The sequence below is a fragment of the Chryseobacterium gleum genome (assembly GCF_900636535.1).
GTDB classification, from domain to species: domain Bacteria; phylum Bacteroidota; class Bacteroidia; order Flavobacteriales; family Weeksellaceae; genus Chryseobacterium; species Chryseobacterium gleum.
This window is the reverse complement of the sequence record NZ_LR134289.1, coordinates 2,018,501-2,076,171: the sequence shown is the minus strand read 5'-3', so window position 1 is coordinate 2,076,171 and position 57,671 is coordinate 2,018,501. Positions and strand designations below refer to the sequence as shown.

Sequence of the window (57,671 nt, the reverse complement as noted above, 5' to 3'; positions counted from 1 at the left end):
CTTCTTTTTTCCCTTCCTCGATCATGATTTCTGCTTCTGCTTTTTCTTCGGCAGTCGCTGTTTCAATCAGTTCCTCCTGCTCATCATTGTGATGATCTATGAAAAATTCGCAGTATACCGGAAGGTGGTCCGAACCGAAATTATCCAGGGTTTTCAGCTGTTTGATAAAGATATCTTCACTGTGAAACATCAGATCAATAGGAAATCTTAAAAGACGATATTTGGCGTGGAAGGTAGAAACAAAAGAATGTCCTACCCTTGGATCTATCAGATGACTGGTTTTTCTGAAAAGTACAGATGATCTTGACCACGCGACGTTATTGAAATCACCTGCCACAATAACAGGCTTTCTGATGTCTTTTATACGTTTGGCAGCACTTAGGAGATCGCCATCCCTTTCCTTCGATGTTTCCTCCTCTGTAGGACTCGGCGGTGGCGGATGTACACCGAAGAAAACAAAAGAAAATCCATCAGCTGTTTTCATGTGAATTTCAATGCTTGGAATATCATCAGCCACAAAATAATGAGTCTTTGCTTCTTTAATTTCAACTCTTGAATAGAAATGCATACCGTAGGTGTTTTCAAGAGTTACTTTATGCTGGTAAGGATATTCTTTTTCCAGTGATCTCATTGCTTTTTCCCAATCGCTGTTACTTTCCATTGTCATGAAAAAATCCGGATTATGCTTTTTAACAAGACTGAAGAATCTCTCATATTCTTTGTTGAACTGATAAACATTAGCCGAAATAAAATGCAGCTTGTCAGAAGACTTGTGAAGCTGTCTGTGTTTTTTTACAGGATACAGAGGAGTATACCTTACGAGAGTCCGGCTGTGATAGACAAACAAGGCCAATAAAAATCCCTGATAATACCATAGATGTTCTTTCGAATCGATGATCAGCCCAAAGAGAAAAGTGAAAAATATAAGATAGGTAACCTGTATTTTAGCAAATTCAGGAACCCGGAATATCCAGTGGGAGTGCTGAATGTTGGGCAGTACAGTCATGACCAGTAAAAGTATGGCCAGGGTCATATAAATAATCCACATATGAAACTATGAAATAATTTGGTTACAATTTAAGGAAAATGAATTTTAAAATTTATTGATCAATTTACATTTTATTTTATCTATTTTTATTCATCTAAATCTGTTCCATGAATAAAATAATTGTGTTTTTTCTTCTGATCAGTATTTCAGGCTTCGGTCAGCAGAATAAAGATATTGAAAAACCTATCCGTAACTTGTTTCTCGGCATGAAAAATGCAGATCCCGAGCTGGTAAAATCTGCCTTTACGGAAAATGCAGTCCTTCAAACCATAACGAAAGACGGTACTGTAAAAAGTGACAGTGTACAGGACTTCATTGCTTCAGTTTCAAAATTTCCCAAAGGCGATCTGGATGAAAGAATTATCATAGAAGCTGTTCATACAGACGAAGGCCTGGCGAGCGTATTTACTCCTTATTCCTTTTATTTAAAGGGAAAGTTATCACATTGCGGGGCTAATAGTTTTCAGCTGGTAAAGCAGAATAATGAGTGGAAAATTCAGTATATTATTGATACGAGAAGGAAAGATAGCTGTAAAGAAATACAATAATAAAGTTGAATTCAGAAATAATTTAAAAGTAAGAAATGAAAATCCATCATATTGCCATTATCTGTTCAGATTATGCTGTTTCAAAAAAGTTTTATACAGAAGTTTTAGATTTGAATATCATTCGCGAAGTATACCGTGAAGAAAGACAGTCTTATAAGCTTGATCTTGCCATCGGAGATCATTATGTGATTGAGCTGTTCTCTTTTCCCGATCCGCCACAGCGTCCGTCACGTCCTGAAGCATGCGGCTTAAGACATCTTGCTTTCTCCGTAGAAAATGTTACAGAAAAACGAAATGAATTGATAGAAAAAGGGCTTGCTTGTGAAGACATCCGTATAGACGAGTTCACCGGGAAAGAATTTTTCTTTACCCAGGATCCGGACCAGCTGCCTTTAGAGTTTTATGAACTGTAAAATTTTAGTGTGCGTAACCGGTAAGGAAACTCACCGCCATAATCGCTAAAACAATAGAGGAAATGACTACATAGACGTAGTCTTTTTCTTTTAAATAGCCTATCAGAGCGAAAACAATCCTCATCAGAGGAGTAATGATCAGTAAAAGAATACCCAGCTGAATGATGGCCATACCTTCTCCTTTGCACAGAGAATCCCAGAAATATCCCCATATCTTTTCAGAAGAAGTACCTACCACAAGACTGGTGTAATTTTCAGGCATTTTAAAACCTTCGAAGAACAGTTTGATAAAACCGATCAGTGATGTCGCCACAGATAGAATAACACCCAGTCTCAGAAGATTTCCTACGGAACGGTTCAGATCTACATCTGTAAAATTCTTTTTCATTATCTGAAACTTTTGTTGATACCGTTATACATCATATAAACCGAAAGAATGGTAATCACAATGGCAAAAAATACTTTTAATTTTTTCGTTTTTGATACCATCAGCGTCTTTGAACCGATGAAACTTCCGATGACCACACCAATCAGTACCGGAGCTACAATTACCGGAATAATTTCTCCTCTCTGAAAATAGATCAGTGCGCTGGCTACTGCCGTTACTCCGATCATGAAGTTACTGGTGGTTGTAGATACTTTGAAAGGCAGTTTCATCATATTATCCATTGCCAATACTTTCAATGCTCCGGAACCTATTCCTAAAAGTCCGGACATGGCACCAGCAAACATCATCATTAAAAATCCGGGAACTGTATTTCTTGCAGAATAGCTTTTCAATACGCCTTTATCCGGAAATGTTCCGTATAGTTTCAGCTTATCTTCAAGACTTCCTTTGATCAGTGGCTCCTGATGATCCGGTTTTCCTTTAAGATTTAAAATAACCGTTAAAAGAAGAATACTTGCGAAAATAATTCCGATGGTATTCGGATTAAGCATTCCCGAAACAAGGGCACCGATGATAGCTCCTGCTGTAGTGGCTATCTCGAGAAACATCCCGATTCTCATATTGGTAAAGCCCTCTTTCACGAAAGCTACAGCCGCACCGGAAGAAGTTCCGATCACAGAAATGAGCGAAGCACCGATAGCGTAATGCATTGGAACGCCGAAACCCAGCGTTAATAAAGGAATAATGATAACTCCTCCTCCTAAACCCGTAAGTGAACCTAAAAGACCAGCGGAAATTGCGCCAAGGAAGAGTATGATAATTTCTGACATACTACAAATAATGTTACAAATATAAAATTATTGTGCTTGTCTGCCAAACATTTGAAAAAGATAAATTTAACGTATTTTTGTATGCATGAAAAATCAATTGAAATTATTTTATGTCATTCTGGGGGCAACACCTCAAGGAAGAAATATTGAGCAGCACGATGTTTTCTTCGGAATTGCAGAGAATCTGAAAGACCTGGTTCCGGATATAAAAGCCTTTTGGAAGGAAGCTGATGGGAAAATTCACGTAGACTGTTACCAGGAAGTACAATTTGTTGACGGATATGAAGTGGAGATTGTGAATAAGGGAGAAAAGTCATCTGAAAATCAGCTGTTTTTTCTCAATTTAGGAGGGTACAAGCCTGGTTTCTTTGAAGAATTTCATGAGCAGCACTTAATGGTAGGACCATCCATGGGAGAAATCGTAAAAAGAGCAAAAGCTACCGAATTTTATCAGACGATGGGTTTTGAAGGAGCTGTAAGTCATATTGATGATAAGCATGGAGTAGATATCGACGATATTTTTAATGTGAGTGATATTCTTCCCGCCGATATGAAAGAAAAATATTCTATCATTCTTAAAAAATCTGATGTAGAAAATCAGAAGAACCCGATGGGACTTGGTTATTTAAAAATTGATAAGATCCAATAAGAATAAATCTAATAAAAATAAAAAATGAAAATAGGAATTCTGGGAGGCGGACAGCTGGGAAGAATGCTGATACAAAGTGCACTGAAGTATGATGATGAGTTTTATACTCTGGATCCTGCATCTGATGCGCCATGTCATAATATCTCGTATTTTACGCAGGGAAATTTCAATGACTATGACACGGTTCTGAACTTCGGAAAAGATAAAGATGTTGTAACCATTGAAATAGAACACGTAAATGCGGATGCACTGGCAGAACTTGAAAAGCAGGGAATAAGAGTGGTTCCTAATGCCAATATTATCAAAACCATTCAGCAAAAGATCCTTCAGAAAGAATTTTATAAAGCTCACAATATTCCAAGTCCGGAATTCCAGGTTGTGTGGAACAGTGATGAAAAGATCATCATGCCGTTGCCGTTCGTTCAGAAAATGAATACCGGCGGATATGACGGAAAAGGAGTTCAGGTTATCAGAACGGAAGAAGATTATCAGCATATCTGGACAGAAGCTTCAGTTATAGAAAGTCTTGTGGATATTGACAAAGAACTTTCTGTTATTGTTGCAAGAAACGAAAAAGGAGAAACCAATATTTTCCCTGTAACGGAAATGGTGGCAGACCCGAAACTGAATCTTTTGGACTTTAATGTATGTCCGGTACTTTTAACAGAGGATGTTCAGAACCAGATTGATGCTATTACGGAGAAATTCCTAAACGCAGTTAATTCTCCGGGATTATTTGCTATTGAATTATTCCTTGATAAAGAAGGAAAAGTATGGGTGAATGAAACAGCGCCAAGACTTCATAATTCAGGACATCAGAGCCAGGAAGGAAATACAAATTCCCAGTTTGAGCAGATGTACCGAGTGGTAAAAAATCTGCCCTTAGCTGATACCGATGCTATCACGTACAGCGGAATGCTGAATCTTGTAGGAGCAGAAGGATATGCCGGAAAAGTAGTCTATGAAGGAATAGAAGATGTTTTAAGACTGCCTGAAACCTATATCCATTTATATGGAAAAACAGAAACCAAACCGGGAAGAAAAATGGGACACATCAATGTCCTTGCAGATTCCAGAGAAGAGCTTATGGAAAAGCTTATACAGGTAAAAGGAATGGTAAGAGTGATTGCTGAGTAAATCATTTATAAAATATAAAAAGGAGCGGTTTTATCTTTAAAACTGCTCCTTTTGTTATTCAGGGTATTCAATAGAAACGGGCTTTATCCCGTTTATCAATAATTATAAATTCCATTGGCTTCAGCCAAAATCTAAATTAAGTTTCGGCTAAAGCCAAATGCATTCATGTTGTTTATATCGGGCTAAAGCCCGATCCTATTGATCTATTGATGAATGGAATTTTTTAATGATCTAATAAAAATGATTATTGGCAGAGAATAAACTTCCAACATCCCTCTTCCAGCTTCCATACTATTTAAATTTCTTTTATTTAAAAATCTTCTGAATCACATTTCCGATCTCCACAAAATCCCCATGATTCCCTACAGAACGTACCTCGGGACTGTTTTTGTCATATTCTGAGAAAGGGAAAATCAGCAGATAGTTATTATCGCTGAGGTTTCTGTTCAGAAGTTCCGGAATCAGTCTCATTCTTGGAATATAGGATTTCATACCGCGTTTCGCCATCAGAATAATCAGAGCTTCATCATCTTTAAGCTGTGCTGCGGTTTTTTCTCCGTCCTGCCAGGTGCTCATGATAATAAATTCTGCTTCTATATTGGCTTTCTTTATGATTTTCTGAAGAATATCAATAATATTTTCAGGTGCATAAAAAACAACCGTAGCTCCGGAGTTTCTGGCAATGTTCCATACTCTCAGCAATGCATGGAAGAATCCTGCTTCCTGATGGGCATTTTCCGGAATCATTACGGCATATTTCTTAATGGTGGAAAGAGGCTGTGCTGCATGGTATACCAATACATTCACATCATCATTCTGCAGATAACCGTTATAGAGATTGTAAACGAAAGAGGGAGAGAATCCTTTTTCATCTTCTAACCCAATGATCAGGTCTGTGATTTTCTGTTCTTTAATCACATTATTGACTCCATTGATCACATCATTGTCGTATCTTTTTAAAGCCTGTAATGTAACATCTGCTGCCGCAGCTGCATCAGCTGCCTGATGAAGCAGTTTTTCAGCATTTTTTACTGAAGATTCATTCTTATCTTCATTGATTACATTCAGGGCAAACAGGTCTTCTGTATTGGAATGTGCTTTGATCAGGATTCCCAGGTTCACCATTCTTTCAACTGTTGCTTCATGGTTAATGGCTAACAGGATATTTTCTTCTTCATGTGTATTTCCGGAAACGGTATCTTCATTATCACTTTCAGCAATTTTCTGGGCACTTGCCATCGAAATAAAGGAGGAAATGGTACATGATACAAGAATCAGGAGGATACTTCCATTCAGTACATGTTCATTCAGCAATCTTACAGGTTCTCCGGTTTCCGTTTCAGAAAGAATAATATTATATCCAACCATTACTGAAGCAAGGGTGGCAGCTGCAGAAGCGGAGCTTAATCCGAAGATCAGTTTTCCTTCCTCTTTAGTAAGCCTGAATGTTTTTTGAGTAGCAACAGCAGAAAGATATTTCCCTCCGATGGAAGCTACCAGCATAATAGCAGCCACTTCCAGCGTTTCCCAGCTTTTAAAGAACACTTTAAAATCAATCAGCATTCCTACACTGATCAGGAAGAATGGGATAAAGATGGCATTTCCTACAAACTCAACCCTGTTCATTAAAGAAGAGGTGTGAGGAATAAGTCTGTTTAGCGCCAAACCTGCAAAGAATGCCCCGATAATAGCCTCTACACCGGCCAGTTCAGCAAGCATGGCCGCGAGATAAATCATAACCAGTACAAAAATATATTGTGAGATTTTATCATCCACCCGTTTGAAGAACCAACGTCCTATGATAGGGAATACAATTAATACAATCAATGCAAAAACCACAAAAGACACAGATAATTTGACCCAAAATTCTGTTCCGACATCTCCCTGAGACATGCCCACAATTACGGCAAGTACCAGTAAGGCCAGAATATCTGTGATCATGGTGCCTCCGACAGTAATATTAACCGCTTTGTTTTTTGCAATTCCCAACTTGCTTACCAATGGATAGGCAATAAGAGTATGGGAAGAAAAGAGGCTGGCAAAAAGGATAGACGTCAGCATTGAAAAATGAAGAATATAATATCCTCCCAGATATCCTAATACAAAAGGAACTGTAAAAGTATAAATACCAAAAGTGAGACTTTTCCATTTGTTCTTTTTGAAGTCTCCCATATCAATTTCAAGTCCGGCCAGAAACATAATGTAAAGAAGTCCGGTAGTTCCGGTTACTACAATACTGCTGTCTCTTGACAATACGTTGAATCCGTTCGGGCCAATGATCGCACCGGCGATAATAAGTCCCAAAAGATGCGGAACTTTAATTTTATTAAGCAGCAGGGGAGCTGCAAGGATGATGACCAGTACCAAAAGAAATTTCAGCACCGGATCTTCTATGGGAAGACTCAGATTGTGTATACTCAGTAAAATCATAAGTGTTTTTATTTTGTGGAACGTACTAATTCAACAGAGAACTTGGCGGTGCAGCCATCAGAAGTGATGGTTCTTGTTCCTTTGATCTTGTTGTCCGAAATATCATTAAGAAGAACGTTCATTTCTACATTCTTTTTGGCTGTAGAATCTGTTTTGAAAGACAATCTTATTTCATTGTTTTCAAATTTGCCTGTATACAGCCTCACAAGATTATTGTTATTGATAATTTTGGTGACAGGCTGGGTAGGATCATTATCAAACTCCCATATATCGGTACGCTGATCACCCACAGCATATTCACTGCAGTTGGATTCCGTACAGATCACTTTTCCGTTCCATGGGCCGGAGATCTGGGCAGGCCATGCAGCAATTACTACAGAATCTTTTTTAGCAAAAATACTGTCTCTCATTTTCAGAAGTGACTGGTATTCGGATTCTTTCTTGGCAAAAAGCTTTTCTTTCTCTAATAATTGTTTTTCCCTGTCGGTCAGGTTCTTTTCTTTCTCTTTGTAATCACAGCTTACCAATAAAAAAGAGGCAGCCATCAATAAAAAAAATGTGTTTTTCAGCATATTGTATCGGTTGGAATATACAATATAGGAAAAATGAAGGAAATATGAAACCTATGACACGAAGCTCAGATTTTAATTGTATTTAATAAACTCAAAAACAGAAGAATAGAAAGCCTGATATTATTTTTTCTTACGACTCGATTCTTTGTTTTTTAAACATGGCTGGATTGTAATTAATCACAAAAACTCCTACGATAATCAGTATTGCTGCAATGATGAATTTAGCAGAAATTTTTTCATCAAGAATCAGCCAGCTTAAAAAAATAGAGATGATTGTATTGATATAAGCCAATATGGATACCTGAACGGGAGAAACTTTGGTAAGGGCGTAATGAAAGGCAAAAAATGCAGCTACAGAACCAAGACAGGATAAATACAGCATGGCAGAAATACTTTTCAGGCTCCAGTTCCCGAAATTATAATTTTCTGTAAAAAGAAATGCAAAAATGATTTGTACAATGCCTGCAAATGCAAACTGGTAAAAAAGGTTCAGTGAAATATTTCCGCTTTGAATATTAAGCTTTTTCGTGAAAATTGTTCCCGAAGCCCACCCGGCAATAGCAATAAATAAAAACAGAATACCAAGGGCATAATCCGGATTCTTAAGATCATTGATGCCGTCCCAGAATATGAACAGGATTCCGCTAAAACATAGTACAACTCCTGCAAAAGCCCGCCAGCTGAATTTCTGAAGTCCTAAAGCCATGCTTCCGAAAAACACCAGGATAGGAGAGCACGCACTTATCAGTGAGGTCAGGCTGCTGGTCACTTCTTCTTCAGCAACAGTTGTCATTCCGTTGGCAACCACAAGCATTAAAGTTGAAAAGATAAGCTGATATTTCAGGTTGTTCCATCCAATCCATTTAAACTCCTTTTTATAGGTAAGAATAAGAAACATGATTACAGCGGCAAGAGATTGACGTATTCCTGCTACAAACCATGCGGGAATAGTTTCTACCGCAACCCTTATCGATAAAAACGTAGTACCCCAGACAATAGCAACGGTACATACAGCCAGTGTAAGTTTATAATCTTTCAATTTAATGTGGTGTGACAGCAAATATATCTATTTTAAAAGGGATTATAATGGATACAGATGCGGTTATTTATAGGAGTACAGATGAAAAATTTACGCCAAAAAGATCATTATTAATTATTTAAATAGTAAAATGTGCATCTATTGAAAAAATAAATTGTTCCAGAAAAATTGTTGCCTTTTACCTTTACGTTTTAATTTTTTATCTTTGGACATCTAATAAAATTGAAGATGGTAGGAATTATTATGGGCAGTCAGAGTGATCTGCCGATCATGGAACAGGCTGCAAATTTTCTTAAAAGCCTTGATATCCCTTATGAACTAACGGTAGTTTCAGCGCACAGAACACCGGAAAGAATGTTCGATTATGCGAAAACAGCCCATGAGAGAGGTTTGAAAGTAATCATAGCGGGAGCAGGAGGCGCAGCTCACCTTCCGGGAATGGTAGCCAGCTGTACTACACTTCCGGTAATCGGGGTTCCGATCCTTTCCAGTAATTCTATAGACGGTTGGGATTCTGTATTGTCTATCCTTCAGATGCCCGGCGGAATACCGGTTGCTACCGTAGCTTTAAACGGCGCTTTGAATGCAGGAATTTTAGCCGCAAAAATTTTAGGAAGTGGTAATGAAGAAGTGGCGGCCAAACTTCAGAAATATCAGAATTCTTTAAAGGATAAAGTACTGGGAACAGTAGATGATATCAAAGCTCAGCATCCTAATCATTTTGATAAATAGTTTATTTTAAACTCAAAATAGAAGCCTCACTTTACAGCGAGGCTTTTTGTTTTACTTTTTAATGAATTTTAAAGAGATAGTCTGGTCTTTCAAAATGAGTTGTAAAATGTAATTTCCTTTCAAAAGAGGTCCTATATTGATCATATCTTTGTTTGGATTTCCTTCCTGCACAACCCTTCCGCCTGCATCATAAATTTTATAGCTCTTAATATCATTTAATCCTTCAATATGGATATCATCTGACGCGGGATTAGGATAAAGTGAAAATTTTTTTCTGACTTGTATGTCTGATGACGACAGCAGGCAGTTTCCTACAGTATCACCCGACATCGTCCATCCTTTATTGATAAGAATATTCCTTTTGTCTGCCGCATTTGAAGCGTATTTCAGAGGTGCTGTAATATCTAAATCGACGTTATTTGCAGTGTTAGGATTGTCTGCCCACCCTGCCAGTGTTTTACTGAAATTTTCACAATCCATTCCTGTCTGCATAAAAGCTTGGGCTCCGTTATTAACGCTGGCAAGATTCCAGCTTGCAAGGGATTGATTAAAATTCGGAGTTTCCTTAAGAATCTGGTCTATTCTCGTAACCTTGGTCATGTCCCAATTTTCCAGGGAATGATTAAAGGCTGTGCAGCCATGAATAGCATGGGCCATATTGGTAATTTTAGAAGTGTTCCAATGGTCTAAAGATTGATTGAAAGCGGAATCAAAATGGAACATAAAACGAATGTCTTCAAGGCTTGAAGTATCCCAGTTATTCATAGGCTGATTATAGCTTGGGCAAAGAGCAAACATCCATTTCATATCAGTTACATTCGAAACGTTCCAGTTGTTTAAAGTCTGGTTAAAGAGTCCTCTTCCCGCAAACATAAAACTGAGATCAGTTGCAGAGGACATATCCCAACTATTAAAGTAGGGAGGATTAAACTGATCAGGAAGTGAGCTAATAATGGTGTCAGAAATAAGAGCAAACATAAATCTGAAATTCTTAATCTTAGAAGTATCCCAGTTTTGCATGGAACTTGCGCCTGTAAAGCTTTTTGTACCATAAAACATGTAAGAAGCATCCTCAACATTACTTAGGTTGGGAATGTCTGTAGCAGTGATCTGAACAAGTTTACATTGACTGAAGGCATTGTTCATTGATGTCCAGACAATATTTCCCCATTGTTCTATTTCCAGTATTTTATCAGCGCTTCCGTTGACCTGCCAGATAGGGAAGATCTGATCAGGAAGCTGTGTCTCCTGTACTTCTCCAAATTTTATTTGTTGAAAAACGCCATTTCCGTTACTTACTTTTACTCTGTATTTTGCAGCATCCTTATCTCCGTATGACATCCCGAAATCAATAAAAACCTGCTTTGTGGAAGTTACACCAACAAGGCTTCCATTATGCTGGGGAAAATCTACTTCTTCCCAGTAAATGTCATAGTTTTCGCCAATTCCGGGAAACCATATTTGTTGATCACCAGCCTGATAAGGAGCACTTACTGTAATGGGCTGTGTTACAGTAGAAGCTGGCTTCCAGATGGTGATAAATTCATTCTGGGCTTTTATCATGCATACCATCAAAATTAAAAAGACTGGCAAAAATTTTTTCCGTATCATATTGGTTATTTCTTAATTAATTTTGAAGAAAATGTTTTTTCTTTCGTGATAAGCTGTATGATGTAATTTCCTTTGGGTAAAGCGCTTACATTGATTATATCATTGTTAGGATTTCCTTCCTTTACGAGTCTTCCGCTTGCCTCATAAATTTTGTAATTTTTAATATCACTTAGCCCTTCAATATGGATATCATCTGCTGCAGGATTAGGATAAAGCGAAGGTTTTTTATTCAGCTTTACATCTGATGAGGACAATAAACAGTTTCCAACAGTATCACCAGTAAATGACCACCCTTTATTGATGAGAATACTTCTTTTGTCTGACACATTGGAAGCATATTTTAATACTGTTAAAGGACCTAATGAGATATTGTTCGCCGTATTGGGATTATCTGCCCATCCCACGAGTGTTTTACTGTAATTTTCGCAATTAAGTCCTGATAATGTTAGAGAACCGGTACCATTGGTAAGAGAGGCCAAATTCCAGTTTCCTAATGGCTGATTGTAGCTTGTTGCACCATTCAGTATATGATCAATTCTCTCTACTTTAGTCATGTCCCAATTTTCTAAAGACTGATTAAAGGATGTACAACCATGAAATATATGAGCCATATTGGTAACTTTGGAAGTGTTCCAGTTTACCGGCTGATTGAAGACAGGAATCATATGAAGCATGAAGTGCATATCTTCAAGGTTTGAGGTATTCCAGTTATCCAGACGCTGATTGAAGCTTAAACATTGGCCAAACATCCAGCTCATATCAGTTACTTTTGATACATCCCAGCTGTTGAGAGTCTGGTTAAAATGAGTTCTGTTTGAAAACATATAGCTAAGATTTGTGGCAGATGACATATTCCAGCTGTCAAGATAAGGTGGGTTGAATTGCTCTGTCAGCCCAGATGGCAATGGTGTATCAAATAAAAGTGAAAACATAAAACTGAAATTCCGGATCTTCGAAGTATCCCAGTTTTGCATAGAGCTTGCACCTTTAAAATTGGTAGTACCATAAAACATAAAAGAAGCATCCTCCACATTATTAAGGTTTGGAGTATCTGTGGCAGTAAGCTCCATAAGCTTGCATAGACTGAAGGCGCAGTTCATAGTAGTCCATGAAATATTACCCCACTGTTCTATTTCTAGTAATTTATCTGTACTTCCATTGATCTGCCAAATAGGGATCAGTTGCTCGGGACCGGGAAGTAGCTGGACCGTTCCGAATGTGATTTGTCTGAATGTACCGCTGCCATTGCTCACTTTTACCCTGTATTTTGCATCGGACCCAGCTGATAAGGAAGTACCAAAATCAATAAAAACCTGCTTTGTAGAAGTGACATTGGTAAAAGTTCCGTTGTGCTGGGGATATCCTACTTCCTCCCAGTAAATATCATAATTTTCACCAATTCCAGGAAACCATATCTGCTGAGAATTTGCCTGATAGGGAGCATCTACATTTACTGGTGGTAAAACAGTAGAACCCGGTTTCCAGATGGTGATGAATTCATTCTGGGCTTTCACCAGGAAGACCAGCATTAAAAAAAAGAATGTTGGAAATTTTTTTAAGGTCATGTTTAACGTTTTATAGGTATTAGTTTTGTCTTTGCTTACTGTTTAATAAATAGGCGAGGGTAGATCTTATTATTCATTAAACCTGTTAGAGAATGAATGTGGAATTATCAGCACTTTCCTATATGATTGTACCGGAGATTTTTTACAATGAAATAATAATGCAGGGAGAGAAAAGGTAAAAGTTTTGTACATGTCATTAGTTTGTGAAATAAGCAAAGCTAAAATACGAAAAAATCAATATATTTTTAATTTAAATATGAGATTTATAGAATATTGTATTTTTTAGTAAAGTTGTATAATGAAAAAACTCTCCGGATTGGAGAGTTTGTTTTATTCCTGAATCATGTTGTCCCGGGTGTTTTTCTGAACGGCTATGGCTCCGAAAAGAGCGAGCAAAAAGGCAAAGGCATAAAAACCCTTTTCACTTGGAAGGATGGTGGCATTCCAAAGCCCTATTGCCAGTAAGACAATAGATGATAATGTAGCAAACCAGCAGATTCCGTAATAAATATCCGTAACCTGAATATTTTCTAATCGGTCCCTTACGGCTTTCTGCAAAGAAACAACAGCAAATAAGCCATAAAGCAGGATGGTGAAATAATATCCTTTCTCATTCAGCTGCATTTCAGCTCTTGCAAGACCGACAATGAAACCGATCATTCCTGCTCCCAATGCTACCCATGATGCAGCAACAAATGCATTCGACACTCTTTGTTTTTTCATAGTTTAATGTTTTATTTTAAGAGGGCTAAGATATTCATTTTTTATAAATACAGCTCTAATAGAGGGAAAATATAGGGGAAAACCGGGATAACTGCATGAAGCAGGTTTATGTTTTGACTAAAGCCAATTTTATCTCCTAACGTAAGAAAGAATAGGAGAGTTGGATATGGAACGTCTGGTTTGAAGAATATGAGTGAGTACGGAGTCAACTCAAAAAAAACTCTCCCAAATAGGAGAGTTTATCTTATTGAGTGATATATTCGTAAGTATACTGAACCGAAAGATTTCCGTCACTTCCTATTCCGATAGCCTGAACAGGCAGTCCTGAACTATTATACTGTAGGGTATATGTAGTAGTTTCACTTGGATACCAGTTTCCATCATTACCTTTATAGCTGTCTTTGTTTATGGTATAATTGTTTGCACTTAAGGTATTTGCTCCTCCCATCATAATTCTTAAATATTTGTTTGTATTTGTAAATGGGCTTAATTTACTGTCATAAGTAAATTCATATTTGGAAGTAAAGCTATATGTTCCCGGTGTTGTAGAAGTTTCAACTGAAACATTATTCCCATTATAAGTATACGTGGAAATTCCAGGATTTGAACAATTTTCAGATTGACAAAGAGTGGAAGAGGCAAGCTGGCCGTTTGAGTTATAACTATAAGTATACGTTCTGTTATAATTGGCATTAGTGTAAACAGCTTTATTGCTGACCAACTTATCCCCGGAATAGTAAAAATTAAGATAATATTCCAATGCTTGCTTATCATTGTAATAATTTATTTTAATTGGTTTGCCATTGTTGTATTCAAAGGTACTTGATCTTCCTTTTGAAAACATTCTCACAAGTTGTCCCTGATTATCATATTCCAATGTTTCTACTACAGTTTCAGGTTTGGATGGATCATCGTAATAAGTGGTTGTAAGTTTGCTTAACAGAAGTTTTTTATCAGTAGATTCACTCATCGTATCATCATTACTGCTGCAGCTGTTAAAGAATAAGACAGCGCCCATCATTCCCAGAAATAATAATTTTCTCATGGTATTTTTTTGTGGGCAAAAATAAGGAATACTGTATAATGTTATATAAAAAAATCCCACTATCTTAAAAATAGCGGGATCATATCATATTTAGATTTCTTTTAGTATCTGTAATACTCAGGCTTGAATGGCCCTTGTACTTCTACTCCGATGTATGCAGCCTGCTCAGGAGAAAGAGTTTCAAGCTCTACGCTTAATTTTTTAAGGTGTAAAGCAGCAACTTTTTCATCCAAGTGCTTAGGAAGGGTGTATACTTCGTTTTTATAAGCAGCAGAATTGTTCCATAATTCGATCTGAGCCAGAGTCTGGTTAGAGAAAGAGTTAGACATTACGAAACTTGGATGGCCTGTAGCACATCCTAAGTTTACCAATCTACCTTCTGCAAGGATGATCACTTCTTTACCTTCAACAGTATAGATATCAACCTGAGGCTTCACTTCAGACTTCGTATGACCATAGTTTTTGTTTAACCATGCCATATCGATTTCATTATCGAAGTGACCGATGTTACAAACGATTGCTTTATCTTTCATTTTAAGGAAATGCTCTCCTCTTACGATATTGAAGTTACCTGTTGTAGTAATGATGATATCAGCATTGTCTACCACAGTGTCTAATCTTTTTACTTCATAACCGTCCATAGCAGCCTGAAGGGCACATATTGGGTCAATTTCCGTAACTGTAACAATAGAACCAGCCCCTCTGAATGAAGCTGCAGTACCTTTACCAACGTCTCCGTATCCGCAAACAACCACTCTTTTTCCGGCTAACATTACATCTGTAGCTCTTCTTACTGCATCTACAGCAGATTCCTTACATCCGTATTTGTTGTCGAATTTAGATTTAGTTACAGAATCATTTACGTTAATGGCTGGCATTACCAAAGTTCCGTTCTTCATTCTTTCATACAGTCTGTGTACTCCTGTAGTGGTTTCTTCAGAAAGACCTTTGATATCTTTTGTTAATTCAGGATATTTATCAAAAACCATGTTTGTTAAATCTCCACCATCATCCAGGATCATATTTAATGGCTTTCTGTCTTCACCAAAGAATAAAGTCTGCTCAATACACCAGTCAAATTCTTCTTCATTTAAACCTTTCCATGCATACACCGGAATTCCTGCAGCGGCAATTGCAGCAGCAGCGTGGTCCTGTGTAGAGAAAATATTACAAGATGACCAGGTAACTTCAGCTCCTAAGGCTACCAGAGTCTCGATAAGCACAGCCGTTTGGATCGTCATGTGAAGACATCCTGCGATTCTTGCTCCTTTCAGCGGCTGAGACGGTCCGTATTCTTCACGGATAGACATCAGACCAGGCATTTCTGCTTCTGCAAGGGTAATTTCTTTTCTACCCCATTCTGCAAGGGAGATATCCTTAACTTTATAAGGAAGGTATTGTGTTGTAGTACTCATATGTAATGAATAATTTTAAATTCAATTGATAACGAAAGGCAAAATTACAATTAATAATTAAGATATAAAAACGACAGATCAAGTTCAGGCTTATGAGATTAAGCATGAAATTATGAACTATATAATAAAGCCTTTCTATGCTTAACCTTTGTACGTTCAAGTCATCTTCTTCAAATGGTTTCTTTTCACTATTTTTGTCCAATAAAAAAAGAATGCCACTTTACCGAGATTTTTCAGATGATAATGCAACGATCCTTGTTTGGAAGTATGATGAAAGTGAAGAACTTGATATCAATGAACTTCTGGAACCGGAAAATGCTGAAAAGGTAAAAGATTATCATCCTAAAAAATTACTGGAAGTCCTTATGGTGAGGAAGCTCTTAAAAGGACTGAAGCCCGGTTCCAAAATTTTATATAAAGAAAGAGAGCCTTTTCTTTCTCCTTATGATGCGGAAATTTCCATTACCCATTCTTTCCCGTTTGCTGCAATAGCGGTCTCTAAAAATAAAATAGGAATTGATATTGAAAAGTTTAATCCCAAAATCTTAAGGGTAATTGATAAATTCACGTATGAAAATGAACGGGGATTCATTCCTGAGGACAAAGCGGATACTTTTTTTACAATCATATGGAGCGTAAAGGAAAGTATGTACAAAATCCATCACTCAAAATACTGGTCCTTAAAGAAAAACTATGAAGTGAAGCCCTTCGAGCTGAAGCATCTTCATAAAATAAGCTGCCGTGTCTATGACGACCAGTTTTCAGATGAGTTCAAGGCAAGGGTAGAGTTTTTTGACGATTACTGCTTTACGATTGTGGAGGAGTAGGGTCTGTTTCGTTTCGGTATTTTTCGATTACTTTTCTCTGTTCTTTCGCTACATCATAGATCAGTTCCAGAATATCCTGAATGTTTTTAAGCTCTGTCAGATGGGAAACCTTGTCGGTATCTCTTCTGTCCACGATGTCATTTTCTTCAATTTCAGTTTTTCTTTTCAGCAGCATATCTTCAATAGAAGAATCTTCCGGCTCCAGGCGGCTTTCCATTTTTAATGTTTCATTGATGTCATTTCCGTTGAGAAGGGTAGAAGTCTGCCGCATTTCTGCTTCAATTTTTCTGCTCCAGCTTTCCGCATCTATTTCCGGATACTGCTCATTACTTTTTGCATATTGGGACAGTGAAGCAGTATAGGCCGTAATCAGATGGGAGGTCGCCACAAACTGATGAACAACTTCCAGTTTTTTCTGCTGATTTTTAGGATCAGAAATCATTCTCTGGAAATTATCCGAAAGATTAGCCAGAGAGATAATTGCATTTTTCCGTTTTACTTTATAATCTTCAAGATCAAAATTTCCCTGTAAGAATTTGGAAATAACACTCTGAAAATAGATAAGGTTGTCAGCAGCAGACTTTTTCATCAGATCTAGATTTTGGGTATGTTCCCAAACCGGCAGCACAATATAAGATACAGCAAAAGCAATAATTCCGGCAATGGCTGTATCAACAATTCTGTCTTTAAAGATAATATTGACTTTCCCCGGATTTAAAAAATTAAAGCTGAGGAAGACATAAATCGTCATAAATAATACCGCCCAGAAATATCGTCCTTTCAGGAAACTAAAGCACATAATCATGCTGATAAGCAGAATAGCAAACAAAATCCCGTTAATATGAACGAAATACAAAATAGCATAAGCAATAGTTGCCCCTGCAATAGTTCCGTACAGACGAAGGAGATTTCTTTGTTTAGTAATAGAATAGGCTGGTTTTAAAATGGCTGTAATCGTAATTAATATCCAGTAAGTATGCCCCAGTCCCAGAAAATCAAACATTGAAAAAAGATATCCTAACAGCAATGCCGTTGTAATTCTGATTGCATGTCGGAAATGGGATGATGATAAAGAAATATTATTTCGTAATACCTTAGCGTTAAGTTTCGGCTCATTAGGCATAAATTTCCTTAAGTCCAACCCTGTAGATAAACTTTTTGCCAGCTTTATATCCTGGGAAAATACCTTATAGATCTCGTTGATTTCTTTAGTGATCTCATAAATACGCATCAGGATCTGACGCAGAATCATGAAATTTTCGAGGTTGTCAGGAGAAAGCTGTTTGTTTCTGAGTTCGAAATAATTATAATTTAAATTCTTTAATTCCAGTTCCAGGTTGAACATCGCTTTGGCTCTTGTACCGCTTTGAAGTGCAATTCCGATATTGGTAATCTCTTCTGCTAAAAGATTAAGATAATCATGAATATTCACCAAAATCATGCTGTCTTCAAAACTCTGCTGCAGCTTTTGATAATCACTTTCAGAGGTCATCAGCTTTTCATGGAGGTCCATGGAATTCAGGAACATCAGCATCAATAAACGGCTGGTGGTCGTAGATTCATTGACGATAGTTCTGGTTTTGAAAACGGTTTCTCTGGTATCTTCCTGCAGGTTCTTTATCTCAATCTGCTTTGCGATAACCTGAGTAGTAAGTTTATTAAAGTCCGGATTCTTCTGATAATAATTGGCTTTAATCTTTAAAAAGTCAGCCAGCTGAAGATAATTTTCCCCAATCATCTGGCTTGCCAGCTTATAGGGACGGATGGTAGTTACGATAAGGAAAATGAGTAAAAACCACGTACATCCGGAGGCAAATATCAGGAGACTTTTGAAGATATTACTTCCTGTAAGATGTCCGTCAATAAAGATTGCGAGTACCACAAGAGATAATGAGCCTACTGCAGCCAGCCTCTGGCCATAAACCCCGATCAGGGAGAAGAACATCCCGAAAACAATGACTTCCAGAAGGACCAGTATTTTGATATTCATTACAAGACTTGCAATAAGTGCCACAAATACAAAACAGCAGATCGCAAAAGTAAGGGCATTTCTTCTTCGGATAAAAGGTCCTGGCTGATCTGTAAGCGCTACAAAGCTGGTACCTAGCGGGAAAAGGAAATATTCTTTTAAGATTCCGAAGTGGGCGAGGACTAAACAGGGCAGAACAGTAGCTAATGTAATTCTGATCGCAGAATATACATACTGACTGGTTACGAATTTTTTGAGTTCCGCCGAATAGTTCATACTACAAAAATAGCTATTGAATTTAAGAAAATGGCCATAAAAAAGAGACTTTTCTCAACTTAAATATTATATTTTTTTTAAGTGCTGTGTTATTATTTAAAATAGACCAATAAATGAAGCACGATTGATAATTCATAGATCAATGTTGGTCATTAAGGTCAATAGTGAATTTTTGCTTCGCAAAGTGAATGGTGAATGCTTGGAGTACGTAAAAAAAATTGACAAGCGCAGCGTATTGACGATTGACGATTCACGTATTAAAAAGTGAATTTTTGCTTCGCAAAGTGAATGGTGAAATTTTACAGTGTAAAAAATAAATTGACAAGCGAAGCGTATTGACGATTGACGATTCAAGTATCAAAAAGTGAATTTTGTTTTACAAAGTGAATGATGAATGTTTGCAGTACGCAAAAAATTGACAAGCGTAGCGTATTGACGATTCACCATTGCCTATAAAAAAGCCTCATAACTAATATAGTATGAGGCTTTTTTTATATGGCTGTTGCTTTTTTAACGGTCTACGTTAGATGTTTCGTCTCCGATGTTCCAGGTAAGCCCGAAACGAAGCGTGTTATCCAATGCACTGTTGATCTTGGACATATTGATCAGGTAAGAAAGGTCAAGCCCGAAAGAACGGTATTTTAACCCGACACCTGCTGTTGCAAACTGTCTTGCTCCCTGTTCTTCGCTTTCATGGAAGTAACCTCCTCTTACAGAAAATGCGTTGTCATAAGAATATTCTAAAGCACCACTGTACATGATACTGTTTTTATTTTTGAATGATTTTCCGATACCGGCCATTGGTCCTACGTTCGGGATCTGGTAAATAGGCTGTCTTGTATTTGGGTCTATTCCGGCATATTCAGATCCTGGAACCAAAAGTTTTGAACCTTCCACAGAAATTCCGATTCTGTTCATATCATCCAGGTACATATCATATCCAACCCCTAATCTTGCCATGGTAGGAAGATAAGATCTTGATTCTTCATTTCCTGTGTAATCCAGTTTAGGACCTAAGTTCTGAACTGCTAAACCTGCATTTATTTTACCATCATAGCCACCAATACTGGAGAACCTTGGAGAGTTATAGTATGCTGAAACGTCAACTGCGAAACTGTTTGCCGCTTTAAGGGTAGTATCTGTGTTGAATCCTCCGGCTAAGTCTGAACGGATGAATCTACCGGTAACAGCTCCTGAGAATGAATCAGAAAGTTTCAATGCGTAGGCAACGTCAATTGAGAATTCGTTTGGTTTTGATGTACCCATTGATGCGATTTCTGTACCTACCAGCTGAGTCAGGTCTACCTGTCCCATATTGAAATAATAGATACTCGCGGAAATTGTAGATCTTTCTTCCTGCCCAAGAAACTTATGGAACGAAGCATATAATAAGAATACATCATTGGTAAGTTTCCCCATATAAGGCGTATAGTTAAGACCTACGGAAGAACTTGACCTGCTGAAAGGGTATTTAGCCGCATTCCAGAATTGTGAAAATGCATCCGGAGAGGTTACCACCCCCTGATCTCCCATACCTCCTGATCTTGCATCAGGTGCGATTCTTAGGAAAGGAGCTCCGGTAAGAACTGGGTTTACTTTACCTAAATCTTGCGAATAGCCTAAAAAACCAGCACTCAAACCAAATCCTAAAAGCAGTTTAGTAGTTAAATTCATATGTTGTCTTTTATATATTATCAGTTTTTTATTAATATTATTGTCTATGTTTTATTTTATTATTTCAAAAGTACCATTTTTTCTACAGCTGTAGCACTTCCTTTGCATTTTTCTTGATTTTGACTTTTTGCAAATATCTTAAAAATATACGTACCTTTCGCTACTGTAGAACCAAAATCATCTCTTCCATCCCATTCTATTGCCTGACGAGGGGTTCTAAAGCCCTGCAGGAACGGTTCTGCAACCACCGGCTGTGATAAAGTTCTTACCAGTCTTCCGGTTATTGTATAAATCTGTACGTTCACATCCAGAATGTCATCACAATTGTGTTCAAACTGAATATAGGTCTTGTTTGTAAACGGATTTGGCCAGTTCAGCGGACGGTTGATGGTCAGGTGCTGGTCAGATTCATCTTTAACTTCAAAATTTAACGTAGCAGTTGTGGAATTATTGTTTATATCCCAAACTTTAAATGTTAATTGATGCTGACCGACTGCCAGATTTCTGAAAGGATAGGTTACATTCCCCTTCTGGTACTCGGCAAGACTTGGATTTAAACAGCCGTTTCCTTCTCCCGGGGCGTAAAAATCATTTAACACAACCGTATTGATAATCTGCCCGTCAAGATATACCGTAATATCGTGTCCCACTCCGGATCCTGTTGAGTTGATTCCCGTATCATCAGTAAGACACGCCAGAAGCATAGGATTCTGGTTGGTAATTCCTCCGTCTGCGAAGTTGGTATTATTCATGTACAGCTTTACTTTCGGAGGTTGGTTATCATTGATTCCGTTTGGATTGATATCCCCCACCTGTACCGCCTGGTTGTTGAAAACATCCGTTGACTTGTTATCTGCGTAGGCTAATATTCTTCCTTGCCCCACAGCATAATTAATGTCTTTAGGTACATAGAATTCCGCAGTAAATACACCGTTTACAGCAGTTCCGGCAGATTTTACAATCGCACTTCCTTCTTCGGTATATTCTAAAACCGGAGATAAAACACCACTGTTATTTAAGGTTTTTTTGTTTAACCTTTTATCAAAAATATTGATGCTTACCTTTCCGTTAAAAGTAGTATTCAATGTTCCGTTTGGATTATTGACGTGTCCTTTTATTTTTACGAAATCCAGACCTCTGATCAGTCCCGGAACAGGAGTTTCAATATTATCAATTACCAGAAGTCTTTGTGGTCTGCTTAATTTCATAGCAGGATCCCCCAGGAAGTTTACTTTTAAATGGTTACTGTTGGGTCCTTTTTGCTTTTTAGCAAGTAAGTGGGCATTTCCCAACGAATTAAAATCGTCATTGGTTAGTTTAAAAATATTCTGGGTAAACGTATTGGTAAAATCACGTCCGTAATCTACTCCGATAGCACGGCTGGAAGTAATCATGGTAGAGGCTCCGCCCTGCTTCATTTTAATAAACTGTTCTCCTACAGAGTTGGTTGCAGGCTCATCCCATAATGTAAATTCACAGGTGATGGTAGAGACAAACGGAAATCTGCTGTATACATTTGAGAAATTATTGGCATTTTGAACTTCAGAACTTGTAAGGACTCTTTCCTGTGCCCATCCGTTGATTCCCCCATGCCCGAAATAAAACAGATACAAACTGTTTCCGATAGCATTGGAGATCGCCTGATTGACCTGTGGATATCTTCGTCCGCCGGAAGTACTCTGAGCGGTAAAGGCATCCATATATAATTTTTTAACATTATATTCTTTAAGTTCAGGCTGACCCGGCTGTTCAAATATACTGGATAGTGAACTGTCCATCACATTATGGAAAGGGCTTCCTCCTTCATTGTTGTCATCAACAACAAAATCAAGTCGCATACGCCAGTCTCCGAAAGGGGTTGACTGTCCCTGAAGGGAATTGTAATAAGCCAGTGTTTTATTGATCATATCTCCGGCTTCACTTGCATTGGCTGCCGGAATTCTGCCAACCGGAAGATCCGGCAGGTTGTTTTCAATTAATAATGTATTTTGTGGCTTGGTCATTACGATATAATCATCCGTTACAAATGATGATACATAATCTGAAGACTGCTCACTCTGGTAGCTGGCCACAACATTTGTATTGTTCGGAACTCTGTTTTTATAATCGTATGAAGCATCCCCGAGAATGAATACATACTGAAGTCTGCCCAGAGGAGTATTGAGCTTGGTAACGAAATCTCTTATTGCAGTAAGGTCTCTGCTTCCGCTGCCATATTCCTCATAGATCTTATTGATGTCAACAATTTCTACCTTATAGTTATGATTGGTCTGATGGTAGCTGGCAAGTCTTTGCGCCTGGCCCATCATTTCCGGAACGGTAAGGATAAGGTAATCTACGTTTTGTATAGCAGACAGATTCTGATTGGAAATTCTTCCTACGAACTGCGGACTGAAAGCTGCATCAGCACGGAAAGCCACAAATTCATTGTTGAAATTCTGATCAGAAGCAGTGTAAGCAAAGTTGAAAGAACCTGCTCCGGCCTTATTCACCCTTCTGCTGGCATTGGTAATATCCGTTACATCCCATACCTGTTCTATGGCAGCCGCATTGCTGATGCTGAAACCATAGTTAGTATTACTTCCGCTTACAATAGAATAATCTCTGAAGTTCATCTGTGAACCATTGAAAGCAAGATTTTCCTTATACTGAACTTCTACATAATCAAAATAAAAGCTTCCGTTGGGATTCTTGGAAATATCAGGATTATACACCAATGTAAACTGGTTTCCGGTAAGATTCGTTAATGTTCCGGAGTAGGTGACAGGGTAGAAGGTATACTGATAGCTCGAAGTATCCGAAGGAATCGTCTGTATCGGCTGTGGATTTAAGTTGTTGATCTTAAAATCAATGGTATTCTGCTGGGAATTATACGCTACCACCTGAGTTCTGTATCGTATCACATCATTAGCCTGTATAGGTGAATTGGTAGTAAGCGTTACTGTTTTTTCATTGGTGAAAGGAGTATCTTCCACCCACGTTCTTCCTACCTTTAACAGGTTTTTCTGATCTTTGTTGATCACCTGGTAGCTGTCGTACCTTGTGATCAGCTGGGCAGGGAGATTTCCGTCAACAGTGGGAACTCTTTTTCCTGCACCTTTGTCAAAGTTGATATAGTAATATGAGAAATCCTCATATATATTTTTAACATTATTGCTTGGGTTGATACGGGTTTCATGTCTTTTAAAACCATTTCCGTTGGAAGTATCATAAAGGTTATATCCATCCGGGCCCTGTGCATAGAAAAGAGCATAATCATTGTCATTCCATACACCGTCATCTTCACCTACTACCTGAATGGCATTTTCCTGTAATGCCCCGTATCTCGGATCCTGATTGTACTCAGGAAGCATGACGCCTCCGTTTCCATAAATTCTGAAATTCTTTGGGTTTACAGAAGCAGGATTAATTCCGTTATCTTTCAAAAACTGTGATGTGATTTTGAATATCCCGGACTTGTCTACTTTTATTTTATAAAAATTGCCACTGGATAGCGGATTGGCTGTAGTTCCTATTTTATTAACGGTGCCGGAGGTATTAACAAATGCGGAAGCTTCTGAAACATTGAACGAAGATAATCTCTGAACACGGCCTTTTACATTTTTAAATAAAGCAATGCTGATACTGGCATAGCTGTCTCCTTCCGATGAATAGTAAGAAACGTCTGCTACATCATGGTCAGGAAGTCTGCCTTTATCCAGTTCAAATAAATCATGGTTGGAAACGTTCTCCCAGACAAGGTCTGAGATTTTTAGCTGCTTTTCTCCGATTTTTTGCTTGGTTACTATAAAAACATTATTTTGGCTGAAAGAAAAACCCTCATTTTTAAAATTGGGAAGAATTAATTTTGTGTCACCAAAATCCTGGATTTTGGAACCATTCCATTCAATGGTGTTTCTTTGGGCGTAAAGTGTTGATGCAAAAGCGATTAAAGATAAAAGCGTAATTTTTCGTTTCATGTTTACTATTGAAATTGCTAAATTACAAAATAAATGAAAATTTTAGAATTAAATTGTGATACAATAAAATTAATTTGTTAACGTTTTTCAAAAAAATCAAATGTTTACTTGATTTATTGAATAATTTATTTTTTCTTTGTACTTTGAAAATATTTATATCGACTATGAAAAAACTAAAGTTGTTTTCATTAATAGCATTAAGTTCTACACTTGCATTAACCAGCTGTGGCGGATCAGGAACCAGCAAAGGTGGCGGTACCAAAAAATTTGTCAGCAAAACAGGTTGGAAACCAAACGAAAAACAGGGTTGGTTTTTTTGCAGGAAAGCAACAGAAGCAGAAGGGTTGGCCTGGGATGGTATATGTAGAAGGTGGAACTTTTACAATGGGATTAGTGAAAGATGATGTTATGCACGATTGGAATAACACACCTCGCAGAATGCAGGTAAGTTCATTCTTCATCGGAGAAACAGAAATTACTAACTACGAATACCGCGAATACCTTACATGGTTGAAGTATGTATTCCCACCAAGTGACCCGAGTTTTAAGGAAATCTATAACGGTGCTTTACCGGATACCTTATTATGGGACAACAAATTAGCTAGAAACGATTATAATGAAACGTATCTGCGTTCTCCGGAATTCGATTACTACCCGGTAGTAGGAGTTTCCTGGACTCAGGCAAACAGATACTGCGAATGGCTGTCAGACAGGGCGAACGAAAAAGCTTTGATGCAGGCTGGTATTATTGCTAAAGATTTATATATCAATGAATCTAACAATCAGGGAGGAACAGCATTCAATATGGATAAATTCAAATCGAATGATCCTGAAATGCAGGGATACATCAATGAAAAAAGAATGCAGCAAAAAACCGGTATGAAAACCACAAACCAGAGATTGCTTGCTGCTAACAGAGCTCCTAATGCTGCCATGGTACAGAAGTTCAGACTTCCTACCGAAGTAGAATGGGAATATGCTGCCCTAGGTATGGCTAAAAACAGAGAATATAACCAATACCTTGGTAAGAAGCCTCAAATCGAAAGATTGAGAGGTACTAAAGGAAGAGACAGAGGAATGTTCCTTGAAAACTTCAAAATGGGTAAGGGTGATTATTCCGGTATCGCAGGATGGAAAAACGACGGATCAGCTCAGACTTCTGACGTAAGACAATATCCATCTAACGACTTAGGAATTTACGGTATGTACGGTAACGTGTCTGAATGGACAGCTGACGTTTACAGACCTATTATAGACGAAGATTACAACGACTTCAATTACTATAGAGGAAACATGCCTCAGACTATCGTAAGAAACGGAGACGGAACTTATAAAATGATCGACGAAGGTAGTATCAAATATGATACATTAGCTGACGGAAGATTAGTGTACAGAGGACTTCCGGGACAATTCGAAAGACAGACTATTGCTGACTACAGAAACTACAGAGACGGAGACAGACAGTCTTCTTTAGAATACTACAGAGCAGCTGATTCTACTGATTCATTTGACATGTACAACTCTCCTAAGAAAAGCTTTATTGTAGATGCAAACGGTAGAGTGAAGCTACAGAAAGATACTAAAGAAAGAACTTCAGGTATTTCTAACGATGTTAGAGTAGTAAAAGGAGGTTCCTGGCAGGACACCGCTTACTGGCTGGATCCGGGACAAAGAAGATATAAAAACCAAAACAAGGCTTATGGCTGGATAGGTTTCCGTGTTGCACAGGATGCCAGAACCAGCGATAAGAGTAGAACTAGAAGATAATATTTATCAAAAAATACTTAAAAAAAACCTTCCGGAAATCCGGAAGGTTTTTTTATTTTTGAACCATGAAATCGCTTTGCTCTAAAAGTCTGAAACACTTGTACAGATCTGGCGATTGTATCTGATTTCAAAATATATATATTTTCCACATGAATATAGAACAGTTTTATCCCTTATTTCTGCAGGCCGCAAAAGTGACCATCGACAGCAGAAAAATAGCAGAGAATGATATTTTCTTTGCCTTTTCCGGTGAGAATTTCAACGCAGCAACTCTGGCTGAAAAAGCCATCGATGACGGAGCTTTGGCAGTAATTGTTGAACTTCCGGAATTTGAAAACAGAGATAAAAATATTTTCTATGTTCCATCGACTCTGGAGTTTTTACAGCAGCTGGCAATTTATCACAGAAGAAAGCTTTCCATTCCTTTTATTGGACTTACGGGAAGTAACGGAAAGACAACCACAAAAGAGCTGATTCATGCTGTTCTCTCAGAAAAATTTAATGTACAGTATACGTCCGGAAATCTGAATAACCATATCGGAGTTCCGCTGACGATCCTTTCCATTAAACCGGAGCATGAAATGGCTGTGATTGAAATGGGAGCGAATCATCAAAAGGAAATTGAATTCCTGTGTACTATCTCACAGCCTGATTTCGGATACATTACCAATTTTGGAAAAGCGCATCTGGAGGGATTCGGAGGCTTTGAAGGAGTGATAAAAGGAAAATCTGAGCTGTATGATTATCTTAAAAATAACAACAGAACAATTGTTGTGAATGAAAACGATCCTATCCAGCTGGAAAAAACTGAAAATTATCCTTCTAAAATTACTTTCGGGAAAGAAACTTCCAATTATAATTTTGAATCGTTCTCAGAGGAACATTTTGTAGGATTGATTTATCAGGGAGTAAAAGCCGTTTCAAAACTGACAGGAGAATATAATTTTACCAATCTTTGTGCAGCTGCTAGCTTAGGGCTTCATTTTGGAATCGGTTTTGAAAAAATAAAACATGCGCTGGAACTGTATACGCCTACCAATATGAGATCTCAGGTTGTGAAAAAAGAGGGAAGAACTCTGGTTCTGGATACGTATAATGCAAATCCAAGTTCTATGACTGCTTCTTTAAATAATTTTATCAGCTTTGAAGGCAGTAAAACCATTATTATTGGAGATATGCTGGAATTGGGTGATGAGAGTGAGAAAGAGCATCAGAACATCTTAAAACTGGCTCAGGATCTTCATTTCGATGAGATTATTACTGTCGGAAAACATTTCAAGGCTGTCAATTCTTCAGATCTTGCTTTTGAAAACACAACGGAACTCGCAGAATATTTGAAACAGCATAAAATTCAAACTGAAAATATACTACTGAAAGGCTCCAGAGGAATTGCTCTTGAAAAAATAATAGACTTTATTTAGGGTACAGAAGCTGGAGGCTGGGAGAGGGAAGTTCCTGAAGGCAATTGAAGAGTGTTCTCTTTGTATTCAACTTTATAAAATTTCATTAATAAATAAACACTTGAAGAAGTAGTTGGCCGGAATATAACTTCCGGCTTCATTCTTCCAGCCCTCTTACTTATTTCTTCAAATCCCAAAATTCTTTTACAATCAGTTTAATATTTTTAAATGTACTTGGAAAAACTTCATTTTCAATTTCTGATGTCGTTTTCCAGGCAACTTCAGTAATACCTTCTTCTATCTGTGGTTTGGAAGTGTCTTCTCCGTCGAAGTTCATTTCAAACCAGTGGGTACACTTCAATATTTTTTCACCATTTCTTTCTACATAGATGTGATAAGTCGTATTGATGAATTTTACAAGCTCTACGTCGCTCAAGCCTGTTTCTTCTTCTATTTCCCGAACGGCAGATTCTTCTCTGGATTCACCCTTTTCCATCTTACCTTTGGGAAGATCCCATTTGCCTAGTCTTCTGATGAAAAGAATTTTCCCTTCAGGATTATTAACAAGACCTCCGGCAGCCTCTATAATTCTGAAAAGCTTCTGGAATTCCTGCCATATTTCATCCAAATTCTCCCCATATACATTTAGTTCCTGCGCAGAAGTATTCTCCAGAAGATCCAATGCGATCTCCAAAGTTGTATAATTTTCATACCTAAGCTTTTTTTCAAGTTCTTCAGGATGCTTAGATATCAATAATTTTTTTTCGTTGACAAAAACTTTATACATTTGTAATAGTTAAGAATTTAAATACAAAAATAAAAAATGAATTTAGAAGGACGAAAGATTATTGTCAATAAATCATCTAAAGAACTTACCGAGTTGCTGAAATCTCCTGAAAATTATAAAGATTTTATGCCGGATGGTCTTCAGAAATTTGAAACAAGAGATAACGGATTTAAATTCGGATTACAGGGAATGCCGGAGATTGCGTTAAAAATTGACGAAGTGGATGATCACAAAGCTGTTTTAAGATCTGCAAGCTCAAGCCTTGATTTCTCATTAACAGCAACATTGAACCCGATCAGCGACAACCAGACAGAGGTTCAGATGTTATTTGAAGGGAAATTCAATCCATTCATCAAAATGATGGTAGAAAAGCCGTTACAGAACTTTATCAATACGCTTACTGATAAAATCGAAGCTTATAAATAATACAAAACCTCCAAAATTGGAGGTTTTTTGTTTTATGTAATTTCTATGCTATAACTCCCGAGCAATGATCAACACTACTTCCCGTTGCAGAAGACAAAACGTTGACCTCGTTATTCATTTTTAAAACACCCATAAAGGCAAATATCAGAGCTTCCTTATAATCGATAATTTCCTTTTCAGGAATGATTACTTCGGCTTTTGTTTTGGCTCTTATTTTTTCAATTAGAAATGTGTTGTAGGCACCTCCTCCTGTGATCAGGATATCTTTTATATTGTTTGCATTGATGACATAAGAGATCTGTTGAGCGGTGTGTTCTGTAAAAGTAGCCAGTGCATCTGTGATTTCAATATTTTGAAGAACCGGAAATATATGCTGATTACACCATTCAACTCCTAACGATTTCGGGTGAGGATGTTGGTAGAAATCTAATACGTTAAGCTGATTAAGCAAATCTTCATTTATTGTACCTTTTTCAGCCAATGTTCCGTTTTCATCAAAACTCTTATGAAGCTTTTGAGCCAGGTGATTTAAAACAATATTCACCGGGGCAATATCAAAAGCAATTCTCTTTCCTTCTGATCGTAAGGAAATATTGGAAAATCCGCCAAGGTTAAGACAGGCACTGTATCCTGAGAAAAGTAATTCATCACCTATAGGAACCAGAGGCGCTCCGTTTCCCTTCATCAGGACATCTTGGCTTCGGAAATCATAAATAACGGGTAATCCGGTTTCCAGCTTTATAGCCCTGCCGTCGCCAATCTGAAGGGTAAATCTTTTCTGTGGCTGATGAAAAACAGTATGGCCATGAGACGCAATAAGATCGATATTTTCAAGCTCATGCAGATGGATAAATTCTTTAACCTTTTGACCAAGGTAAAAGCCATATGCTGAATGCAGTTCCAGAAGGTCTTCAGCAGGAAGGTGAATTGAATTTCTAAGCTTGTTTTCCCAATCTTCAGAATAGGGGAATGTTTCGGCTTTCAGAATTTTAAAGGTCCATGTGTCCTGCTTTTCAAATTCAGCAAGACAGATATCCAAACCATCCAGACTTGTCCCGGACATGATTCCAATAGCCAGCGCTTTCATTTCAGGATTATTTTTTATTTTCAGAAATTCTTTTCGAACTGAAATCTCCCGAATTGTTATAAAACGTGTATTCGGAAAAATCATCTTTGGCCGTCATTCCATTGGCTCCTACCAATGTAGAGCCGTCTTCCATGGTAACATATACCGTATCTTTGGTATAGATTCTGTTTTTTTTCTGATCCCAGTAAATACTCTGCATGGCAAATCTCTGCCCTTCGTTGGTTCTTATTCTTACATCGCCTTTGGCTTCGTAGAATTTTTTGTATTCAAAAATACGGGCGTATTTCGCTGTAATTCTTCCAGGAACTTTAGGTTTCTTTTTATCAAAAAACTCAATATCAATTCCTTTTCTGGCTACTACATACGGGCTGTCGATCAGCTCATACTTTTCAATAATGGGAGCTTTGGCTTTTAAAGTAACAAAACCGGAGTCGCGCTGTATAATGTTGGCGTTATTGATAATTTGTGAAGGGAAATTCTTGCTTTGGTTGCCGTTAGCTTTGGTAAGGTCCTCTTCACAGGATGTCAGTATAAAAAATATAGCACAACTAAAAAGGCATGCTATATTTTTATATGATATTTTTTCTGAAAAATTCATTTTAGTTATAAAGAGTCTTTCTGAACCATTTGTCGGCAAAATTGAAGCCGATTCTAAGGTTGATGAAATTCTGGTTGATCAGGTTGTTTTGAAGAGTTCCTCTCTTACCAACTTCCAGCCCGATTTCAAGACCGCTCATTCTTGTGATACTGCTGTTTTTGAATGGTAGCATTACCCCGGCAGAAATACCGAACTTGTTAATACTGTTTCCTTCCAGTTTAAGATTTCCTCTTTCGTAGAATGCTCCATATCTGTAGATCACCCTTGAGAAGTAGCTTCTGAAGTTATTATAGTTAGGAAGGTACCATCCCCCTGCGGAAATTCTGTAGCTATCCTGGAAATCAAAAGTCTTACCGAAATAATTGATATCTTCTCCCTTTTTATAATCTATCTGACCAGATACAAACCAATGGTTCTCGCTTCCGTACCCAACCCCAAGGGAAGCCTGTAACGGAAGAAGGTTTTTGGATTTTGTTTCTTTTTGCTCGATGATTGTTTCAGAATCGGTCATCTTTGTAGTTTCCTGAGCATCAGAATATCTGTAGGTACTGTTAGTGTACTGTGTCGTCATGTTACTTGTGTTCCCAAAAGTAGCAGTGGCTCCTACGGTAAACTTCTTGTCAGTACGTGTATTTAAAGTCTGGTAGCTTGTACCAAGCGTAAAATTAAAATTTCTGATTCTGTTTTTAGTTTCATAACCATTTACATATTCCCCTACATAAGTACCAAGGTTACTGTTGTAAGCACGGAATTCATTAAGGTCATTAAGATCTCCGAAATAAAGATTAGCTTTTGCTCCCACAGATAATTCCTGATTGATCTTATAAGAAACAGCAAGCTGGGCAGTATTTAATGTTCCACTACCTTTGAAGCTGTTTTTGTATAGGGGAGTCGTATTATCACTGGCAAGCTGTTCCGTTACGATGTCGTAGCTTTTGGAACTGTATGGCTGGTAAGAGATTCCCATTTTCACTTTTGAAGATAATGGAAAAGCGATCGAAATATTGGAAAGATACGTAGAATGCTTTGTAGATTTCATATCGTTATAGTTCGATTTGAAATAATTGTTTTCGTTGGTAGCTTCCAGTCTGATACTTGTAAGTTCAAAATTGGCGTTATTTGCCGGGTTGGCAAAATTGAAACTACTGGTAAAATCACTTATAAAAGCAGTAGATATACCTCCCATTGAAGTAGTTTCGATCGTATTATCATATTTCACATCTCCAATTCCATAAGCTGCATAAGGAGAGTTGCTTAGACTCTGTGCATTCAGAAAATATCCAACTGATATGAATGATACTACAAAGATTTTTTTCATTCTTTATTTTTAAAACAATGCGCAAATATCTTAAATATTAATGAATTGTAAAAATTATATGTGGTTAAAGTTTGTTAAGGGCCTTTCTTCAGAAGAAAAATGCAAATTTTCACGCATATACATAGCAATTCTTTATATAAAAAAATTATTCGGAAAAAAGAGATTTCTTTATCAGATTCACTCTTTATTTTATAGATTAAAGAGACTTAATTTTATGAATTGAAATAAGATTTTTTATCTTTGAAACATGAATTGGGAGAATATCGCCGGACAGACGAATCTGAAAAAACTTCTTAGAGAAAGCATTGCTGAAAACAGAGTGAGCCATGCCCAACTTTTTGTAGGAAAGGAGGGATACGGAATACTGCCCATGGTACTGGCTTATGCAAGAGAAATCTTCAGCCAGGAAAATGAACATGCTGCTGCAAAAGTAGAGCATCTCAATCATCTGGATCTGCACTTCAGCTTTCCGGTTTTTACGGATAATAAGAACTCATTAAGTAAGAATAAATTTGATGAATTCAGAGAAATGATTCTGTCTTCTCCTTATGCCAGCTATGATGACTGGACTGCCTTTTTGGAGTCGGAAAATAAGCAGCTATTTATTTCTGCAGATGAAATTGATGATCAGAATCAGAAATTTTCTTTAAAAAGTTTTGAGGGAGGAACCAAAATACTTATTGTCTGGAGAGCAGATAAAATGAATGTGGCCGCCTCGAATAAGTTTTTAAAATTTCTGGAAGAGCCGCCGGCAAAAACGGTGATTCTTCTTACTGCCGAAAGTACCAATGACATCCTCCCTACCATCCTTTCCAGAACACAGATTGTAGAAATTCCCAGAATTCATGATGAAGATATTGAAAACTATCTCAAAAAGAATTTTTCTGTTTCGGATGAGAAAGTAAGAGAAATTGTTCATGAGGCACAGGGAGACCTTAATGAAGCCATAAAATTGCTGAACTCAGGTGACAAGTCCAATGAGTTCGAAAAGCTCTTTGTGCAATGGGTAAGAGATGCATTTATGGTAAAAAAGAAACCCGAGTATCTCAGAAGCATTATTTTCTGGGCAAGAGAAATTGCAGGTTGGAACAGGGAAAAGCAGAAAAACTTCCTGAATTATTGTTCTGAAATATTCAGATTAGCATTGCTTCAGAATTATCAGTCCGAAGATCTTGTCTATAAAAAAATCAATGCGAATGGGTTCAATTGGGCAGGGTTTTCAAAATTTATAAGTGGAGCCAATATTGAAAGCATCCTGGAGGAAATCAATACAGCCGATCTTCACCTGACAAGAAACGGAAATCCTAAAATTGTCTGGACGGATCTTGGAATAAAATTATCAAGATATATTCATAAAAGCGCATAAACAAACTCTGGCTTTAGCCGGAGTTTTTATTTTAAAATACAATCAGTTATCATATTACTTTTAGTTTTCTTCTTTTTTTATCTATTATTTAATGTTAAGTATTCAGAAAATTCAAATACTGTTATTAGAAATTTTCATTACTATTAAATAAATATGAACTCTTTTTTAAGTTGTTTTTCATTAAAAACAGTCTTTTCTTCGGTTTTAGCATCTATTATAGAAACCGTCTTTTCTTTGCAATAAATTAAATCTATATTAAAAAATCAATCAATCGTTTGATTTGAATAAAAACTTATGTAAATTTGCGCCCTGAAAAATGAATACCAACATGATTTCAAAAGAAGAGAATATATTATTTGCCGCCGAAGAGCTCTTTGCTGAGAAAGGATTCGAAGGAACCTCTACCCGCGAAATTGCAAAGGCTGCTAATGTAAATATCTCTATGATCTCATATTATTTTGGCTCTAAGGAAAAACTTTATGAGAAATTAGTAGAATACAGAATGAATGAAGGTCAGTTTTTTTCGAAAGATCTTTTGGGAAGAACTGATATCAACGAATGGCAGAAAATTGAAAGAGTAATTGATCAGTTTTCTAATAAGATCCGGACTCAAAAATGCTTTTACAGGATTATGCAGAGAGAGCAGCTGCATACCAAGAATCCTCAGATTGTAGAATTTTTGAAACAGACCAAAATGGGATTCCTTTCCATGTATTCACAGATATTGGAAAGCGGTCTTAAAAATGGAATTTTCACCAAGAAACCACCTATCTATCTCCTTCATTCCACCGTAAGCGGAACTTTATTTTATGCATTCAATGCAAAAGAAATGTATAAAGAATTCCTGAATGAAACAGAAGATGAGGAAGCTTTTGACGAAAAATACTATACAGAACTTAATAAACATATTAAATATTTACTAAAAGACCTTTTAGGTTATGAAGAGAATAAATAACTCAGTGATTGCATTATCACTATTCGTAGGAATAGCCCATGCAAATGCTCAGGAGAAAAAGACACTTTCTCTTGACGAAGCTGTGCAGCTGGGAATCCAGAACAGCAAGAATCTCAAGATCGATGCAGCCAAGATCGAAGAGGCTACAGCTGATCTTCTGGAGGCTAAAAACAGACAACTACCGGAATTAAAAGTGTCAGGTAGCTATATGTACCTTCCGATTAAACCGAATGTGGATATCAAACTTCCGGGTGTTTCAGGGGCAGGAGGTCCCGAGGTACATCAGGTAGCTTATGGCTCAGCAAATCTTAGTGTTCCAATCTATAGCGGAGGAAGAATCAAATATGGGATTCAGTCGGCTAAATATCTGGTAGAAGCTTCCAAGCTGAGCACTGAGAATGACAAGATTGCTATTGCTTATAATGTAGCTCAGGCCTATAACAACTTATTTAAGGCAAACCAGTCTATTAAAGTTTTTGAAGAAAATCTTGCAGCTTCCCAGAAAAGAGATGAAACTTTCCTGAAAATGGAAAATAATGGTTTGATCGCGAGAAATGACAGATTAAAAGCCAACCTTCAGACTTCAAATATTGAACTTCAGCTTTTGGAGGCAAAAAATAATTACAATATTGCCAATATCAATATGGATCTTCTGCTAGGTCTTCCTGAAACAACGGTACTTGAAGTAGATGAAAATTATATTGAAGAAGGATCAGATGTGAAGCCTGTTGATTTTTATGTTAATGAAGCCAGAGAAAACCGTAAAGATTTGCAGGCTCTTGCACAACAGAGAAAAGCAGCAGAATTGGGAACAAAAGCTGCAAAAGCAGAAAACCTTCCTTCCATTGCATTCACCGGAGGCTATGTAGCTGCAGATATTCCTAAGTTTCTTACCGTATATAATGCAATCAACGTAGGAATCGGGGTATCATACAACTTATCCAACCTTTGGAAAGAAAATTCTTCTTTAAGACAGTCACAGGCCAGAGAAAAGCAACTTGCGGCTACCGATGAATTACTGAATGATAACATTAAGCTTGATGTCAACAGAGAATACCAGAACACCGACTATTCCAAAAAGAGAATTGCTGTTTTTGAAAAATCTGCTGAGCAGGCTAATGAAAATTACAGAATTACAAAAAATAAATACGACAACGGTCTTGCAACCATGACTGAATTGCTGGATGCAGACGCAGCTCAGATTGCAGCCAACGTTGGCGTAATCAATGCTAAGGCAGATGCTGCACTGGCATACAGAAAACTATTACAGACAACAGGAACTTTAACAATTAAATAATCAGATCGAAACCAAAATGGAAAATAATAATACACAGGCAGCTGAACCTAAAAAGAAAAAAAGTTTAGTTTTTCCTATCATTTTAGCGGCAGTAGTAATCGGAGGAGGAATCTACGGTTACAGAGCTTATACTTACGGACAGTATCATGAAGAAACTGACGATGCTCAGATTGCTTCCAATATGGCACCGGTAATTTCTAAAATCTCCGGATATGTAGCTGAAGTAAAAGTAAAAGACAACCAGTTTGTGAAGAAAGGAGATACTTTGGTGATTTTGGATAACAGAGATCAGAAAATGGCTCTTGAGCAGGCTCAGGCAGCATTATCTACAGCGAAAAGTAATATTTCCAATGCTGAAGCTGCTACAACGGCAACTTCGAAAAATATCGGTTCTTCAGAGGCGGCAGTAATCACTGCTAACGCTCAGATAGAAGCGGCAAAAGTAAATGTATGGAAAACATCACAGGATCTGAAAAGATATGCCAATCTTGTAAAAGACCATTCTATCACAGAACAACAGTATGAGCAGGCACTTGCTGCAAAACAATCTGCAGACAAACAGCTGCAGGTATTGGTTGACCAGAGAAATCAAATCGCTCAGCAGACTCATATCGCTTCTTCTCAGACGGCGGCAAGCTCTCAACAGATCAGTGTTGCAGGATCAGTGGCTAAACAAAGAGAAGTAGATGTAGAAAATGCAAGACTGAACTTGTCATATACAGTAATCCTGGCACCGGAAGACGGATATGTAGGAAAAGTACCAACACAGGCAGGTCAGTACCTGCAGGCAGGATCACAACTGTTTGCCTTGGTGAAAAACGACCAGAAATGGGTAGTGGCCAACTTTAAGGAAACACAGGTTGATAAAATGGTAGAAGGCCAGAAAGTAAAAATTGAGATTGATGCTTTCCCTGACCAGGAATTTGAGGGAGTGGTAAGCTCATTCTCTCCGGCTACAGGAGCTACTTTCTCTATTCTTCCTCCGGATAATGCGAGTGGTAACTTCGTAAAAGTAGTTCAGAGACTTCCTGTAAAAATTGACTTTGTGAATCTTGACAAGAATATTGCAAAAAGATTGAGAACAGGAATGAACGTAAAGGCAGAAGTTGCTTTGAAATAACATTTAAATTGTTAAAAGTCAATGAACTTCGTTGTCAATAGTGAATCAGCTTTGCTGTCAATTAAAACGGTAGGCTTTACAATTCACCATTCACTTGCGAAGCAAAATTCACCATTGATTTTTCACATCGAAAAAAACTTATGCAAGATTCATTAGTAGAATATGGAGCGCGGAGAGTGATCATTACGATTACTGCTATCCTTTGTGCCCTTCTTGAAATTGTAGACTCCACGATTGTTAATGTTGCCTTGAATGAAATGAAGGGGAATCTTGGAGCTACGCTTTCAGAAGTGGGTTGGGTGATTACAGCCTATGCTATCGGGAACGTTATTATTGTTCCCATGACAAGTTGGCTCTCACAGCAGTTCGGACGTAGGAATTACTTTGCGGCATCCATCATCATATTTACGGTATTTTCATTTTTATGTGGGAATGCCACCAATATCTGGGAACTTGTTTTCTTCAGATTGATGCAGGGGATCGGAGGAGGAGCCCTACTGGTAACCTCACAGACGATCATTACGGAATCTTATCCGATTGAAAAGAGAAGTATGGCTCAGGCTATCTATGGTCTGGGAGTAATTATTGGCCCTACATTAGGTCCGCCACTTGGAGGATATATTGTTGATAATTACAGCTGGCCGTATATATTTTATATTAATATTCCGATCGGGATTGCAGCCACTTTAATGACGCTGCAGTTCGTGAGAAGTCCGAAATATGCTGAAAAGCGTAAAGTTTCAGATGTCGACTGGATCGGTATTGGTTTATTGGCTGTAACAGTAGGTTCATTACAGTTCATTCTGGAAAGAGGACATGAAGAAGATTGGTTTGAAAGCGGAATGATCGTGGCCTTTACAGTAGCTGCAATATTAGGATTTATACTATTCCTCTGGAGGGAGCTCACCTTCAAATATCCGATTGTAGAACTCCGGGTATTGAAAAATGGAAACTTAAGAATCGGAACGGTGATGTCGTTTGTATTAGGATTTGGGCTCTATGGGTCAACATTCATCGTTCCGCTTTATACACAGAGTATCCTGGGCTGGACGGCGCTTCAGTCAGGAGCCTTAATGATTCCGGCGGCTTTAACAACTGCTTTCATGATGCCTATCATCGGAAGATTACTGACGAAAGGAGCAAAACAGCAGATTTTGGTTTCTCTGGGATTGTTCATTTTCTTTATCTATAGCTTCTGGGGATATAAAATCCTGACACCGGACACCAGCAAAGATGCTTTCTTCTGGATGCTGATTGTGAGAGGAGCAGGACTGGGACTGCTGTTTATTCCGATTACCTCTTTGTCATTAAGTACGCTGAAAGGACAGGAGATTGGTCAGGGTGCCGCTTTTACCGGAATGATGAGACAGCTGGGAGGATCTTTCGGGATTGCAGCAATTACAACCTTTATTGCCAATGCAGGCCAGAAATACAGAAATAACTTAATTTCCCATCTGGATGAGAACAGTTTTGATGTTCAGCAAAGGCTGGCTGCCCTGAAAGCAAACTTTATTGCAAAAGGAATGACACCTGATGCTGCAATGAATGCCGCTTACAAAATGCTGGATCTGTCCGTAACCAAACAGGCAACCGTTCTTTCCTACATGGACGTATTTCTTTATCTCGGGGTCATATTCCTGATATGTATTCCGTTTATCCTATTCATAAAAGAAAGAAAGAGCAAAGAAAAAATAGATTTGAGTGAAGCCATGCACTAAATTTTAAATCAAAACCTTCGAAATTTTCGAAGGTTTTTTTTATGTTATTTTCTTACGTAAAATAGTAGGAGACAATAACTTTCTGTTTTTATTTTGTAACATAAAAATAATATCACTTGTTGGAGAGTTTATTTATTTTTTCTAGCTTTACATAGTTTTAAGACTTCAACTACAATCTCAAATACTAATAACTTATTATATGAATCAAATCCAGCTGCCGGAAACGTACGTGGCATTATCAGATTTCAGAAAACATGATGTTTATCTCCCTGAGATGAATCAGGCTCAGATTATTGCAGATTTCTTTCCCGGAACTTTTACAGAGCTTACCCAGCGCCTGTCTGATATTACAGGAGCTTTCTATGGAGGAATGCTTAAACAGGTAGGAAAACTGTATGGAGCAGAAGCGGTAGAAGAGCTTTCCAGCACTTTTATGTATGATCTCGGGTCAAGAATGGCTTTAAAGAACCTTGAAACAAAATCCAATCTGCAGCCTGGGATTCCGGCTGTTGCAAAAATATTGATAGGAGCAGTCTTTACATCCAGTCCCGAATATAATTTTGAGTTTAAAGAATTAAATGACCATAAATGTGAGCTGCTGATCAAAGGCGTGGACCGGTATCATAAAATCACCCAGAGTCTGCAGATTGCAGGGCTGCTAAAATGGCCGGTTATAAAACCTTTCATACAGGGAGTTTGCGATACTATGGGGCTGGATGTTTTACTTGAAATAAAAGTCCTGAAACTTGATCCGGACAGCTCTTGCAGTTATCATGTCATAGTTTCGGAAAAATAGAATGGGAATACTGAATACTGGAAAATTAAAATACATTCCTGAAATATCAATAGAAGCGGACTTTAGTCCGCTTCTACTATTATAAATTGAGAATCGGCTTCAACCAAAACCTAAAACTGGCATCCCGTAACCCGTACCCCGAATCCCGAATCCCGAACTCCTATTCAATCCTCTCAATCCATTCAATCCCGCTGATATCAATCAGTTTTAAGGAATGAATTTCATTTTTTTGAAGAATATCGTCAATATTCAGGGCCACATCGGCTTTTGCCCCCAATGGAATTACCAGACTATGTTTCCCTGGTTTCACTTTGGCAACATAATGATTTTGAATATTCTTTTCAGGAATTCCGGCAAGTTCTTTGTGATCAAGCTCTTTTAAAATATTTCCTTTTTTGTCCAGAATATGAATGCCTATCAAAAAAGAGCCGTATACATCGGCACCTTCAGTTCTGTATACTTCAAATTTCAGATCTGAGTAATTATGGGAGATGTTTGAAATTTCAAGCTTCGGTTTTACTGATTTATTGTGAAAGGTTCCCCACACGCCGCCATGGAAATACTGATTGGTAAAAAGGGTTAGTCCGAATATGGTTAACGATCCTGCCAATACGAAAACTTTAGGTTTTGAGATGGGTAAACTTCCGGATCCCAGCCATTGAAACCATTTTTTCTGAGTAAAGTTTTTGTTGTTTTTCATAAAATAATAGTCCAGTGAATAGGCACCACTTCCCGAAAGAAACAGAGCAAATCCACCCGCGATTCCCAGAACACCTATCTGCCATTCATCAAGACAGGTTGTTCCCAGCCAGCCGGAACCCAGTAAAATTCCAAAAGCAAGGCTGAAGATACCGATACTCATCAGGCGGGTAAATAATCCGAAAATGATGAATAATCCTACAATCGCTTCAATAATGGTAAAAATCATCATGGAACGCTGTAATGCATCGGGATGGGTAACCAGATACTCAATAACAGGTTTTATTCCAAGTGCATTAGGTAAAAAATGATTGAATTTTTCCCCGACATATCCCTTTTCATCAGGAATAAGTTTGTTTTCCAGGATAAGTCTGCGCCAGAACGCTGAAAAATAAGTCCACCCGATGACCATACGGAGGGATAAAGTATATAAGCCGGCCAGGTCCGAAGACTGGCTGTTTACGGTATGTTTCATTGAAATTAATATTGTATTGTAAAAAACTGATTTTTAAATTGACTTAAAGGTTTTAAATCAGATTAAGTTTCAGTCTTTTAAACAGAATATATTTCGGAGGGCTGTTTCCTGTTGAATGACCGGAATAGATATTGAGAAAGGTCTTTTCTTCAACAGAGTTGTGTACAGCTGGAGTAAAACAAGATAAGAATTTATTATGCTGGCTTTGAGCTTTGATTTTTGAAACTGATAGGCCTGAAGAAGCAGATGCCGCATCGCAACTGAAGGAAAGAAAGGAGGTAGTTTTTACCTTATTCAGCCCGCTGATAAACTCAATGTCAAAAATATCAAGAACATTCCTTTTAACAGAGCATGGAGACAATGAAAACACCAAAATAAGCATCGTAACGACAGCTTTGTAAGTTTTCATATGGAATCCTGAATGGTGCATGATTACAAAACTACACTTTATTTCAATGTAAGCTTAATAAATTCCAGGAAATCATTCTGTTGATCTACAAATAAATAATGGGAACAGTTATCAATCAGTTTAAAATTTTTCTTTCCCACAATATTTTTAAGATCATCAAGCTGTTTCTCTGAAAATATACCGTCATTTTTACCATACACGGCAAAAACAGGGATTCCTTTTTTCCGGATATTTTTTAAAACTGTAGTATTATCAAGATTATTCAAAGGTTCATTCTGATAAAATGTAAGAGGAGAGTTGGGGTTTCTTATATTGTTTTTATAAAATTCTCCTGCCTGGTATTCCTTTCTCAGCTTTTCACTTTCTGGAGTAGGGTTAGGCATGTCAAAGAAGCCAAGTTTTCCTGCCATTTCATAGCATCTTTTTCTGTATGCAGCAGAATTTTTATCCAGATTTTCTATTGCTGAAATCTCTGTTAGCTGTACAGGATCATTTTTGAAATGTTCTTTTACCTTTTTAAGAATATGGTCATAGGTTTCCTGCTGGGTAAATAAAGCACCTGCAAGAGTCAGCGACTTTACCTTTTCAGGAAATTGTGACGTGAACAGGGTTCCGATAATCCCGCCGAAACTGTGGGCAATAATATTAGCCTTTTTGATATTATATGCGGAATAAATACCTTTTAAATCCTCAAAACTTTCTTTAAATGTCATGGTTGCGTTTTCATCTTTTGAACGTCCTTCACCACGTCTGTCATACACAATGACGTAAAATCCTTTATCAGCAAGTTTTTGCGCTGTAGTTCCTTCAAATAAAGTGGCATTTCCACCCGGTCCGCCATGGATAAAAATAACAGGCGGATTTTTATGTTCACCATAAGCTTTAGAGTATAAATTCTGCGCTTTACAGAACATGGAACCTATCATAAAAAGAATGGAAAACAGTGCTTTCATTTTAATTGTTTTGAGTCGTCTAAACTACTAAATATTCTCTGAGCAAAAGACAATAAAATGATTTGAAATAATATTAAATTTAAAAATTAAAATACTGCTGACGCACTGTTGTCACAATCCTGCTTTATCTTTACAGTCGGAAAGTTTTACAAAACAGAAAATATATTGAAATGAGTTATTGTTTAGCAATAGAAGGAATGCAGCCTGAAAGCAGAAAAGAGCTGCACAAGAATTATCATGACAACTATTATGGGTTTCCTATTCACGATGATAATGAATTGTTCGGAAGATTGATCCTGGAAATCAATCAGGCTGGCTTAAGCTGGGAAACTGTTCTTAAAAAAGAAGAAAGTTTCAGAAAAGCCTATGATAATTTTGATATTCAGAAAATAGCGGCATACACGGAAGAAGACCGGGAAAGATTGCTGAGCGATCCGGGAATTATCAGGAATAAGCTAAAAGTAAATGCTGCGATTGAAAATGCCCAAACAATCATTGAATTGCAAAAGGAATTTGGTTCTTTCGAAAAATGGCTGGAGCATCATCATCCCAAAACATTACAGGAATGGATGAAGCTGTTCAAAAAAACATTCAAATTCACCGGCGGGGAGATTGTAAACGAATTTCTGATGAGCACCGGATATCTTCAGGGAGCCCATCATGAAAGCTGTCCCGTTCACTCAAAAGTACTGGCACAAAAACCTTTGTGGAAAAAAGCTGAGGAAAAGTAGAATAGGGATTATTCTTCAGTTAGCAAGCCTGGATTCTACGGAATGACAAATAGAACTGTCTGACATGTGCATGAATGATGTCATTCCGTAAGAGTCTCATTATTTCAATTATTCTTTAATGTTTCCTTCATCAATTCTTTATGTTCTTTGCCCCATTTTTCAAACTCAAGGATAATGGTGTTCAGTTTATAGCCTATTTCTGTAAGCTCATATTCTACCCTTGGAGGAACTTCTGCGTACACTGTTCTGGTGATGATTTTATCCTCTTCAAGCCTTCGGAGCTGAAGTGTAAGCATGCGTTCAGTAATGTTCTGAAGCTTTTTTCTAAGTTCACCAAACCTCATTTTTCCATTGATCAGATAACAGCATATTGCTAATGCCCATTGTCCTCCGATAATATTGGAAGCGTAAATTTCCGGGCACTCATCAGCAAGCGCTTTTTTATTGGCATAATTGGTTGAGGTTTCTTTGATTTTAGTCATTACTTACATTTTTTATAGTACCATACAATAGGTTGCTAATGTACGAAATGTACGTTACGTGTAGTAATTTTGTAATAGAAATTTAAGCATAATGAAAACATTAGTGATTGTGACGCATCCTGATATAGAAAAATCAGTGATCAATAAAAAATGGATTAATGAGTTAAAAAAATACCCTGAAAAATATACGGTTCATCAGCTATATGAAGCTTACCCTGACGGAAAAATTGATGTAGCTCAGGAACAGAAACTGATGGAATCTTATGATAAAATTGTATTTCAGTTTCCTTTTTACTGGTTCAGCAGTCCGCCGCTTTTAAAACAATGGCTGGATGAAGTGGTTTTGTATGGCTGGGCCTATGGAAGCAACAGCGGTTTTAAGCTGGCCGGAAAGAAAATGACACTGGCTGTTACTGCAGGAATAGATGAAGAAGGGTATAGCAAATCCGGAGAATATAAATATACAATGAAGGAGCTTTTCCGACCTTATGAACTGACTTTCGATTATATAAAAGCCGATTATAAAGAACCATTCGTTTATTATGGAATTGAAAGAGATTCTTCCGATGAATGGATCAACAGAAGTGTTCCGATGTATCTGGAGTTTCTGGATAATTTATAATAATATAAAAAGTAAGTTGAACTTGAATTAAGCGAGTTCAGCTTACTTTTGTATGTATTCAAAAGGTTCTACATTCCAATCCTGAATATATTTCTTTATGGTATTGCTGTCAATGTTAAATGGGACATCCTTATATTTCCAGCCTTTTGAAGGAACTTTTAAATCTATAAGATAATTTTCAATAGAGTAGATGTCGAGAACTTTTGCATTTTTGGGTTTTATAGAATCAAAGATGATGAGAAATTTATCTCCTTTTTTGTAAAAACAACTTGTTGTTTTAAAGTATATTTTATTATCAACCTGATATTTGTAATCTGTTCCTAAACCATTGTTGTTTTTTTGATGCCAGTCTGATATAGCTTCTCCAATGGTGTATTTGGGGCTTTTGAGCAGGTCATTTACCCCCAAATTAGAACTAATTAAACAGAATATGATAAATACAAAAGTGACTATTAAAATAATGATATGAAATTTTTCTGAAATCAATTTTTTCATGCTCCGGTTCTATATTTCTCATTGAACTTCTGCAGATCTATTGCCTGCTCCTGGAAATATTCTTTAAATGTATCTGAAAGATTTATATCTTTAAATTTCACAAGGGTATATCCGCTGTCAAAAGCAATAATTTCTAAAATGCTTTCCTGAATTAAAAAGTGATCAGGTTCCCAAACACTTGTATTTTCAGCAGATAAGACAGAAAAGGCTGAAGTATCAGGTTCAATAGTATTTGGAATGGCTGAAATAATCCCCCAAATGATCTGAGTATTGCTTTGATAGAGCTGTTCAAATTCCGGATGATCCAACACAAAATAATCTTTATCAAAATTAATGGGAAGAGTCTGATCAGATATAAAATCTAAATCCGTCAAAATCCATTTATAAACGGCAAGATTATTCCAAATAGGTTTTAAAACCTCATGAAGATTAGTATGGAATTTTACGTTTTTTGTACTTCTGATAATCCAGTTCATTTATTCCTTATTTAAAACCCGGTTTATTCTTTTCTCTGCTTCTTCTTTTGTAATGCCATTATAAAAATCATATACAAACGGATGCTCATAGCTTTGGTGAGGATAAACAAACGGACGCCCGATAGAATTATTGACTACCACGGTTGTAGGAACACTTTCTTCAAACTCATAATCCGGAAGATAGGTGGAAAGCCATCCGAAATATTCAGCTTCAAATTCCTTATTATCATAGTTTTCAACATATTCATCGAAGTTTTTTTCACTCAGTGAAACCCAGATTCCATAATCCAGATCTCTACAGTCATCCACTACTTCCTGTACAAGTACAGTACGGATAAACCTGTGGGTATCTTCTTCTTCTTTTATGACGCACAGATCTGAGCTGAGTTCTGTATTTTTCAATTCTTCTTCAGATAAACAGGAATAAAAATAAGGGTAAGAATAGGCAATTGCCGGCCAGTCTTCTTTTTCCTCTCCGCAGCATTGGCAGATGTATTTTGTCATTGTATTTTATTTGTAAATGTTGATAAACTTAAATTCCTATCCTACCGTAGGAGTATCCTCTTCCTTCAGTATTTTTTTCTCCTTCATGGTGAGCATCATTCTTTCATATTTATACTTTTCCCAATCAAAGCTGTTGAGAAAATCAAGGGCAGCCTGAAATCCTCTGTTGAAAAGTTCTTCCTTTTCCTCTCTTTTCATAAAGAAATTCAGCCAGCTGCTGGTCCCGCAGTTAACGGTCTGTATGCTGTACAGTTTATAAAAGGTGTGTTTGGTAAGAAATGTTTTATCATTAAATCCTTTCAAGGTACTGATGATATTTCCGGCATAGCTGAACGGTGTTTTAAGGATTTCTTCACTGGTTTTCCCTTTTTCCGAAAGGAGAGCAGAATCACTTGTGAGCTGCACTCCAAAAAGGGGCATTCTCGGATAAAAAACCTCATCCGCATGAAACAGATCAATAGGGAAGTTGGAAATACTGCCGCCATCAATAAAAACTCCTGCAGGATTGATGTCTTCAGGCTTGGTATTCATCCAGTATCGCCAGGCATATTTTACAGAATCGTCGTCTTTATTGATTTGTTTCTGAAAAGGCTCAAAGAAAAAAGGAACAGCCATAGAAGCCCGTACAAATTCTGCCGGACTGATGTGCTTCAGCTCCTCTTCAGACCAGTAAAGGTTAGCCATCGTGGGAAGTTCTACCTTAATTTGAGCATTGATATCGGTGGTAATGACCACATATTCGGATTTGAGAAGGTAAAACGGGTTGTTTTTATAATAATCGTTATTGACAGAGCTTTCGTAGAAAATCCGGTATCGGGTCTGGTCAATGTGCTCCTGATTTTTGATTTTAATCTTTTCGATGCTTTGTAGTGCCATCTGATAATATTCCTGCCCGTTTCCATATCGGTAATTAAGGTTGAGCTCTCTTTCTTTCTGGATAAATTTTTTGTTAAGATGGGCAACTGTTTTGATCCCGAATTGATCCAGCGCATTCTGCATCGTTTTCTGAAAAGTATTTCCGGGATTCAGTCCGCTGTTTTCTTTTCTGAAATTGTTGTAAAGCTTTTTGACACAGAAAAATAAAATAACGGCCGGTATCAGAGGAATCAGAAACATCAGCTTCGCATTCAGGATCGTTGTTGAAGGGGCCAGAAAAGGGATACTGACCAGAATAATAAAAAGGATAGCGGCAATAACAGTATTGATCTTAAAAAAATCCTTGTTGTTCAGCATCGCATGAAGGGTGGTTTTTACATACGTCTTCCCATCCATGAAATCTGAAAAATCCCAGCTGAAAAGGATATTCTTGATCAGCTCACTTTTAGATTCCTCTTTGGTTTTACAGGCTGCAATAAGCATTGTATTAATGGCGCCGGCACTTGTTCCTGCCACTTTCAGAAAACGGATACCGAATATTTCGAGACCGTAAAGATAGCCTACCAATGCGCTTCCCCAGACACCACCACCTTCCTGAACAAACTCCACATACTGATTTCCGGACTGATCCAGAAGATCGGAAAACTCTTTGCCGGAAATATTCTGATGTAAAGCCATCAGCTTTTCTTTGGATGTCTGTGAAAGGGACGGATCTTCAAGAATTTTATTGAGGTTTTCAGCGGTCATGGTATTTTTGTTTTATTGGGATGATGATTAAAAACAACAAATAATCAACGGGCCATATTTGATAGAAGATAGGTTTTGGTGTCAATATAAAATCTGATCACCATTGTTTTCGCCTTACATAAATAAACGTAGTGATCACAACTGTAGCCATTGCTCCCAAAGTTATAAAATAACCATACTTATGATGAAGTTCAGGCATGTTATCGAAATTCATCCCGTAAACCCCGGCAATAAAGGTGATTGGTAAGAAGTAAACGGAATAAATGGCCAGAACCTTCATTACCTGGTTGGCCTTCTGATCTGAAAGCGCCAGGAACATGGAAATAAGGTTGGTGATCTGAATATTCAAATGATCAAAATCCGCCACAACATCTTTATGCTTATCCTTTAAATCAACAAATTCGGAGTCCTGTAAATTCAAGAGTTTAAATTTATCAATAGCATCTGTAGAGATGACCAGTACCCGGGAATTCAGCCCTGACTTTCGTTTCAGTTTATAAAGACGGCGGATCTGGCTGGTATGATTGGTGTTTTTAAGGAAAATCTCGTTTTCAATATTATCCATCGTTTCGAAAAGGCTTAAAGATTCATCATCAAAACTTTTCATAATCAGAATAGCAATCATGAGGGTGATTTGCTGAGGAGTAACGTCCTGCTGAATCAAAGAAACCTTTTTTTTGGTCTCGGTGATACTTCTGGTCTTCATCCTGTGGATGGTAATAATGGTATTTTCAACCAGAAAAATTCCAATCTTGGTACTGATATCACTGATCGTATTCAGATTTTTTCTTTCCAGCTCAGTACTTTCACGGAGCAGGAAGAATTTAACGTTCCCGTCTTCTTCATATTTCGGAAGGTGGTTAGGATCCATCGTATCTTCAAGAAGAAGATTGTTGATTTCATATCTTTCATGAAGAAATTTCAGGTCTTCTACAGTAGGAGCCTCTACATCTACCCATTCGCACTGGGAGGTTCTGTATATCGTATCAATTGGCATAAAGTAAAATTACTAATATTTTGAAAAACTATGTGTTAAATAAGTTTTATCTTTGCCAAAATTAAAAAACTATATGATTAAAAGTACAATAAAAGGTGTGGGATTTTATGTTCCAGATAACGTTGTAACAAATGATGATTTAGCAAAACTGATGACTACCAATGACGAATGGATAACAGAAAGGACAGGCATCAAGGAAAGAAGACACAGAAAAAACAGATATGACTCTCAGGAAACCAGCGCTTATCTGGGGTTTAAAGCTGCAGAAAAAGCTATTCAGAATGCTGGTCTTACCTCAAAAGATATTGATTATATTATCTTTGCCACGCTTTCTCCGGATTATTATTTTCCCGGATGCGGTGTATTGCTTCAGGACATGCTGGGATGTGATACAATCGGAGCATTGGACGTAAGAAATCAATGTTCAGGATTTGTATATTCTATGAGTGTCGCTAATGCATTTATCAAATCAGGAACCTATAAAAATATTCTTGTGGTAGGAGCAGAAGTTCATTCTTTCGGATTAGATTTTTCTGATGAAGGAAGAGGTGTTTCTGTTATCTTCGGAGATGGAGCCGGAGCAATTGTTCTTTCGGCTACAGAAGATGAAAATGCAGGAGATATTTTAGCAATGAATATGCATTCTGAAGGAAAATATGCGGATGATCTTTGTACTCAGTTCCCGGGTTCAAAGTTCGGATGGAGTGACAGGATGAGAAAAGACCCTGAAAATGTAACGAACAAAGAAGTATACCCGATTATGAACGGTAACTTCGTGTTCAAACATGCCGTAACAAGATTCCCGGAAACGATGATGGAAGCCTTGAACAAAGCAGGAAAAACCATTGAAGATCTTGATATGTTCATTCCACACCAGGCGAACCTGAGAATTGCCCAGTTTGTACAGGAAAAATTCGGATTACCAAACGAGAAAGTGTTCAACAACATCCAGAGATACGGAAACACAACAGCAGCTTCTATTCCGATTGCTTTAAGCGAAGCAATTGAGCAGGGAAAAATCAAAAGAGGCGATCTTGTCCTTCTTTCTGCTTTCGGAAGCGGATTTACCTGGGGCAGCGTTCTGTTTGAATACTAAGCGAAACTTTATTTTTCAATTATACCACAACTCAAGAGCTCAATTCCCATATTTTGGAGGGGGCGGAAATTCAAAGAATTTTTGACGGAGTGGTTATACATCATAAAAAAACGCAGAACTCTGTTCTGCGTTTTTTTATTTTGGGTCTAATAATCAATTAAAGGCTTTTCAATAGTTTTTCCGTGTCAGAAGAATCCTGTCCTGTGCTTTTTGCAAGCTCAATAGACTTTTCAGCCCATATTTTTGCATTTTTCTTATCACCTACCTTATTGTAAAGATTGGCTAAAGTATCTGTATTGGCAAAGTTCTGATCTTTTTTTACAGATTCCTGCGCCCATGCAATCGCTTTTTCAAGAGACTCCTTGTTATTTACATTTTCAAAGAAGTTCCATGCAAGGGAATTCAGCTCTTCAGAACCTGCTGCAGAATAATCTTTGTAAAGATCAAGGATTAATTTTTCATATTCAGGAATATCTTTATTCTTTAAAGCTCTGTTGGCTTTCATTCTTTTTAAGATCTTGTCAGCCTCTTCTTTGCTCAGGAATTTCTGGGATTCAGACATAAAATAGCTGTCATTCCATGTTTTGGTATCTGCATTGTATGCTTTTTTGGAAATAGTATTCAGCTTAATATTTTTATCAAACTTTTCATATTTATCTTCCGGGAAGAATTTAACGATATCAGCTTTTTTATCCTGAAAAATCTTGTACAAAGGACTGTCTGTAGTCTGAACCCCTGAAAGAAGCATCTGAATATCTTCCTGATCTAAACTGGCTTTCTGCTGAAAATAACGGTTCATCACTTTACCGGCAAATTCAGCATCATTATACATGGTAAGCCCTGCAAGATTCTTTAAAAATTCGGGGTCTTTTTCTCCGTTTTCAAATTGCTGCTTCAGAGAAGTCAGCCTTTTGTTGGGATCTTCAGCATCTTTTGCAAACTGGATAAAGTCTTTTTCTTCTACATATCCTAAAGTTCTGTGTACCGCTTCACCGTTTCCGTCGATAAACAGGTAAGTAGGGAAGGCTTTTACGTTATATTTTTTGGCAAGCTCAATTCCTTCCCCTTTTTCCATATCAATTTTAGCGTTGATAAAATGGGAATTATAATAATCACCCACAGACTGAAGCGGGAAAATATTTTTAACCATCAGCTTACAAGGTCCACACCATGAGGCATACGCATCAATAAAGACCAGTTTTTTTTCTTTTTTTGCTTTGGCAAGGATAGAGGCAAAATTGCCTTCTTCAAATTTAATTCCCTGTGCCCATGCCAGGGCACCTATAAATATGGAGGAAAGTATTGCTATTTTTTTCATAAAAACTTTTTATTCCCTGCAAATGTAATAAATATGATGACACATGAGCCGTTCATATTGAAAATAATTATACAGGAACTTTAGCTTAAAAACAGAGATCATGTGATATGAAAGATAATCAGTTATTATTTTAGTCTTATTATTAAAATTAATGTAAATAGCTATTTTGTGGTAAATGATTAAATTTCAAGATAATATTTTAATAAAAAATAAAATATCATTAGTTTTGTAAAAAACAAAAAGACACTCCGTGAAAATAATGATGAATTATTATAAAATCAAAATAATAATTTGTTTTTTTATGCCTAGAAGTCTTCTGAAATTTTTGTTTTTGCTGATAACAGCAGTTCCTATATTCGCTCAGAAAAAAAATAACTTTGATCTTATCTGTGAAAGGACTTCTTCCGTCACAGCTCATAAGAATTTACCCAAAGCCATCAAAACTGCCGATTCTCTTTACATGTCAGCTCAAACTCCTGCAGAGAAAATCAGGTGCCTCATCCTTTCTTCAGAACTTTATCACCATGCAGGCGAACTTAAAAAAGCAATTTGTTACAGTGAAAATGCACATTCGGTAATTAATAAGATTAATGATCCTCAGGAGATGACCGTGGTAACCAGATTACTTGCGAGGCAGTATAGACAGGTAGGGTTATACGAAAGGTCAAAAAAATACATTCTGAAAGGACTTGAAGCTGCCGATAGAATCAATGATTTTCAAAAGAGTAATGAGGCGGCAGGATTGCTGAATCAGGAAATGGCATTTTATGAAATGGAGATGGGGAATTATTTCAATGCCATACAGTATATCGAATCTTCTCTGAAAAATTTTGAAAAAATAAACAGTGATAAAGAAAACAGTACTGCGGCTGCTTCTTATCAGCTATTGGGGGATGTTTATTTTAAACTCAATGACTACGCTGTTTCTGAAAACTATTATAGAAAAGCAGAAGGCTTGCTTAAAGGAGGAAGCTGTACGCTGGGTTTGGTGTATAACGGATTGGGGGGAATCCGTCTTAAGCAGAAAAACTGGAAAGATGCTGAATTCTATCTTAAAAAGGCAGAGAAAATTGCAGATACATCCCGGAGTCTTAAGCTTAAAAAAGCAGTGTATTCCAATATTAATGATTATTATGAAGGAACGGGAGATAATTTTAAGGCCTCATTGTATGCAGTGAAATATGTACGTGCCTATGACAGTATTGCAGCCCGCAATCAGAGTTTTACAATGAAAGCCTTCGATGGTTCAAAAGGAAAAACTAATAATAAAAAGAACGGGCAGATGAACAGCGTAAAAAATGCGGCTATTGTAATTCTCTTTATTTCACTGGTCGGTCTGCTCATTTTTATCAGAAGAAAGCAGAAAAAACAGCGCTCAAAATTACGAAACATGATGAGGGCCCAGTTTAATACAGTCGGCGGCAGAAATCATTATCCTTTACAACAACCTGACTCTGAGTTCTCTAATATATCTGTAGAAGAAATTGATGACAAAGAATCTGAAGCAGACCGCAGAAGAAATGATTCTCTGATGACTTCAGAAACAGAATCAAAGTTGCTTGAACTCCTTGAAGACTTTGAAAGAGGGAATCTTTATAACAATAAAGGCATGTCTCTTTCCTTTCTTGCCGGTGAACTGAATACCAATACAAAATATCTGTCTTATGTCATTAATCAGCATAAAAGTGCAGATTTCAAAACATATATCAACCGTTTACGGATTAATTATATCGTAGATAAGCTCATTAATGATGAAAAGTACAGACAGTATAAAATAAGTATCCTTGCTGATGAATGCGGGTTCTCTTCTCACAGTAAATTCGCATCGGTTTTCAAAGCGATTACGGACTATTCCCCATCTGCCTATATCAAATATCTGGATAAGGAAAACCAATATGATAAAGATGTTCATTTTCCCGAAAATGATTAAAAATGGCTGTTTTTTTAATTTCTATCTTGTCATTTTCATGAAAATGAACAACCTATTGTTTTCAAGAAACGCCTTTCTATCATATATTTGTGCCAGTTTCACAGGACAGGACATTCCTGATACTTCTTATCGCTTTTTATTCCGCTTTCTGAATTAAGGTCATTATAAGTGAAACAACAAATCCTCTTTTTAATCTTTTAAGGAAATATTCTGTATCAGAATATCAACCATATTTTATAATCGGGGTTGATTGCCCGGTTTTTTTTCAGTCAAGTTTTTTTAAGTGCAAATCCACAGAAAGTCTGTGGATTTGTGATTTTATTTAACTTTTGTGCTGTCGGTTTTTATTTTTGATGTATCTGCAGTTGCCGGTGAAGGTATGGAATTGGCGACCGCAGAATCACCCATTCTGTTTCTTAAGGAATCTTTGTTGTGGGCTTCCTTGTACTCCTCTCTTTTTTCTTTGTTTTGAGCACAGCTTCCAAGAAAAAGAAGTCCAAGAACTGCTCCTATCCATAATTTTCTCATTGTAGTATATTTTAATGTTTGGTATTAATCAAATGTAGGAATTTAATTAAAAAGATAAAAGATAAAAGATAAAAGATAAAAGATAAAAGATAAAAGATAAAAGATAAAAGATAAAAGATAAAAGATAAAAGATAAAAGATAAAAGATATTCTCATTAAACAACTACTTTACATTTGGATGTCAAATACCAAAAGGAATTTCTTCTGTTTTTAATTTTTCATCAGGTTTTGTAGGATTAATAATGGGTTAGATTCCTACGGAATGGCAAGGACTGATTGTATCATGTATTTGGTGCTGCTTAATTCTTTTTATCATTCCGAAGGAATCTATATAACGTTATTTTCAACAAGTTTGAAGAATAAACGATTTTTTCATTAAGCTATTATTTGTCAGGATATCAATAGAAGTGGGCTTTAGCCCACTAACACTATAATCAAGATTCATCCAGCTTAAGCCAAATCTAATTTTCTCATCCTATAATTAAAATTAAACCACTTATCCTTTAACTTTTTATCATAAAAAAATCTGCAGCGCTTTCATCTGCAGATTTTCCATGTTAAGTTAAACGTATATAAATACTATTTGGCAGGAGACGTTGCCATAGAATCCCTTTTTATCTTGATAGTGTCAGGATTCGTCATTTTTGTAGTCATGGTATCAGTAGTTGTAGGCGGTATACTTTTTTGTGCACTGTCTACTGTTGCTGAATCACGATTACTTGTTGACATTGTCGATTCTTTGGTTCCACAGCTCACTGCAAATATTCCTATTCCGATGGCTGTTAGCAATAACTTTTTCATATTATTTTATTTTGGGGTGTGTAATAACGAAAAATCAACAATTATTCCTAACAGGGACTTTAGAATCGTAAAATATAGGTAAAGTTTGTTAAAAGATGTTAGGTAGCAGGTAGTAGATTGTAGGAGTTAGGAATTAGAGTGAGAGAGTAGGAGAATAGATGGGTTAGTGAGTGTAGGACATTGTGTATTAAGTATTGGAGGACTAAAAATGTATTTTATGGATACAGTAACCTTAAACCTTAAACCATAAACCTTGAACTTTTAACACCACCCATAACCCGGAACCCGAACCGGAACCCGGAACCCGAAACCGCATTACTCCACAAAAAAGCCCCGAAACCGAAATTCCGAGGCTTTATATGAAGAACAGACTATGATTACTCATTGCCCATTACTTATTACTTATTATCCTAGGTATGGATATTTGTAGTTTTTCGGAGAAACAAAAGTTTCTTTTACGCTTCTTACAGAAACCCATCTCAGAAGATTCATTTTAGAACCTGCTTTGTCATTTGTTCCTGAAGCTCTACCACCACCGAAAGGTTGCTGTCCTACTACAGCACCAGTTGGTTTATCATTGATGTAGAAGTTACCTGATGCATTTTCTAAAGCTTTATAAGCTTCGTTAATTGCGTAACGGTCTTGTGAGAACACAGAACCAGTCAATGAATAAGGAGAAGTAGAATCTACCAGCTTAAGTGTTTCTTTCCAGTCTTGATCTTCATATACATAGATTGATAAGATTGGACCGAAGATTTCTTCCACCATACTTTCATAATGAGGATTTGTAGTTTCGATTACCGTTGGGTGTACAAACCATCCTTTAGAATCATCATATTTTCCGCCGATAGCTACCGTAGCTTCACCGGAAGCGTTCGCTCTGTCAATATATCCTTTACATTTTTCGAAAGAATTTTTGTCGATTACAGCGTTTACAAAGTTAGAAGTATCTTCAGGAGAACCGATTTTAATTGTGCTCATCTGATCTTCCATTACCTTTTTCACATCAGCCCAAAGAGATTTAGGAATATAAGCTCTTGACGCTGCAGAACATTTTTGCCCCTGATATTCGAAAGCTCCTCTTACCAATGCAGTAGCTACAGCCTCTACGTTCGCAGACGGGTGAGCAATTACAAAGTCTTTACCCCCTGTTTCTCCAACGATTCTTGGATATGTTCTGTAGTTATGAATATTGTCACCGATCATTTTCCACATTCCCTGGAATACTTTTGTAGAACCGGTAAAGTGAAGACCTGCAAAATCCGGGTGAGCCAATACTTTCTCAGCAGTTTCTTTTCCGTCTGTAAAGATCATGTTGATAACACCCGCAGGAAGACCCGCTTCTGTTAATACATCCATGATTACTTTTGCAGAATATACCTGCTTGTCAGACGGCTTCCAAACTACTACGTTTCCTAGCATGGCCATACAAGTCGGAAGGTTTCCTGAAATCGCAGTAAAGTTGAAAGGAGTTACTGCAAAGCAGAATCCTTCTAATGGTCTGTACTCAACACGGTTCCAGATTCCGTTGTCAGAAACCGGCTGTTCAGCATACATTTCTGTCATGAACTCTACGTTGAATCTTAAGAAGTCGATAAACTCACAAGCAGAATCAATTTCAGCCTGGTGTACGTTTTTAGACTGCCCGATCATTGTTGCAGCATTAATCACATCTCTGTAAGGACCCGCCAAAAGATCAGCTGCCTTTAAGAAAATTGCTGCACGCTGTTCCCAGCCTAGTTCATTCCATTCTTTTTTAGCTGCCAATGCCGCGTTGATAGCGTCATCCACATGCTGCATACCACCCTGGTAATAGAATCCGAAGTCATGAGCATGATCCTGTGGAGACTGAAGCTGCACTTTTGTATCAGTTTTTACTTCCTTTCCGTTGATGATCATTGGAATTTCTACCTTTTCAGCCCACATTTTTTTATACGTGGCAATAAGGCTTTTAACTTCCGGAGACCCCGGTTCATATGAATTCACCGGCTCGTTTACCGCTAATGGTACTTGCGAAATTGCTTTTGACATATTACGTTTTATTATTTTATTAAATTAAAGATGTGTATACAAATTTACGATAATTATAAGGAAAGAAAAAATACCGCCTTATTTTGTGAAATAAACTTAATTGTTAATTAATCCTTGGTAAATAATATTTTTTGAACCAATATAATTGATAATAAAACATGTATTAATCTTGTTTTCTAAATAGAAGAAAAAGATAAGGCGAATATTCATAGTTATAGGAATAAGGACAAAAAAATATTTGTCATAGTTCATAAAGAGTGCTTATGTGCTGTAAATAAAGGATTTGTGATTGAATGTTAAAAATACATAAAATTGCATTTGTTGCGATTTTGAACATTTTAAATAATTTTTTTGATAGCCGGGACTTTCAGATTGTTCTAATTTTACAGCATTATTAACAGGTATGAAAAAAAGAGTCTTATTTTTCTCTTTTGTGATATTTTTCTCAGCGTTATGTGCAGGTCTTTTTGCACATAAGGGAAAAGCTCAGCCATACTCTGATATCCTTTCAAAAATTCATCTTCTTCAGCAGAAATCTGATCAACAGACCCATCCTGAAATGTACAGTTTTTCAGATGTGCAGGATGTTCAGGATTCCAATGACTGGGAGAAAGTGAAATTTGATTACTCAGTGCTTGCGCAGCAGTGGTTATACTACTTCTTTGCCGGCTACACTTACAGTACAAAGGTTGCGGCCGTTCAAAACCGTATTTATATTACAGCACCAAGGTACATCCTGTATCATTCCCTGCAGATTGCGGGCTGCTAATTCCTTTTTTAAATCGTAATGACTTTTATGGTTTGTATTGATGTGAATACAGATCCGTAAAAATCGTTTTCACACTTTACATTTTTAAATATTTCTATTTGCCTTACAAAAGGTGAACAGGATTCTCTTTGTCCAATTTTAAATAAAAAATACTATGCACTTAACACCGAGAGAAACGGAAAAGCTTATGCTGTTTCTGGCAGGCGAACTCGCTCTGAAAAGAAAGGCAAGAGGCCTTAAATTAAACTACCCTGAATCCATAGCACTCATCAGCCACTTCCTGCTTGAAGGTGCAAGAGATGGAAAAAAAGTAGCCGAACTGATGCAGGAAGGCGCTAATCTCCTTACTAAAGAGGATGTAATGCCCGGAGTGGCAGAAATGATCCACGATGTTCAGATTGAAGCCACGTTCCCGGACGGGACGAAGCTGGTAACCGTACACAATCCAATCCGTTAATACCTATTCATATGATACCAGGAGAAATTTTTGTAAAAGAAGGGACCATTATCTGCAATGAAGGCAGAGAAACGGTAAAAATAAAAGTAACCAATACAGGAGACCGTCCTATTCAGGTAGGTTCACACTTCCACTTTTTTGAAGTTAACAAAGCGATGAGCTTTGACCGGGAAAAAGCTTTTGGAAAGAGACTGAATATTGTAGCAAGTACTGCAGTGCGTTTCGAGCCGGGAGAAGAAAAAGAAGTGGAGCTGGTAGAAATAGGAGGAACAAAAAAAGCAGTGGGCTTCAATAATCTTGTTGACGGACAGGTAGATTCCGAAGAACAGAAAAAAGCGAGCCTTGCAAAAGTTGAAGAGTTAAACTTTAAAAATCACTAAGATGAGCTTACACGTAGACAGAAAACAATACGCTAATATATTAGGTCCTACAGCCGGAGACAAAATCAGGCTCGGAGACACTGAAATTATCATTGAGATCGAAAAAGATTTCACCCACTACGGAGACGAAGCGGTTTTCGGAGGCGGAAAAACCGTTCGTGACGGGATGGGACAGAATGTTACGGCGAAAAGAGATGAAGGTGTTTTGGACCTTTGTATCACAGGTGCAGTAATCATTGACCACTGGGGAATTGTAAAGGGAGATATCGGAATCAAAGATGGAAAAATCGTAGGAATCGGAAAGGCTGGAAACCCTGATACCATGGATGGTGTATCTCCTAATATGATTATCGGAGCTTCTACAGAAGTCCATGGAGGAAAAGGATATATCGTAACAGCGGGAGGAATTGA

At 37.3% G+C, this 57,671-nt stretch carries 53 protein-coding genes and 1 pseudogene (2 of these 54 running past the window's edge); 23 read left to right on the top strand and 31 right to left on the bottom strand.

Annotation, left to right across the window (positions count from 1 at the left end; all coding sequences use genetic code 11):
- A protein-coding gene (locus EL165_RS09470; protein ID WP_002977598.1) for an endonuclease/exonuclease/phosphatase family protein crosses the window boundary here: on the bottom strand, positions 1-1,048 show its 5' portion. 35 nt of this gene lie to the left of the window's left edge; 1,048 of the gene's 1,083 nt are visible here — the first part of the coding sequence; it begins with the start codon at positions 1,046-1,048; its stop codon lies beyond the left edge, outside the window.
- Between the two features lie 107 nt (positions 1,049-1,155).
- Here EL165_RS09470 and EL165_RS09465 point away from each other — a divergent pair, with 107 nt between their 5' ends.
- Entirely contained in the window at positions 1,156-1,596 is a 441-nt protein-coding gene (locus EL165_RS09465) for a nuclear transport factor 2 family protein (RefSeq protein ID WP_002977599.1), read from the top strand.
- 35 nt (positions 1,597-1,631) lie between these two features.
- Positions 1,632-2,009 (top strand): SMU1112c/YaeR family gloxylase I-like metalloprotein, encoded by a 378-nt coding sequence (gene gloA2 / locus EL165_RS09460; protein WP_002977600.1) that lies wholly within the window; start codon positions 1,632-1,634, stop codon positions 2,007-2,009.
- 4 nt (positions 2,010-2,013) lie between these two features.
- On the opposite strand, the gene EL165_RS09455 is transcribed toward gloA2, so the two are convergent.
- Positions 2,014-2,397 carry a DUF1634 domain-containing protein gene (locus EL165_RS09455; protein WP_002977601.1) on the bottom strand — a complete coding sequence of 128 codons (384 nt, stop codon included), beginning with the start codon at positions 2,395-2,397 and terminating at the stop codon, positions 2,014-2,016.
- Entirely contained in the window at positions 2,397-3,227 is an 831-nt protein-coding gene (locus EL165_RS09450) for a sulfite exporter TauE/SafE family protein (protein WP_002977602.1), read from the bottom strand. The genes EL165_RS09455 and EL165_RS09450 overlap by 1 nt, the downstream gene beginning before the upstream one ends.
- A gap of 85 nt (positions 3,228-3,312) precedes the next feature.
- Between EL165_RS09450 and EL165_RS09445 the strand changes: the two genes are divergently transcribed.
- Positions 3,313-3,876 (top strand): DUF1543 domain-containing protein, encoded by a 564-nt coding sequence (locus EL165_RS09445; protein ID WP_002977603.1) that lies wholly within the window; start codon positions 3,313-3,315, stop codon positions 3,874-3,876.
- 24 nt (positions 3,877-3,900) lie between these two features.
- The gene (locus EL165_RS09440; protein ID WP_002977604.1) at positions 3,901-5,013 is read left to right on the top strand and encodes a 5-(carboxyamino)imidazole ribonucleotide synthase; all 1,113 of its coding nucleotides are present in this window, start codon (positions 3,901-3,903) and stop codon (positions 5,011-5,013) included.
- A 306-nt stretch (positions 5,014-5,319) separates the two neighbouring features.
- Here the strand turns inward: EL165_RS09440 and EL165_RS09435 are convergent, their stop codons facing one another.
- The 3 genes from EL165_RS09435 to EL165_RS09425 form a co-directional block, all read right to left on the bottom strand.
- A complete protein-coding gene (locus EL165_RS09435; RefSeq protein WP_002977605.1) occupies positions 5,320-7,443 on the bottom strand; it encodes a cation:proton antiporter in 2,124 nt (707 codons plus the stop codon).
- A gap of 8 nt (positions 7,444-7,451) precedes the next feature.
- Positions 7,452-8,015, bottom strand: a complete 564-nt coding sequence (locus tag EL165_RS09430) for a hypothetical protein (RefSeq protein ID WP_002977606.1) — start codon at positions 8,013-8,015, stop codon at positions 7,452-7,454.
- A 130-nt stretch (positions 8,016-8,145) separates the two neighbouring features.
- Complete coding sequence (locus EL165_RS09425; RefSeq protein WP_002977607.1) at positions 8,146-9,054, bottom strand: DMT family transporter; 909 nt, start codon at positions 9,052-9,054, stop codon at positions 8,146-8,148.
- Between the two features lie 228 nt (positions 9,055-9,282).
- Here EL165_RS09425 and purE point away from each other — a divergent pair, with 228 nt between their 5' ends.
- Positions 9,283-9,786, top strand: a complete 504-nt coding sequence (gene purE / locus EL165_RS09420) for a 5-(carboxyamino)imidazole ribonucleotide mutase (protein WP_002977608.1) — start codon at positions 9,283-9,285, stop codon at positions 9,784-9,786.
- Positions 9,787-9,837: 51 nt separating this feature from the next.
- Here the strand turns inward: purE and EL165_RS09415 are convergent, their stop codons facing one another.
- The 5 genes from EL165_RS09415 to ahcY form a co-directional block, all read right to left on the bottom strand.
- Complete coding sequence (locus EL165_RS09415; protein ID WP_041461416.1) at positions 9,838-11,349, bottom strand: BspA family leucine-rich repeat surface protein; 1,512 nt, start codon at positions 11,347-11,349, stop codon at positions 9,838-9,840.
- 53 nt (positions 11,350-11,402) lie between these two features.
- Positions 11,403-12,962, bottom strand: coding sequence for a BspA family leucine-rich repeat surface protein (locus EL165_RS09410; protein WP_002977611.1), 1,560 nt, complete (start codon positions 12,960-12,962; stop codon positions 11,403-11,405).
- Positions 12,963-13,292: 330 nt separating this feature from the next.
- Complete coding sequence (gene yiaA, locus EL165_RS09405) at positions 13,293-13,685, bottom strand: inner membrane protein YiaA (protein ID WP_002977612.1); 393 nt, start codon at positions 13,683-13,685, stop codon at positions 13,293-13,295.
- A gap of 244 nt (positions 13,686-13,929) precedes the next feature.
- Positions 13,930-14,730: a hypothetical protein gene (locus EL165_RS09400; protein ID WP_002977613.1), complete on the bottom strand. Its 801-nt coding sequence runs from the start codon at positions 14,728-14,730 to the stop codon at positions 13,930-13,932.
- A 101-nt stretch (positions 14,731-14,831) separates the two neighbouring features.
- On the bottom strand, positions 14,832-16,145 hold the full coding sequence (ahcY, locus tag EL165_RS09395) for an adenosylhomocysteinase (RefSeq protein WP_002977614.1): 1,314 nt from the start codon (positions 16,143-16,145) through the stop codon (positions 14,832-14,834).
- A gap of 212 nt (positions 16,146-16,357) precedes the next feature.
- On the opposite strand from ahcY, the gene EL165_RS09390 reads away from it, so the two are divergent.
- Complete coding sequence (locus EL165_RS09390) at positions 16,358-16,972, top strand: 4'-phosphopantetheinyl transferase family protein (protein WP_002977615.1); 615 nt, start codon at positions 16,358-16,360, stop codon at positions 16,970-16,972.
- On the opposite strand, the gene EL165_RS09385 is transcribed toward EL165_RS09390, so the two are convergent.
- The 3 genes from EL165_RS09385 to porU form a co-directional block, all read right to left on the bottom strand.
- A complete protein-coding gene (locus EL165_RS09385; RefSeq protein ID WP_002977616.1) occupies positions 16,953-19,217 on the bottom strand; it encodes an FUSC family protein in 2,265 nt (754 codons plus the stop codon). The genes EL165_RS09390 and EL165_RS09385 overlap by 20 nt on opposite strands.
- Before the next feature lie 510 nt (positions 19,218-19,727).
- Entirely contained in the window at positions 19,728-20,891 is a 1,164-nt protein-coding gene (porV, locus tag EL165_RS09380; protein WP_002977617.1) for a type IX secretion system outer membrane channel protein PorV, read from the bottom strand.
- 59 nt (positions 20,892-20,950) lie between these two features.
- Entirely contained in the window at positions 20,951-24,850 is a 3,900-nt protein-coding gene (gene porU / locus EL165_RS09375; RefSeq protein WP_002977618.1) for a type IX secretion system sortase PorU, read from the bottom strand.
- A gap of 164 nt (positions 24,851-25,014) precedes the next feature.
- On the opposite strand from porU, the pseudogene gldJ reads away from it, so the two are divergent.
- Both gldJ and EL165_RS09365 read left to right on the top strand, forming a co-directional pair.
- Positions 25,015-26,617 (top strand): annotated as a pseudogene (gldJ, locus tag EL165_RS09370) (gliding motility lipoprotein GldJ).
- 149 nt (positions 26,618-26,766) lie between these two features.
- Entirely contained in the window at positions 26,767-28,038 is a 1,272-nt protein-coding gene (locus EL165_RS09365; protein ID WP_002977620.1) for a UDP-N-acetylmuramoyl-tripeptide--D-alanyl-D-alanine ligase, read from the top strand.
- A gap of 157 nt (positions 28,039-28,195) precedes the next feature.
- Here EL165_RS09365 and EL165_RS09360 read toward each other — a convergent pair whose 3' ends face one another.
- Positions 28,196-28,804 carry an NUDIX hydrolase gene (locus EL165_RS09360; RefSeq protein WP_002977622.1) on the bottom strand — a complete coding sequence of 203 codons (609 nt, stop codon included), beginning with the start codon at positions 28,802-28,804 and terminating at the stop codon, positions 28,196-28,198.
- Between the two features lie 36 nt (positions 28,805-28,840).
- Between EL165_RS09360 and EL165_RS09355 the strand changes: the two genes are divergently transcribed.
- Positions 28,841-29,230 (top strand): hypothetical protein, encoded by a 390-nt coding sequence (locus EL165_RS09355; RefSeq protein WP_002977623.1) that lies wholly within the window; start codon positions 28,841-28,843, stop codon positions 29,228-29,230.
- Between the two features lie 43 nt (positions 29,231-29,273).
- Here EL165_RS09355 and EL165_RS09350 read toward each other — a convergent pair whose 3' ends face one another.
- The 3 genes from EL165_RS09350 to bamG are packed head-to-tail and all read right to left on the bottom strand — an operon-like array spanning position 29,274 to position 32,233.
- A complete protein-coding gene (locus tag EL165_RS09350) occupies positions 29,274-30,317 on the bottom strand; it encodes an anhydro-N-acetylmuramic acid kinase (protein WP_041461417.1) in 1,044 nt (347 codons plus the stop codon).
- A gap of 7 nt (positions 30,318-30,324) precedes the next feature.
- Positions 30,325-30,915, bottom strand: coding sequence for an LPS export ABC transporter periplasmic protein LptC (gene lptC, locus EL165_RS09345; protein WP_002977625.1), 591 nt, complete (start codon positions 30,913-30,915; stop codon positions 30,325-30,327).
- A gap of 1 nt (position 30,916) precedes the next feature.
- Positions 30,917-32,233, bottom strand: coding sequence for a BamG family beta-barrel-assembly machinery protein (gene bamG / locus EL165_RS09340; RefSeq protein WP_002977626.1), 1,317 nt, complete (start codon positions 32,231-32,233; stop codon positions 30,917-30,919).
- A 247-nt stretch (positions 32,234-32,480) separates the two neighbouring features.
- Here bamG and EL165_RS09335 point away from each other — a divergent pair, with 247 nt between their 5' ends.
- From EL165_RS09335 to EL165_RS09310, 6 genes are all read left to right on the top strand, one after another.
- Positions 32,481-33,599, top strand: coding sequence for a DNA polymerase III subunit (locus tag EL165_RS09335; RefSeq protein WP_002977627.1), 1,119 nt, complete (start codon positions 32,481-32,483; stop codon positions 33,597-33,599).
- A gap of 316 nt (positions 33,600-33,915) precedes the next feature.
- Positions 33,916-34,554, top strand: a complete 639-nt coding sequence (locus tag EL165_RS09330; RefSeq protein WP_002977628.1) for a TetR/AcrR family transcriptional regulator — start codon at positions 33,916-33,918, stop codon at positions 34,552-34,554.
- On the top strand, positions 34,538-35,851 hold the full coding sequence (locus EL165_RS09325; protein ID WP_002977629.1) for a TolC family protein: 1,314 nt from the start codon (positions 34,538-34,540) through the stop codon (positions 35,849-35,851). The genes EL165_RS09330 and EL165_RS09325 overlap by 17 nt, the downstream gene beginning before the upstream one ends.
- Positions 35,852-35,867: 16 nt before the next feature.
- Entirely contained in the window at positions 35,868-36,971 is a 1,104-nt protein-coding gene (locus EL165_RS09320) for an HlyD family secretion protein (RefSeq protein WP_002977630.1), read from the top strand.
- A 140-nt stretch (positions 36,972-37,111) separates the two neighbouring features.
- Positions 37,112-38,689: a DHA2 family efflux MFS transporter permease subunit gene (locus tag EL165_RS09315; protein WP_002977631.1), complete on the top strand. Its 1,578-nt coding sequence runs from the start codon at positions 37,112-37,114 to the stop codon at positions 38,687-38,689.
- Between the two features lie 199 nt (positions 38,690-38,888).
- Positions 38,889-39,485, top strand: a complete 597-nt coding sequence (locus EL165_RS09310; RefSeq protein WP_002977632.1) for a hypothetical protein — start codon at positions 38,889-38,891, stop codon at positions 39,483-39,485.
- A 160-nt stretch (positions 39,486-39,645) separates the two neighbouring features.
- On the opposite strand, the gene EL165_RS09305 is transcribed toward EL165_RS09310, so the two are convergent.
- The 3 genes from EL165_RS09305 to EL165_RS09295 are packed head-to-tail and all read right to left on the bottom strand — an operon-like array spanning position 39,646 to position 42,021.
- A complete protein-coding gene (locus EL165_RS09305; RefSeq protein WP_002977633.1) occupies positions 39,646-40,659 on the bottom strand; it encodes a TQO small subunit DoxD in 1,014 nt (337 codons plus the stop codon).
- A 52-nt stretch (positions 40,660-40,711) separates the two neighbouring features.
- Positions 40,712-41,068 (bottom strand): hypothetical protein, encoded by a 357-nt coding sequence (locus tag EL165_RS09300; RefSeq protein ID WP_002977634.1) that lies wholly within the window; start codon positions 41,066-41,068, stop codon positions 40,712-40,714.
- A gap of 38 nt (positions 41,069-41,106) precedes the next feature.
- On the bottom strand, positions 41,107-42,021 hold the full coding sequence (locus EL165_RS09295) for an alpha/beta hydrolase (RefSeq protein WP_002977635.1): 915 nt from the start codon (positions 42,019-42,021) through the stop codon (positions 41,107-41,109).
- 170 nt (positions 42,022-42,191) lie between these two features.
- Here EL165_RS09295 and EL165_RS09290 point away from each other — a divergent pair, with 170 nt between their 5' ends.
- On the top strand, positions 42,192-42,752 hold the full coding sequence (locus EL165_RS09290) for a DNA-3-methyladenine glycosylase I (RefSeq protein WP_002977636.1): 561 nt from the start codon (positions 42,192-42,194) through the stop codon (positions 42,750-42,752).
- A 104-nt stretch (positions 42,753-42,856) separates the two neighbouring features.
- On the opposite strand, the gene EL165_RS09285 is transcribed toward EL165_RS09290, so the two are convergent.
- On the bottom strand, positions 42,857-43,234 hold the full coding sequence (locus tag EL165_RS09285; protein ID WP_002977637.1) for a winged helix-turn-helix transcriptional regulator: 378 nt from the start codon (positions 43,232-43,234) through the stop codon (positions 42,857-42,859).
- Between the two features lie 91 nt (positions 43,235-43,325).
- Here EL165_RS09285 and EL165_RS09280 point away from each other — a divergent pair, with 91 nt between their 5' ends.
- Positions 43,326-43,856, top strand: coding sequence for an NAD(P)H-dependent oxidoreductase (locus EL165_RS09280; RefSeq protein ID WP_002977638.1), 531 nt, complete (start codon positions 43,326-43,328; stop codon positions 43,854-43,856).
- Between the two features lie 42 nt (positions 43,857-43,898).
- On the opposite strand, the gene EL165_RS09275 is transcribed toward EL165_RS09280, so the two are convergent.
- The 5 genes from EL165_RS09275 to EL165_RS09255 form a co-directional block, all read right to left on the bottom strand.
- A complete protein-coding gene (locus EL165_RS09275) occupies positions 43,899-44,351 on the bottom strand; it encodes a hypothetical protein (RefSeq protein WP_002977639.1) in 453 nt (150 codons plus the stop codon).
- A complete protein-coding gene (locus tag EL165_RS09270; protein WP_002977640.1) occupies positions 44,348-44,827 on the bottom strand; it encodes a hypothetical protein in 480 nt (159 codons plus the stop codon). The genes EL165_RS09275 and EL165_RS09270 overlap by 4 nt, the downstream gene beginning before the upstream one ends.
- Complete coding sequence (locus tag EL165_RS09265; RefSeq protein ID WP_002977641.1) at positions 44,828-45,331, bottom strand: DUF2199 domain-containing protein; 504 nt, start codon at positions 45,329-45,331, stop codon at positions 44,828-44,830. It lies immediately after the preceding gene.
- Positions 45,332-45,367: 36 nt separating this feature from the next.
- Positions 45,368-46,954 carry a patatin-like phospholipase family protein gene (locus EL165_RS09260; RefSeq protein ID WP_002977642.1) on the bottom strand — a complete coding sequence of 529 codons (1,587 nt, stop codon included), beginning with the start codon at positions 46,952-46,954 and terminating at the stop codon, positions 45,368-45,370.
- Between the two features lie 97 nt (positions 46,955-47,051).
- Positions 47,052-47,951 (bottom strand): magnesium transporter CorA family protein, encoded by a 900-nt coding sequence (locus tag EL165_RS09255; protein ID WP_002977643.1) that lies wholly within the window; start codon positions 47,949-47,951, stop codon positions 47,052-47,054.
- Between the two features lie 73 nt (positions 47,952-48,024).
- Between EL165_RS09255 and EL165_RS09250 the strand changes: the two genes are divergently transcribed.
- Positions 48,025-49,047, top strand: a complete 1,023-nt coding sequence (locus EL165_RS09250; RefSeq protein WP_002977644.1) for a 3-oxoacyl-ACP synthase III family protein — start codon at positions 48,025-48,027, stop codon at positions 49,045-49,047.
- Positions 49,048-49,204: 157 nt separating this feature from the next.
- Here EL165_RS09250 and EL165_RS09245 read toward each other — a convergent pair whose 3' ends face one another.
- Positions 49,205-50,365, bottom strand: coding sequence for a thioredoxin family protein (locus EL165_RS09245; RefSeq protein WP_002977645.1), 1,161 nt, complete (start codon positions 50,363-50,365; stop codon positions 49,205-49,207).
- A 301-nt stretch (positions 50,366-50,666) separates the two neighbouring features.
- Here EL165_RS09245 and EL165_RS09240 point away from each other — a divergent pair, with 301 nt between their 5' ends.
- The gene (locus EL165_RS09240) at positions 50,667-52,295 is read left to right on the top strand and encodes an AraC family transcriptional regulator (RefSeq protein ID WP_164720331.1); all 1,629 of its coding nucleotides are present in this window, start codon (positions 50,667-50,669) and stop codon (positions 52,293-52,295) included.
- A gap of 318 nt (positions 52,296-52,613) precedes the next feature.
- Here the strand turns inward: EL165_RS09240 and EL165_RS09235 are convergent, their stop codons facing one another.
- The 3 genes from EL165_RS09235 to pruA all read right to left on the bottom strand — a co-directional run bounded on the left by EL165_RS09235 (position 52,614) and on the right by pruA (position 55,654).
- On the bottom strand, positions 52,614-52,823 hold the full coding sequence (locus EL165_RS09235) for a hypothetical protein (RefSeq protein WP_002977648.1): 210 nt from the start codon (positions 52,821-52,823) through the stop codon (positions 52,614-52,616).
- 578 nt (positions 52,824-53,401) lie between these two features.
- A complete protein-coding gene (locus EL165_RS09230) occupies positions 53,402-53,623 on the bottom strand; it encodes a hypothetical protein (RefSeq protein ID WP_002977649.1) in 222 nt (73 codons plus the stop codon).
- Positions 53,624-54,028: 405 nt separating this feature from the next.
- Positions 54,029-55,654, bottom strand: a complete 1,626-nt coding sequence (pruA, locus tag EL165_RS09225) for an L-glutamate gamma-semialdehyde dehydrogenase (protein ID WP_002977650.1) — start codon at positions 55,652-55,654, stop codon at positions 54,029-54,031.
- A 403-nt stretch (positions 55,655-56,057) separates the two neighbouring features.
- On the opposite strand from pruA, the gene EL165_RS09220 reads away from it, so the two are divergent.
- The 4 genes from EL165_RS09220 to ureC form a co-directional block, all read left to right on the top strand.
- Positions 56,058-56,423, top strand: coding sequence for a hypothetical protein (locus EL165_RS09220; RefSeq protein WP_002977651.1), 366 nt, complete (start codon positions 56,058-56,060; stop codon positions 56,421-56,423).
- A 154-nt stretch (positions 56,424-56,577) separates the two neighbouring features.
- Positions 56,578-56,880: an urease subunit gamma gene (ureA, locus tag EL165_RS09215; RefSeq protein ID WP_002977652.1), complete on the top strand. Its 303-nt coding sequence runs from the start codon at positions 56,578-56,580 to the stop codon at positions 56,878-56,880.
- A gap of 11 nt (positions 56,881-56,891) precedes the next feature.
- On the top strand, positions 56,892-57,260 hold the full coding sequence (gene ureB / locus EL165_RS09210; RefSeq protein ID WP_002977653.1) for an urease subunit beta: 369 nt from the start codon (positions 56,892-56,894) through the stop codon (positions 57,258-57,260).
- 1 nt (position 57,261) lies between these two features.
- Positions 57,262-57,671, top strand: the 5' end (the start) of a protein-coding gene (gene ureC / locus EL165_RS09205) for an urease subunit alpha (RefSeq protein ID WP_002977654.1). The gene runs 1,312 nt beyond the window's last position; the window shows 410 of its 1,722 coding nt (coding positions 1-410); the start codon lies at positions 57,262-57,264; its stop codon lies beyond the right edge, outside the window.

Coding starts and splice junctions, on each gene's coding strand:
- EL165_RS09360 (WP_002977622.1), bottom strand. CDS start 28,804: ATGTATAAAGTTTTTGTCAACGAAAAAAAATTATTGATATCTAAGCAT.
- EL165_RS09455 (WP_002977601.1), bottom strand. CDS start 2,397: ATGAAAAAGAATTTTACAGATGTAGATCTGAACCGTTCCGTAGGAAAT.
- lptC (WP_002977625.1), bottom strand. CDS start 30,915: ATGAATTTTTCAGAAAAAATATCATATAAAAATATAGCATGCCTTTTT.
- gloA2 (WP_002977600.1), top strand. CDS start 1,632: ATGAAAATCCATCATATTGCCATTATCTGTTCAGATTATGCTGTTTCA.
- EL165_RS09365 (WP_002977620.1), top strand. CDS start 26,767: ATGAATATAGAACAGTTTTATCCCTTATTTCTGCAGGCCGCAAAAGTG.
- purE (WP_002977608.1), top strand. CDS start 9,283: ATGGTAGGAATTATTATGGGCAGTCAGAGTGATCTGCCGATCATGGAA.
- EL165_RS09320 (WP_002977630.1), top strand. CDS start 35,868: ATGGAAAATAATAATACACAGGCAGCTGAACCTAAAAAGAAAAAAAGT.
- EL165_RS09300 (WP_002977634.1), bottom strand. CDS start 41,068: ATGAAAACTTACAAAGCTGTCGTTACGATGCTTATTTTGGTGTTTTCA.
- EL165_RS09325 (WP_002977629.1), top strand. CDS start 34,538: ATGAAGAGAATAAATAACTCAGTGATTGCATTATCACTATTCGTAGGA.
- EL165_RS09255 (WP_002977643.1), bottom strand. CDS start 47,951: ATGCCAATTGATACGATATACAGAACCTCCCAGTGCGAATGGGTAGAT.
- EL165_RS09235 (WP_002977648.1), bottom strand. CDS start 52,823: ATGAGAAAATTATGGATAGGAGCAGTTCTTGGACTTCTTTTTCTTGGA.
- EL165_RS09410 (WP_002977611.1), bottom strand. CDS start 12,962: ATGACCTTAAAAAAATTTCCAACATTCTTTTTTTTAATGCTGGTCTTC.
- EL165_RS09270 (WP_002977640.1), bottom strand. CDS start 44,827: ATGAACTGGATTATCAGAAGTACAAAAAACGTAAAATTCCATACTAAT.
- EL165_RS09285 (WP_002977637.1), bottom strand. CDS start 43,234: ATGACTAAAATCAAAGAAACCTCAACCAATTATGCCAATAAAAAAGCG.
- EL165_RS09465 (WP_002977599.1), top strand. CDS start 1,156: ATGAATAAAATAATTGTGTTTTTTCTTCTGATCAGTATTTCAGGCTTC.
- EL165_RS09295 (WP_002977635.1), bottom strand. CDS start 42,021: ATGAAAGCACTGTTTTCCATTCTTTTTATGATAGGTTCCATGTTCTGT.
- EL165_RS09350 (WP_041461417.1), bottom strand. CDS start 30,317: ATGAAAGCGCTGGCTATTGGAATCATGTCCGGGACAAGTCTGGATGGT.
- bamG (WP_002977626.1), bottom strand. CDS start 32,233: ATGAAAAAAATCTTTGTAGTATCATTCATATCAGTTGGATATTTTCTG.
- EL165_RS09280 (WP_002977638.1), top strand. CDS start 43,326: ATGAAAACATTAGTGATTGTGACGCATCCTGATATAGAAAAATCAGTG.
- EL165_RS09260 (WP_002977642.1), bottom strand. CDS start 46,954: ATGACCGCTGAAAACCTCAATAAAATTCTTGAAGATCCGTCCCTTTCA.
- ureA (WP_002977652.1), top strand. CDS start 56,578: ATGCACTTAACACCGAGAGAAACGGAAAAGCTTATGCTGTTTCTGGCA.
- pruA (WP_002977650.1), bottom strand. CDS start 55,654: ATGTCAAAAGCAATTTCGCAAGTACCATTAGCGGTAAACGAGCCGGTG.
- EL165_RS09335 (WP_002977627.1), top strand. CDS start 32,481: ATGAATTGGGAGAATATCGCCGGACAGACGAATCTGAAAAAACTTCTT.
- porU (WP_002977618.1), bottom strand. CDS start 24,850: ATGAAACGAAAAATTACGCTTTTATCTTTAATCGCTTTTGCATCAACA.
- EL165_RS09330 (WP_002977628.1), top strand. CDS start 33,916: ATGAATACCAACATGATTTCAAAAGAAGAGAATATATTATTTGCCGCC.
- EL165_RS09275 (WP_002977639.1), bottom strand. CDS start 44,351: ATGAAAAAATTGATTTCAGAAAAATTTCATATCATTATTTTAATAGTC.
- ahcY (WP_002977614.1), bottom strand. CDS start 16,145: ATGAGTACTACAACACAATACCTTCCTTATAAAGTTAAGGATATCTCC.
- porV (WP_002977617.1), bottom strand. CDS start 20,891: ATGAATTTAACTACTAAACTGCTTTTAGGATTTGGTTTGAGTGCTGGT.
- EL165_RS09240 (WP_164720331.1), top strand. CDS start 50,667: ATGCCTAGAAGTCTTCTGAAATTTTTGTTTTTGCTGATAACAGCAGTT.
- EL165_RS09440 (WP_002977604.1), top strand. CDS start 3,901: ATGAAAATAGGAATTCTGGGAGGCGGACAGCTGGGAAGAATGCTGATA.
- EL165_RS09390 (WP_002977615.1), top strand. CDS start 16,358: ATGCCACTTTACCGAGATTTTTCAGATGATAATGCAACGATCCTTGTT.
- EL165_RS09310 (WP_002977632.1), top strand. CDS start 38,889: ATGAATCAAATCCAGCTGCCGGAAACGTACGTGGCATTATCAGATTTC.
- EL165_RS09400 (WP_002977613.1), bottom strand. CDS start 14,730: ATGAGAAAATTATTATTTCTGGGAATGATGGGCGCTGTCTTATTCTTT.
- ureB (WP_002977653.1), top strand. CDS start 56,892: ATGATACCAGGAGAAATTTTTGTAAAAGAAGGGACCATTATCTGCAAT.
- EL165_RS09290 (WP_002977636.1), top strand. CDS start 42,192: ATGAGTTATTGTTTAGCAATAGAAGGAATGCAGCCTGAAAGCAGAAAA.
- EL165_RS09415 (WP_041461416.1), bottom strand. CDS start 11,349: ATGATAAAAGCCCAGAATGAATTTATCACCATCTGGAAGCCAGCTTCT.
- EL165_RS09315 (WP_002977631.1), top strand. CDS start 37,112: ATGCAAGATTCATTAGTAGAATATGGAGCGCGGAGAGTGATCATTACG.
- EL165_RS09305 (WP_002977633.1), bottom strand. CDS start 40,659: ATGAAACATACCGTAAACAGCCAGTCTTCGGACCTGGCCGGCTTATAT.
- EL165_RS09230 (WP_002977649.1), bottom strand. CDS start 53,623: ATGAAAAAGTTATTGCTAACAGCCATCGGAATAGGAATATTTGCAGTG.
- yiaA (WP_002977612.1), bottom strand. CDS start 13,685: ATGAAAAAACAAAGAGTGTCGAATGCATTTGTTGCTGCATCATGGGTA.
- EL165_RS09385 (WP_002977616.1), bottom strand. CDS start 19,217: ATGAACTATTCGGCGGAACTCAAAAAATTCGTAACCAGTCAGTATGTA.
- EL165_RS09445 (WP_002977603.1), top strand. CDS start 3,313: ATGAAAAATCAATTGAAATTATTTTATGTCATTCTGGGGGCAACACCT.
- EL165_RS09250 (WP_002977644.1), top strand. CDS start 48,025: ATGATTAAAAGTACAATAAAAGGTGTGGGATTTTATGTTCCAGATAAC.
- EL165_RS09430 (WP_002977606.1), bottom strand. CDS start 8,015: ATGCTGAAAAACACATTTTTTTTATTGATGGCTGCCTCTTTTTTATTG.
- EL165_RS09245 (WP_002977645.1), bottom strand. CDS start 50,365: ATGAAAAAAATAGCAATACTTTCCTCCATATTTATAGGTGCCCTGGCA.
- EL165_RS09355 (WP_002977623.1), top strand. CDS start 28,841: ATGAATTTAGAAGGACGAAAGATTATTGTCAATAAATCATCTAAAGAA.
- EL165_RS09220 (WP_002977651.1), top strand. CDS start 56,058: ATGAAAAAAAGAGTCTTATTTTTCTCTTTTGTGATATTTTTCTCAGCG.
- EL165_RS09450 (WP_002977602.1), bottom strand. CDS start 3,227: ATGTCAGAAATTATCATACTCTTCCTTGGCGCAATTTCCGCTGGTCTT.
- EL165_RS09265 (WP_002977641.1), bottom strand. CDS start 45,331: ATGACAAAATACATCTGCCAATGCTGCGGAGAGGAAAAAGAAGACTGG.
- EL165_RS09435 (WP_002977605.1), bottom strand. CDS start 7,443: ATGATTTTACTGAGTATACACAATCTGAGTCTTCCCATAGAAGATCCG.